The following is a 57671-nucleotide window of genomic DNA, read 5'->3' as shown; positions in this document are numbered from 1 at the left end:
GTATTCGCGGCTGAACCACCACAACCACTATGGCAGTTATAGCTAGATATAGCATTGAGCAAACGTTGATGGGTCTCCTCATCAGTCAAGGTCATTACAGATTTTTCGACTTGCTGCGCTTGTAAAAAAGCCTCATCGACCTGAACGTCGCTATCAACTAGGGCATTACCAATACCGTAAACATGATACTTTCTCATTAAGCCTTTACCTCTGCCAATTTAGCCAGCACTGACTCTGCTGCTAAATGAGTCATTTTGATTTCTTCTTCCTGATGCGCTGAAGAAACAAAACCTGCCTCATACATTGATGGGGCAAAATAAACACCCTTTTGTAACATCCCGTGGAAAAATTGCTTAAATAAAACTTCATTAGACGAAGCAACATCTGCATAATCAAATACCTGCTTTTTCTCATTGAAGCAAAAACCAAACATACCGCCAAGCGATGCTGAGTTAAATGGAATCTTAAAGGAGGCAACAATCTCAGCAAGACCGTCAATCATAGTCTTAGTATTTGCTGATAATTGCTCATAGAAACCAGGCTTTTCGACTTCAGTCAAGGTAGCTAAACCAGCAGCCATTGCCAAAGGATTACCCGATAAAGTACCCGCCTGATAAACAGGTCCTTCTGGCGCCAAATGTGACATAATTTCGGCCTTTCCACCAACGGCACCAACAGGCATACCACCACCAATAACCTTTCCTAAGGTTGTCAGATCGGGTTTGATATTGAATACAGCCTGCGCTCCGCCTAAAGCGACTCTAAACCCAGTCATTACTTCATCAAAAATCAGCAAAGCATTATGAGCATCACAAAGTTCACGTAAACCTTGCAAGAAACCAGGCTTGGGTAAAACGAAGCCCATATTTCCTGCGACGGGTTCAAGGATAATTGCGGCAATATCGCCACGATATTGTTCGAATAGACGAGCAGTCTGCTCAAGATCATTAAAATCAGCAGTCAGTGTATGCTCAGTAATACTTGCCGGAATGCCGGGTGTTGAAGGAATACCTAGTGTTAACAAACCAGAACCCGCTTTGACTAACAAACTGTCGTTATGCCCGTGGTAGCAGCCATTGAATTTAATAATCTTGTTTTTGCCAGTATATCCACGCGCTAGACGAATTGCTGTCATTGTGGCTTCTGTGCCCGAATTTACCATGCGGACTTTTTCAATCGTCGGCATTAATTTAACAATTTTTTGCGCCAACTTAACCTCAAGCTCCGTTGGTGCGCCAAAGCTCATACCGCTATGTAAAACAGCAGCTACTGCGTCTATAACTGATTGCTCGCAGTGGCCAAGGATCAATGGCCCCCATGACCCGACATAGTCAATATAGGATCGGCCATCAACATCAACCAAATACGCCCCCCTTCCTTCTTTGAAAAAGATGGGATCGCCACCTACACCTTTAAATGCGCGTACAGGGGAGTTAACACCGCCAGGGATAACTGCTTGGGCTTGTGCAAATAATTGTTGAGAATGCGTCATGACTGCTCCGAAAATTAGGGATCATTGCGAACGTTGTTGATTGCTTCACGCCGCTTAAGGCGCTTGCCCTATACCAAAACAAACCACGCATTCTACTATCATTTAATTAAAGTGACAAAATATATAACAGTGTTTTCTTTACTTTGGTGCTCACAATAGATAAATTAGCCCCTTTCAATTTTTTGAGTCTTGCGGTGAATGCGATGAATGAGTATAAAAAATATATCTGTGTAATCTGTGGTTTTATTTATGATGAAGAAGAGGGATGGCCAGAAGACGGTATTGAGCCTGGCACTCGTTGGGAAGATGTGCCTGAAAACTGGTTTTGCCCTGATTGCGGTGCAGCGAAAGAAGATTTTGAAATGGTTGAATACGAATAGGAAATTTGTCGTTCCCGCGAAGGCGGGAACCTATTGCAGCCCCTCATCCGCCCTTCGGGCACCTTCTCCCTATGTCTGGGGAGAAGGTATTATTAAGGCTTCACAACCACTAGCAGCACGATCGCTACCAACAGTAAAGTAGGCAATTCATTAAATATGCGATAAAACCGCGTATTCTTAGAATTCTTATCTTTAGCGAACAGCTTTAAATAATGACCGCAACTTAAATGATAAATCCATAATAAAACAACAAGGCTGAATTTGGCGTGAAACCAGCCAGCCTTAAAGTAATAAGACGGATTGTAACTAAGCAAAAACAAACCTAGAACTGTAGTTAGAATTGCTGATGGCCAAGTAATTGCATAATAAAGGCGACGCTCCATAATCTTAAAACGATCGATACTCAACTGATCGTTGGTATCGGCATGATAAACAAAGAGCCTTGGTAAATAAAAAAGGCCTGCAAACCAGGCAACCATAGCAATGATATGAAAGGCTTTTATCTCTAGCATAAAGCAACACCTATTTTTTTTTCATACGTGAATGTTTCAAAAGATTAAGTGTTTCGACACTCAAAGAAAAGCCCATTGCAAAATAAACATAGGCGCGGGGAATATGAAAAGAAAAACTATCTGCTACTAGCACTGTCCCAATCAGTATCAAAAATGTGAGCGCCAGCATCTTTAGGGTTGGATACTTATCAATAAAACGACTAACAGGCTCACTCGCATAAATCATCACCAGAATCGCGCAGGTTATCGCTGTTGCCATCACCATAAAATGACTCGTTAAACCAATTGCCGTTAATACGCTATCCAATGAAAAAATAATATCCATAATCGCGACTTGCAAAACAACCCCTTTAAAGGAAACTGGGAAATGCCTGTGGATTTCCTCTTTTTCATCTTTTTGCAAAACCTCATTATGAATCTCTTGAGTTGCCTTGGTGATCAGAAAAATACCCCCCATCAAAAGGAAAATATCGCGCGCTGAAAACGCATGCTCCATTAGGCTAAACAAGGGTTTAGTTAGTTTTGATAGCCCAACTGCTGTGGCCAGCAACATAAGGCGAGTAACCCAAGCAAAGGTCAAACCCCAGCGCCTAGCATTTTTTCGCTGCTCTTTGGGAAGTTTTTCAGTCAATATTGATAAAAAAATGAGGTTATCAATTCCCAACACTATTTCAAGAATTACCAGCACTATAAGACTAGCGACAAAATCGACAAATTCCATGTGACCACATTTGTAGTAATTTCAAAGACTCTATTGTCTATCTAACCAGGCAAAAGGTAAACGATTCACTTTCACTGCTATTTTAGCTATAATGACGCGCGTTATTCTTCCCAATTAGGTGACGACAATAATCAAGTTAATCAAAAAGCTGTTACGCAAAAACCGGACTAATCAACCTCCTGTTGATTTAAGCTACATAATTCCGCGTAGCCAACATAATTTATCAAAAACTGATATCAGCCCTAATGCTCTTAAGGTTTTGAATCGCCTTAATAGTGCTGGGTTTCAAGCCTATTTGGTCGGCGGAAGCGTACGCGATCTCTTGCTGGGCAAAGTTCCAAAGGACTTTGATATCGCAACCAATGCGACACCGCCTGAAATTAGAAAATTATTTCGCAATGCCCGAATTATTGGCCGTCGCTTTAAGTTAGTCCATATTATCTATCATCGAGATATTATCGAAGTCGCTACTTTCAGAAAGGCTGAAGTAGAAGAAATTGATGATAATCAGCAAGTTAATGAACGAGGTATGCTTGTTCGCGACAATGTATATGGCACATTAGATGACGATGCATGGCGACGAGATTTCACTATTAACTCGCTTTATTACAACATTGATGATGCCTCAATAGTTGATTTTACTGGTGGCGTTAATGATGCTCATCAGCGATTAATTCGTATCATTGGTAATCCGACTGTTCGTTATCAAGAAGATCCTGTGCGCATGTTAAGGGCTATACGTTTCTGTGCAAAGCTGCATTTTGAAATGGCCGCAGAAACCGCTCAGCCCGTAGCAAAACTAGCTCCTTTAATCAGGCATGTCTCTAGTTCACGCCTTTTTGATGAAATGACTAAGTTATATCAATGTGGTGAAGCTGAATCGGTACAACGCCTCTTGGTTGAACACGGTTTGTTTGCCCAATTATTTGAACAAACTAGTCAGCTTATTGATAGCCAATACCCTGTTAATGCCTTGATTGGCATTGCCTTGGAAAACACCGACACACGTATCCACGATAACAAACCGGTTACACCTGCCTTTTTATTTGCAGTACTACTTTGGTTCCCTTTAAAAGCGCGAGCTCTTCGCCTGCAGGAAGAGGAGGGTCTAGATCCCCTACCATCGCTTGAAAAAGCAATGTCACTAGTCATTTCCGAGCAAAACAAAGTAATAATGATTCCTAAACGTTTCACACAAATTATGCGTGAAATGTGGTTATTACAATTTCGTTTTCCGAAACGCTACGGTGGCCGAGCTTTTAATTTATTGCAACATCCAAGATTCCGTGCAGCCTATGATTTTCTTGCTTTACGCGCCCTAGCAGGTGATGAGTCCATGGAATTAGCCCAATGGTGGACAAGCTTCCAGGATGCCAGCGAAACTGAACAAGCTGAAATGATAACGGCTCTAACTCCCCAAGCCTCACCGAAACGCAAAAGACGTCGTAAGCCTAAGCATACATCATGACCCTATGCTATCTCGGCTTAGGCTCTAATCTTAATTCGCCTGAGCGCCAGCTTAGGCAGGCAATTAGTGCACTGCGACAACTGCCAGACACTCAACTCTACAAAGTAGCAAGTTTTTATCGCTCTAAGGCCTGGGGCAGGAAAGCTCAACCTCATTTTTGCAACACCGCTGTTGCCTTAAAAACGACTCTGACACCACAGAGGTTGCTTAGTCTTTGTAAAAAGATAGAACATCAACAAGGGCGTATCCGAAAAATTCGTTGGGGTGCGAGAACCCTGGATATTGATATTCTTTTATATGGCACAGTTGAAGTTTATAGCCAAACTCTGCAAATCCCACATCCGAGATTACATGAACGTCACTTTGTTTTTATTCCCCTCTTAGAAATTGCTAGCCAACCTATCATGATTGATGGGGTTGAACTACGAACCTTGGTCGCGGAAAGAGGTTACAATTTATGTTCATTAGAGTTTAAACTACAATTAGACTAACAGTTTTTTACTAAGCGAGGGAATCGTGTATACAACCATCTTACATGCTACGGATCTAAGTGGGAGTCACTTTGATATTTGCAAACAAGCCGTCGATATAGCTAAATGTTTTGGTGCTAAACTCCATCTACTCCATGTCATCGAGCCCCCACCATCCTTACAATTAGCTCAAAGTTTAGGTTTTGCAGAATTTCCCACTCCTTCAAAGGAAGACGCCTTAACAGTTATGAAATTATTAGGCGATGCTCTTAATATCCCTCCTGAACAGCAGCATGTAGAAATAGGCTCTACTAAGCAACATGTTCTTGATACGGTTAAAAAGTTAGGAGCAAACCTCATTATCATCGGTAGCCATACACCTAGTGCTCTACCTGCATTTCTAGGGAGTACCGCCCATGCCATAGTTCATCGTGCAGATTGTGATGTGCTTACTTTGAGGGTTCGAACTTAATTATAAATACAGTAACCTTAGCTTGGCGTGTCGTCTGTAGCCGCCAAGCTAAGAATTAATAGATAAATAGAAAACCTTTAAGCCCTATTCCCCGAAAGCCTAAATATGGCGCATCCTTCGAGAAAAGCCAAACTTTGGCCAAGACTCAAACATGTCCCCTGAACGGATACAAAGACCACTCGCAGACTTTTGGATTGCTGTCCTTAAAAACTATACAGTACCTCTTATTAATAGGCTAAAACCCCTTGTCGTCCATAAATAGCAATTAGTGCTCATATATTGTTAATAAATGCTTCTTATAATGACTATTAATTAAACAAATGTGAGATTGATATGATAAATAATGATGAAATCCTACAAACTATTGCTTTGGATCTTGCCTCAGAGGAAGTTATTTCAGCCCAGAAATTATTTGACTTGGTCAACTCTTCTGAAAATCCACAACAACTTGTGCAAGAATGGGATGCGTTTCTGCCTGGTATTTTGCATCTATTTATTTCAAGGTATGATGACATTGATGATAAAGATTGCCTTATTGCCTTCCTCTCACTCTACTCAGAGAGCATTAATCCTAATACAGTAGACAATGGCGAGTCCGTTCTGCATAGCCTTGCTAAAAATGATCTGCCTGAACTAACAACCTTGTTACTCTCTGATCAATTTGAGTTTGCTGAGAAACCTCATTTATATTCTGTTGATGGTCAAGGACGTACACCTGATGCATTAGCAGGTGTTAATACAGCACCAATATTTAAACAGGCATTGAAAAATGACTTTCCTGAACGTGTTATTTTAGTACAATCTTGGGCGCCAAATTCAATTTTCAATTATCTTATGGACACTAATCAATTTGATATTCTCGACGTTGAATCTCCAAAAAACTCTGTTGTTAACGCATTAGCGCTAAAAGACGGCCTAATATCCAATAACGGCACGATTGGTGGTCATTTAGATTTTGCAAACAATCTCTATACTAATAGTTTTGTTGATAGACCCCATACTCATTGGACATGGAACTCGCTTTGCCAAGCAAATAGCGGGGGGGAATGGGAAGATGCTCCGATTGCTGTGTTAGAGCCTTTAAGCAGTTTTGCTAATGTTGAAGGAGTTACCCCCTACGACACAACAATTATGGGACCCCATCGCCTTAGCGATAAAGCCATTATTTTAGTACCACAAGGTGATGTTCAACGAATTACGGAACGCCTCATACAAACTGGGACTTTTAGAGGGCAGATTAAAGGCTATGATGCTACTACTTTATCCTTGCGAGAAGCAGTCAGAGCAGAGATTAGCACCAGTTATCCCCAAGCAGCGAAACTTTTAAATAGTAATGGTCATGATATATCCGCGATTACTATTGCTAGTAATGGCTATAATGCCTTTGCTAATGGCTATAACCATGCCAATGGTTACTTTAATGCAGTTTCGATAGAAATTAATGGCGTCACTAAGCCGTTGATGACTGGTACAAGCAACGTTAGACTCCCTGCTTATAGTGAATATGGCAACGGTAAACATATAGGCATGCACAATGGTTCAGTCAGTGACATAGAAAGAGATCCTGTTTTTATAGTGCTCAAAAACGTATCAAAAGACCCTAGTAAAATTTCCACAAACTTAGCTAATTTCATTGGCAAAGTAGGCGATAAAAATGTCAACAATCTTTGTTCCGTAAAAGCTTACAGCAGTTACCGAGCGCTTCTTGCTTATGACCAAAGCACTGGTACACATGATTTTGCTGAGTATTTGCTTAAGAAAGCAATAATCGCCGATTTTAGAGCCTATCATCAGCAAAACAATAATCCTAAACCGCTGGATACTGACCAACTTAGAACAATGGTCGATAATAGTTATGAAGCTCTAAAAGATGCCTTAAGCAGAGTAACAGTCTATAGCCCTGACTTAACTGCTTATCGAGCTATTCTTCAAGAAACTCATACTAAAGTTTTATCTCCGCCAAAAATTGTGGAGCAAAGCCTCAAATTTAGTATCTGGTCAGAGCAGCCTTCTCAATTATCTAGCGAATTGGCAAAAGATATAGAAGCTGAGAAGGCAGGAAGTATTGAGAATGATGGCGTTGTTAACCCTATAGATAATGGCATTAATGTGTAAATCAGTTATTAACCTAACATTCTAACCTTCAAGAGGAAGCTGCCAACAAAATGCAGCTTCCTCTAATTTCGTAATAGCAACTGTCTTGGTTTAAAAGTAATAGGTCAGCCCCACTCCAGTATCGAATTCCCGCGGCTTGACCGCGGGATCTACTGGTTAGAAGTTCTTCACTCTGAGCCCACAGATCCCGCGGTCAAGCCGCGGGAGTTCGAGATGGGGGTGACCTAATCTCTAGCTTATAGCTTTCCAGAAACTCCAAGCTCTGAAGTTTTAGGGGCTTCACTATCTGTGGTTATTCTCGCTTCAATCTGCTTCTTTGCGCTTGAATAAAAAAAGTCCATTCTATTCATTTTTGACCTCATATCTGTCTCATGTGTCTTGGTTACATAAAAGTTAAAATATTCTTTATATTTCGCATCGAGCACCTTATCCAGGGCTTCAGATGTTTTCAAATCAGACAAAACAGGCTGAGGAAGATTGCTTGGAAGTGCTTTTAAACCAAAATTTAATAGTAAACAAGCTTTTAGATTAGTTAGTAGTGACTCAGTAACCGCTATCACTATGTTATTGATTTCGAAGTCATCATTAGCATAGTTGTGCTTAAACAGAAGGCTTTCTTGTAATACCCATTCCAAAACCTTAGCTCTGAACATACAACTGAGTAAATCATTAGTTTCTATACTATTTAATAAGGTTATAATCGCATTCATGCGAAGGAAAAGTTGCTCCTTTGTCGTAGAAGGATAATTTTTTAGATTCTCAATCAGCAGATTTAGCGCATCTTCAACATCTTTAGGCGTTTTGTATTTCATGAGGTCCCTTAAAGCTCTGTTGTTATTTTGTAGTATAGTCAATCTTTATCGTCTTTCGATTCTTGGTGCCTCATCATCCTTATTCTTTCTCTCTGAAAAACTCTCAGACCGAGCAGCCTCAGAGGAATAAAAAGATTGGCTGGTCTTTGAAAACTTATGCATGGACTCAGGCAAACTTTTCAAAAACGAACGATACTCATCAATTTGAGAGGTTTTGTAGGCTTCAAGTTCAGGATCAGATGGCAAGGTTGCGGAATTGCTTAGAGCCTCTGCCCTATGCAATAGTGCTTTATAGTTAGAATCAACGAGGTTTCTTACAAGATTTGGATTAGATCTAAAGCTCTTGTCTCCATTTGTAAGAACAGCGAGCAAATCTGCTGCCAATGCCTTTTTAAGTATATAAGTTGCATAATCATGCATACCTGTACTTGAAGAGTATTCAGTTAATTTTTTATAAACCCTAAACGCTTCTACTAGGCATAGCTCGTTAAGCTTTGTTCCGCAAGCAGCAAAGTGTCTTTTGTTTTGCTCAATTGTCTCAGGACGGCAAGATACTGTATTCAATATTTTAATTAAACGATTAGATTCAACATCGGTTGGTGAGTTGCGATGCAATCCAACAAACCGACCCGCTGCATATTGTTTATATTCAGGTAGTAATAACTCTTTTTCACTACGCATGAGAGGAATAGATGTCTCACTGTCACATTGTAATGAAAGCTGTTCAAAGTATCCCGTGCTGCAGTTATAACCCCGTTCTTTCGCTAAGGCGAAGTTGAAATTTCTATCACCGCCAGACATTGCCACTTGGTTGATGTCATCACCTGATTTACCGACTAGTTTAAAAGCTTGAGGGTATTTCTCTTGCATAATACGATTAACAGCGGCCCTTAGCGTTTCATTTTGTGGATCGAAACCAACGATTGTTCCTTTATAATCCTTTAGTCTGGCTTTTAATTGCTCAATACAGTCAAAAGGAACTAGTAGGCAGGAGTTTTCAGTAAATTGATGAGCTCCCATTGTCATCGTGTCATATGGAGCACAGCCCATGACTTTTTCCATAGAAGCAAGAGGCTCAAAAAAAGCTACATAAGAGAGCTCCCAGTCACCACCAGAGTTAGCCTGAAACAAGCCATTCCACCACCAATGTACATGAGGTCTATCAATAAAAGATTTTGAATATTGATGGGAGTTAAAAGCCAGATGTGCACCGATTGTTGCATCATCACTAAGAATTGTATCGTCTACTACGACCGCATTTGCAGTCGTTCTTGGTAAATCAAAGTCACCTTTTACATTATAAGCAACAAGATGATCTTTGCCTGTCATATAAAGCAAATTCAAAATTGAATTGGGTTGTAAGGGGTGTACCAAAATAATGCGATTAATAAACTCAGCTTGCATCGCAGATTCAAAATTGCTTTTAAGCTCTGCACTGGCAAGATCAACGGCTCGTCTTCCTTCGTTATCAACAGAAAACAGCTCCATGGGTTCCATAAACTGCAACTTGGAATTAAAGAGCAGATGAGCAACGGCTGAATATCCCTTCTTAGCAATAAGATGAAGTGGGGTCTGACCATTTTCGTCTTTAGAGTTCAGATTAAGATACTTAGAGAATTGATTTATGAACTCTATTATCTCTTCTTGGTTATAATCGCTGTGTTCATTTAGAATGGCATGAAGAATATTTACATATTCAGAAACACCTTGAAAAACCTCTTCTTTAGAGTCAGCTTCTTCAATTAACTCACTGACTTTCCTTAAATTTTTTGAATCATCAGCTAAGGTAAAAAGAATATTTGCTACTATTTTTTCGGTATTGCTCATTCTAGCTCCCTTAATATCTTTATCGATAGACAATTTTTCTGAAAAAGAAGGAATTATAGATTAAGTTGATAATTGTACATTAAATAATCACATTATTCAATGATGTGGCTTGCTTGGTTTGTTAGACCAGCAACTCTTATTGATCGATTTCTGGATTTTGTTGTGGATAGGTCTTTATTCCTTTAGGGAGACCAGTTGTTAAGCCAGGAATATCAATTCTTGCAGCATCCCAGCCCTTATTTTGTAACTCCCCTGCCATCCAAAAACCAACCGTATTGGAAAGCATTTCTCTTGAATCCGCTAGTGAATGCTTCAAGCGAACCATAAAATCGTTAATGTCGCTGGCTGTAGAATAACCATAGTCACCTGGAATTGCAGGACGACCAGGCAGATAGATTGTTGTCAAACCAGTAAAAACTTCCTTTGCAATTCTTGTGCGATTGTAGATAGATCTCCAAACAGCAGATGCATAGTATTGATAGCTTGCCACAGCTAAGGGAGTTTGTCCCAAATCAGCAAGGACTTTTGCATAAGGGGCAATAATAATTCGATTAACGGGAATCTGATTATTCGAAAGAGCATTAACAAAGGGAACCATCCAATTAGTGCCCACAGTTAAACCAGCTGAAACATTTGAGCCTGCTACATTGCGCATAATAACCATCGCCTTTGACCAGTCTAATTTGAGAGGTACCAGGTCATCGTAAACTTCGCTCATGGACTCAAGGGCCGTAAGCATAAAGGTTGCAACCATTACTGAGTTATAAGGAATAGGGTATTTTTTGTTACCATTTAAAAATTCCTGTTGTACAGAATTCAAATTAAACTCAGCCCCATTTTGTACGGAGATAATATAATTACCAGCCATCGACATCGCATAGTCAATCATCACCTGAATCTCTTTAAGATGTGTTTGCCAGGGCTTAAAATTTCCGCGCTTTAACCAATTATCTTTGTTTTGCGCATTTAAGGCGCGTACCTTCTTAATATCAGCTAAAAGATTTGCCATCGCCGGTTTCCATGAAGGATCACCGTTTTCTTTAATTTTAGCGAGATAGGAAAGCGCAGGACCAACATGAGACACAGCGGTTAACTCAAAAAAACCCGTAGAACGATTTGTGCGAAGAACTTTGCTATAAAGCAACTTTCTGTTTTGATCGTAGATATAAATTGAAGAATCAATAAATAGAACTAGGGGGCCAGTAAAAAGATTCGCCTCTGTTTTTTCAGATTGCAACAAGTATTGGGGAATAGTCAGCTTGCCCTTGGGAAAATCCACTTCACTATTGCCAGTAAAGTCGAAGTAGAGATCCATAAAAGCCTGGGGTGTCGTGTAGGTTTCAGCGTAAACTTGACTAAAAAACAGTAAGCAAAGGCTTAGAAGTGCAAAAAGTCCCTTTAATTGCTTCATTTTAAATCCTTTTTATGATTGTTTGAGGACTCTCCACACTCAGAAGATGTCTCACAACTCACAGTACTAAAGGTCTATCCCTTTTTAACACGCTTCATTAAGCGTTTTTTCTTCTTAACCTGCCGTTCTGTCAGCTTATTTTTCTTATCTTTAAAGGGGTTGCTGGATCCTCTAAACTCTAATTTCAGTGGTGTACCAACCAATTTTAGATGAGCGACAAAGGCATTTGACAAATAGCGCTTATAACTATCGGGCAAAGCATCTACTTGATTACCGTGTATAACAATAATGGGAGGATTGTGTCCCCCTGCATGGGCATAACGTAACTTCACACGCCGACCATGCACCAAAGGCGGTGTATGTTGGGTAATCAAATCTTGTAATAACCGAGTCAATTTCGGCGTTGATAAGTCCTGTGTCGCTGAACTATAAGCCTGCTCAATATCCTTAAAGAGTAGGCCAACACCACTACCATGTAAGGCCGAAATAAAGCGAATTTTAGCAAAATTAACAAAATGCAAACGGCGGGTTAGTTCCACACGAACCTGCTCCTTATGCTCTTCATCAAGCCCATCCCATTTATTTACTGCAATAACAAGCGCCTTGCCAGACTCAATTATAAAACTAAGTATATGCATGTCCTGATCGGTCAAGCCCTCGCGCGCATCGAGCAACATCATACAAACATGTGACTCTTTAATTGCCTGCAACGTTTTTATCACAGAAAATTTTTCTATCTTTTCATCAACACGAGAACGTCTTCTTACACCAGCCGTGTCAATCAAAACATAGGGCTTCTCATCGCGGACGAAAGGAATTGAAATACTATCTCGGGTTGTTCCTGGCATGTCATAAACAACAACGCGCTCTTCACCCAAAATCCGATTGATCAACGTCGATTTACCAACATTTGGCCTGCCTGCAAAGGCAATTTTGATTGCTTTCGGTTCATTATTTTCTTCAACAAGCACTTCGCTATTAAGTGGAAATGCCTCCATTAATGAATGGATACCTCGTCCATGGGCAGCGGAAATTGCGTGAACCTCAGAAAAACCCAAGGTTTGAAACTCAGAACAGGCAATTTCTTCATCAAGACCATCTGTTTTATTAATCACCAGAAAAACTGGCTTGTTTAATTTTCTTAATCGTAAAGCAATGCTTTCATCAATGCCGGTTAGCCCAGCTCTACCATCGACTAAAAATAAAATGAGAGTTGCTTCGTCCAGAGCCAATTCTGACTGCTTGGACATTAAAGCATCAACAGCTAAGTCATCAACACCAACCCCACCGGTATCAACAACAATAAAAGGCTTATCATCAAACTGAGCCTGTCCATATTGTCTATCCCTGGTAAGGCCAGGGAAATCGGCAACCAGGGCATCCTGGCTGCGAGTAAACCGGTTAAAAAGTGTAGATTTTCCCACATTGGGGCGCCCAACAAGGGCAATAACAGGAATCATTAATTAACTCACAGAAAAACGACTTAGACTGCCATTTGTAGACATAACATAAACATTATTTCCTGTTACTGTAGGTGCAATTGATATTGCCCCACCAACTTGAGCACGGGAAACTAAGTCACCATTTTGGGTTGCAAGCACATGCAATAAACCAGTCTTATCACCAACAATCAATCGATTACCCATCAACACAGGCTCAGTTAGACCTCTGGCTTTCAAGGCGACCTGCTTCCAATTGACCTGACCATTTTGCCTGTTAATAGACCAAATTATGTCATCGCTGTCAGTCAGGTAGATTGTGTTACCATCAATAGCCATGTTTTTATAAACAGAGGCAGGTTTTCGCCATACAAACTGACCATCGGTCAGAGATAAGGCACCTACATAACCTTGGTAACTTGCTAAATAGGCAACATTACCGCGCACTATAGGGTCAGCATCGATATCGACCAGACGTTCAACATCACTGGCGCCACTGGCGTATGCAATACTACGCTGCCACACCAAATGACCAGTCTGCAAATCAACAGCATCCATTTTGCCATCGGAATAACCAACAAGTACCAGCTTGTTATCAACAACCACAGGTGAAGAACTTGCTTTTAAAATCAGACTGGGAGCCCCATGTTCAGACATCCACAGTTTCTCGCCATTGGCGAGATTGAAGGCATATAAATTTCCATCAATTGTTTTAGCAATAACCTTAGAGCCAAATATAACTGGCTTCGATAAGACTTCTCCTGAAGCCTTTGCCTGCCATAACTGGCTACCATCGGACTGTTTTAGTAAGACAACAGATGATGAATCAGTTCCTAAAGCAATCACACCAGAACTAACAGTTGGACCACTCACAATGCCGCTGTCTACTTTTTTAGCCCAAAGCAATCGTCCACTACTCTTATTGACGGCCTGAATCAATCCATTAGATTCAGCGGTGTAAACTACATTGCCAACAATTTCAGGTTTTAACTTAAGATGAGCATTTGCCCTTTGCGATCCACCAACTGGCACCGACCATTTTTCAGTGATCTTAACCTTGTTATTAATCGGCTCGAGAGCTGCTGGGGTGGGTGTATTGTCTTTACCCAACATATAATCATCAACCTTTGAACAGGCTTGTAGCGAAAGACATGCAGCAAGCACAACTAGTTTCTTATTAATACTAAACATAATTCCTCTTCAACCAAATCATATCTAAAAAATTTTGTCACTCTTCAATCAGGTAATAGGTCACTCCCGTCACCCTAACATAACCCGTCATCCTAAGCGTAGCGAAGGATCTCCGGGACTAGCACTCTGCCATCCTTCGCTACTCTCAGGATGACGGAAGATGAGTAACCTATTACTCAATCAGTTCGCTGCATCCAGGCTACATTCAATCCAGGCAACAACTCTATTTTAAGCTGCCTGTGTAGATCCATCACCTGTAGTCATGGAAGGATTCCTTGCAGCCAACTCATTTGTTTTCATTTCTAGGAATAGATTTCCCATTCCATTAGTACGAACCTCTGTTATAGCTTCTTTATAGGCAAGAATTGCTTGTTGATACTGGCCTGTTGCCGCGTAAATATCACCCTTTAATTCATTTACAACGGGCTTATAAGCAGCATCATCAACAACGGTCAACTCAGTCAAAGCCTTATCGTAAGCTTTCTTTGAGGCTAGTAATCGCGCTACTCTTATTCTCGCAATTTGTTTCAATGCTGGCATTTTTGAATGAGCGGCCACGTATTCTAATGATTGTTGTGCCTGATCATATTTCTCGTTACTTACATCCTGTTTAGCCAAAGCCAGACGCGCAGCATCAGCGTAAATGGTTTTGCCATAATCATTGATCAACTGATTAGCGTAGGATTGTATTCCTTTATCATCCTGATTTGAAAAAGCAACCATAAGGCGCTCATATGCAGTAGAGGCCTGCGAAGCAATTTTTTCCTGATGCCAATTCCAATATCTAAAGCCTGCAACAGTCAATAATAGTAAGGACAGCACCACAGTAAGCGTATTACTGTGTCTGTTCCACCATTTTTTTATCGCTGCTAACTGTTCTTCTTCTGTCATGTAAACAGACATCATACTCTCCTGCTATTGCTCTTTTTATGCATAAAACTATGCTTAGGCGTCCAGACCTAAACGACTTTTTAAAAAATTATTCAGCTCATTTTGAGAGATAGTGATTTGTTCCTCATAAGTACGCAAATTTTTAACACTAACCTCTCCACGAGCAATTTCGTCTTCACCTAAAATTAAGGCAAAATCCGCCCCGCTCTTGTCTGCTTTTTTAAACTGACTCTTGAATCCGCCACCCACAGTATTTGTGATAATTTGCCATCCCGGATTGCTAGAACGTAAACTTTCGGCAAGAAGCAAGGCCTCTTGCATAGCCTCATCAGAGCTAGCAATGATAAAGACTGAGGGTAGCTTAGCAAGTTCTTGCGGTACAGCAAGCGTTTCAAGCAAGAGCAGCAAGCGCTCTGCACCCATGGCAAAACCAACTGCCGGGGTTGGATTACCCCCTAAATGTTCGACTAGAGCATCATAGCGCCCACCGGCACAGACAGTTGCCTGGCTGCCTAATTTGTCAGTGACCCATTCAAAAACGGTATGGCCATAATAATCCAAGCCACGAACCAAAAAGGGATTAATTGAATAGGGAATATTCAGTTTTGTTAAACCTTCACAGAGATTACTAAAGCGTTTTTTACTTTCAGCCCCAAGTGAATCAATCAATCGTGGTGCATCATGAATCAAGGCCTGCATTTCAGGATTTTTAGAGTCAAGAATCCGCATAGGATTTTTATCAAGACGGCGCTTAGAGTCTTCATCAAGCTTGTCAAAATGGTTTTTAAAGTAGTCAACCAATTTAGCGCGATAAGCTTGGCGCTCACTTAACTCACCCAGGGTATTAATCTGCAGTTGAACTTCTTCATTAATTCCCAAAATAGTCCACAAGCGTTTGCATAAGGCAATTAGCTCTAATTCAATAGCAGCGTTAGCCATACCAAAAGCTTCCACGCCCAACTGATAAAACTGTCTATACCGACCTTTTTGTGGCTTCTCATGACGAAACATAGGGCCCATGTACCAGAGCTTTTGCTGCTGGTTATGTAGTAAACCATGTTCCAGGCAGGCACGCAGGCAACCAGCTGTTCCCTCTGGTCTTAGGGTTAAGCTGTCACCATTGAGATCTGTAAAGGTATACATCTCTTTTTCTACGATATCGGTAACTTCCCCAATCGTTCGCTTGAATAATTGCGTACTTTCCAACATCGGAAAACGAATTTCCTGATAACCATAGAGCTGCAAACAGCTGCTAAAAGCGCTTTCAAGACGCTGCCAGGCAGGTGTTTGTTGAGGCAGAATGTCATTCATACCTCGAATTGCTTGAATCTTCTCAACCACCAGTTGTCTCCATAGGGGTTATTTGATTATTAAAACTCGGAGGGTTAAGCACTGAATGCATTTTTGATAGATCAGTTAAGCGAACTTCAGTTTCGGAAGGTGTTACCTCAGCAACAACCGGTGCAGATTTTGCCGAAAAAACTTGCTGATTATCTTTATTTTTTTGCCACCAAAGACCTACAGCTACAACCGCGCCTACCGCAATAAGACCTGTCAAAAGGCGCAGTACCCTTTCACCCTTATTGGATTCACGCTTAGATTGCCATAGCGCCTTTTCCAGTTTTCGCTCTGTTGTATACATATTATTGAAGGTTTCAAGTAAAGGCTCAGCAGGAACGCCTAAGAGTTTGGCATAGGCTCTCAAATAGCCTTTAATAAATACAGGCTCTGGCATCTGCTCATAATCGTCTGACTCTAAAAGCTCAATAATCCTAACTCTGAGATGCAATTTTCCTGCAACATATTCCTGACTATACCCTCTTTTCTCTCGCACCAGCGCCAATTGCATGCCAGGTTTATCTTGAGTACCGTTATGAATTTCATCCATTAAAGTTGTTGTATTCATTGTTAGCTCCGGTATGGTCCGTAGAATTTAAATTATTCAAACGCATTTTATAAACTTTTTCAGCCTTTAAGTCACCAGACTGATGTGAAGCCTCTACTGCTAATGCAAGCAAAGAGGATTCATGCCAAGCAAGCTTCTGGTACTGTTTAATATAAGCTAGCGCTTTATTCGCATGATTCTGCTTAAGTTCAATCCTGACTAATTCATAGAGTGACTGTGCTCTTTGGGGGTCTTGTTCAAGCGCTTTGGCAAAAAAATACTCAGCCTTAGTGTACTCAGGAATTAGAGCTGTACACAGCCCCGCATTTTCATAAGCTCCCGCCGTATTCAGATAGCGTGCATCTTTAACCGCCTTCAGAAAATAGCTCTCTGCCTCTTTATAGCTACCTTGCCGACATAAAAAGCTACCATAATTATTTAATTGTGCGCCACTATTCGGTGCTAAAGACAAGGCCCTTTTGTAATAATTGCGCGCATCGCTTAGCTCCCCTGTTTTTTCACAATAATAGGCCATAGCAGCATTTGTATCGGCAGATTTTGGCGCTAAATCTAATGCTCTAATCAATTTGCGTTTAGCTCTTACCCTATCACCTTGTTTTAAATAAGCCAGTCCTAGCTGCGTGTTATACACAGCTGCATTGTGCTGTTTAGGTGAGTGAATCATAGTGTCTGCATTTAATGTTGCTTTCTGTTGGCAGGCTTGTAGCAGCAGAAGGTTTAAACACAATAGCAGGCGCAATATCTTAAACACAATTGTCACATCATACAAAAAAGATTGGCCATTATACCCATTAAAAAATGGTTACGCACTCTTTTCGTCAAACTCATCAACCGTGGGCTTTGCAACAAAATGCATTTTTTGCCAACGTTGTGAACGACTGGTTCTATCTTTGACTTCTCCTGCAAGCTGACCGCAAGCTGCGTCAATATCATCCCCTCTAGTTTTGCGAGTGATGGTATTAATGCCTTTGGCTATCAACTTTTCACGAAAGGCATCAATTGCAGCCTGTGAAGAACGTTTATATTCAGTTAAAGGAAAAGGATTGAAAGGAATCAAATTAACCTTTGCAGGAACATCACGCAGGAGTTTGATAAGCTGAGCCGCGTGCTCTGGCTGATCATTAACCCCTTTTAGCATGACATATTCAAAGGTAACTTTACGTTTTGGCTCATTTTTAAAATAGCTCTTGCATAAGGCCATTAGTTCAGCCAGGGGATATTTTTTGTTGATAGGTACCAGTTGATTACGTAATTCATCATTGGGTGCATGCAAAGACACTGCTAGAGAAACGGGGCTTACCTCACGCAAACGCTCTAGATCCGGTAAAACCCCTGAGGTAGAGAGTGTTACTCGGCGTTTCGACAAGCCATAGGCAAAATCATCCATCATGATATCCATTGCAGCGACTACATTATCGAAATTGAGTAAGGGCTCACCCATTCCCATCATCACTACATTAGTAACTCGCTTATCATGAGCACCCTTTTGCTGGGATAATTCCCGTACTGCCAGCCAAACCTGGCCGATAATTTCTGCAGTTGAAAGATTGCGATTGAATCCCTGCTTGGCCGTTGAGCAAAAGCTACAATTCAAAGCACAGCCAACCTGTGAAGATACGCATAAGGTACCGCGATTAGCCTCAGGGATAAAAACTGTTTCTATGCAATTTCCACAATCAAGTTTTAATAACCATTTGTGGGTACCGTCATTTGATTTTTGGCAGGTTACAATTTCTGGCAAGCGAATCTCAGCTACTTCAGAGAGCCGCTCACGCAAGACTTTGCCCAGGTTGGTCATTTGATTAAAGTCATGAAAACCAGCTTGATGAATCCACTGCATCAGCTGTTGTGCACGATAAGGCTTTTCACCAAAATCGCTGAAAAATTTGCGCATTTGCTGATAATTAAAATTCAGCAAATTAGTTTTCTGACTCATCAAATACTCCCGCCTGGACTGCTCTCAAATTTGCAAATGAAGTTATTTGCAAATTTCGTGAGGTTGGAAGAAAAATGCAATTTCCTGGGCAGCAGTTTCTTCACTGTCAGAACCATGAACCGCATTGGCATCAATGCTATCAGCAAAATCAGCACGAATTGTGCCTGGAGCTGCTTCTTTAGGATTAGTAGCCCCCATCAAGTCACGGTTTTTAGTAATTGCATTGTTACCTTGTAAAACCTGGATCATGACTGGACCAGAAATCATAAAACTAACCAGGTCATTGAAAAACGGGCGTGCTTTATGAACAGCGTAGAATCCTTCTGCTTGAGCGCGAGTCAGATGAGCCATTTTAGCAGCAACAACTTTCAGACCTGCTTTTTCGAAACGAGAATAAATTTCACCAATAACTGATTTTTCAACAGCATCTGGCTTGATGATAGAAAGGGTTAATTCAGTTGTCATAACGCACTCCGATTGAATAATATTAAAGCGCGGCATTATACATGAAATGATAGTGCCTTGCCTATCAATTCTTAGCATCATCAGGGAGCATCAACCAGTGAACTCCAAATAGAGTATTTGAAGCATCAAATCATGATTATTTTTTACTGTTTCTTGCATCTGCATTTTTAGATAGAGAAAGCTGAGAATAATCGTCTAAATTAACTAATAATTTGCTTGCCTAACTTTGAAGCCTATTATTTTGTAATACTAACAAATCATTCCGTTCGCTTTACTTGGTTAAAAGTAATTTATCAATTTCCCGAGAGGATCTATCAGTTTCTGATATTTAGCCTTTATCTTTTTCACCAATATTCGTGTCAAAATGTAAAGCCTCTTGGTTCTCCAGGAGCTGGGCTTGATCAGAGTGGTACTCAGGGAGTTGATTTATCAATTCTGTCACACGAAGAATAATGCTATAAAAATCCGTACGCCATTGCCGCATCCTACCCCCAATGTCATTGGCATTGCCCATATAGTTAACAAGGAAATTATCGACTTCAGCATCGACCCCATCCAGTTTTTTTATTTGATCGATATAAACCTGTCTTAGCTCCGAGGATAAACTTTCACCAAAAACTTTTTCAGCACGCGCCCAGACCTCACCTTTAAGTCCTAGCTGCTCAGGATAAACCAACAGCGCATTCAGCACTTGTCTGATGACTTCCTTGCTCTTATCAAAACCTCTTGATTTTAAAATCGAACTAATTTCATTGACAACATCAATAAATTTCTTTTGCCATTCCAACGCCAGTTTCATCAATTCTTTTTGAGAATCAGCGATAAATTGCAGGTGGTGAGCTTCGCTATTCTGAAAATCATCTGACATACCCACTAGAATTCTACGGACATTTTCGAGCTCTTCACGCGTATAACCGCCTGGAGACTCCTCAGGCTTACTGTTTTCACCCGACATAAGATAGTCAATAAACATTTTTTGAGCATAGACTTGATAATCATGGGCTTGCTGCAGAATGATCCCATTAAATACATTTTTTAAAGGGATTTTTAGTAAGCGATGATAGATACTCTCAGGGTTTTTTATTGAGCCGTACACCTCCTCCGGCTGCAATTTTATTTTGTAAGTTTCAAGAATACGTTCTGCTGTAATCAACCCATAGGTTGATAGCCAAGAGGACAATTCATTACGTTCGGGTTCTTCGCTCATTATTCATCCAAGTTGATTTTTCAACACGCTGTGATATATAAGGCATTACTTATAAACAGTATAGTGTAAAACGAAGATGCTAAATCCTCTAGCCCATGATTTACAAGAGTTATTTGATTTTTTATGTTTAGCAACTCCCGAGCCTTGGCTCGCGGCTGCAGTCACTAACATTCCTACGCTGCTTATCGATCACGCCCATTGTGAACGCAAGGCAGCCGCAACAGCTATTAATTTTATCTCGAAGTATCCTGAAAAAACTGAATTAGTAGACGTCATGTCGCCCTTGGCGCGCGAAGAGTTATTACACTTTGAGAAAGTTAAAGATTTAATGCGCAGTCAAAATATCAGTTTTGGCCCATTGCAACCATCGGATTATGCGCAAAAACTACATAGCCTAGTACCAAGAAATAATGGTAAAGAGCGTTTGCGCGATCAACTGATTATTGGCGCTATTATTGAAGCACGCTCCTGCGAGCGCTTTAATGCAATTATTCCGAGGTTAGCAGATAGTCAACTCTCTAAATTTTATGCCTCTTTAGTAAAGTCAGAAGCGCGTCACTTTCAAGATTACCTTCATCTTGCCAAGCTTTATGGCGGAGATATTGATGAACGAATAAAATTCTTTATTAAAGCAGAAAATACGCTGATAAATTCTGAAGACAAGTTATTCCGCTTTCATAGTGGAATACCGATGGTTAGCTAAACGAAGTCGCCACTGTGTAGATCTCGACTGATCAGTCCATAGCCTAGATGTAGCGAAGCGAAATCCAGGAGCAGTGGCCCGAATTCTCGCAGCTTGACCGTGGGAGCTATGGGCTCAGAGTGAACACTGTATCCCGCGGTCAAGCCGCGGGAATTCGATACTGAAGTAGGGGCTTATCTATTACACAATGCCTTGTGAGGAGAACGTTAACCCCTATTATTACATTGAATAAGTGGTTGTTATTGGCATCTCAAAGCGATTGCTAATGAAGCTTTCTAATCCTTCACTAGCAGATTTATTTAATCGATCAAACACTTCTGGGGTCATTGGAGTACCGTCAGCTTCACTGACATAGGCTCCTGTATTTGTGTCCAAGTCATAACCATTTATCATAGCCCAAGCTGTTATACCAACCTGGATGTGCCGTCTTAGCTCTTCTGCTTGAGGACTTCCATCCGCAACTCTATTATCCTTGCTAATTTCCACATCGATAGTGCCGTCTTTTTTAATTTCTGCGTGCACCTCAATTTTGGCAAGTTCATCGTCACCAACTTGTTTCTTCTGTACCCAATCACTGAAACGTCCTGCTGTATTGTCCCAAATCAAATCAACTGCAGTATTCTTAAAGCCAACGATTTGATCTCTAAAGGGAAAAATGGGGTCATACCACATTGCATCAGCTAACAACATCAAGTGACGTACAAGGGTACACATACCTGTTGCCCAGTCATTGTAACCAGCAACATCCCCACTAGCTAATTTACGACCATCCTCTTTGACCAGCTCCCAATAAGGCTTCTTACTCAGTGGATCCTTAGTCGCCTCAATTCTTTCATGCTCAGCTTTTTCCCGCTGAACAGCTCGGTCTTCTTGTATCGCTCTACGCTCGGCCTCAATAATCTCTTTTTGCAAAGCGTCTTTCATCTCAAGAGATTTTTTCTTACTTTCTTCTTCAATTGCAGTTTCTTGCTTGGTCTTCATAATTTTAATCCTATATCAGCGCCTGGCTAAATTTAAAACCCTTTGATTTATAATAACACAGCAGTTTTGGGCTGTCATCCCAATCACTGAGTACATACTGCTTATATTCACTATTATTATATAGATGATTTCTTAAGCCAGGCTTATGTGTATGGCCATGTATTAAAATTGTTACAGCATGTTTAGCCATATGCGCGAGCATAGGCTTTAAAACCACATCCATTTGCATTGGAGTTTTACGGTAATTTTCCTGGCTATGTTGCCTAACTTGTGCAACAACCTTTTTGCGAAATTGTAAGGGTAAGCGCAAAAACAGCTTTGCAAACCATGAAGATCGCGTTAACCGCCGGAACCATTGATGGCTTTTATCGTTAGTACAGTAGCGATCGCCATGGACTAATAAGATTTTATTATTTCCTAGCTGAATCACTGAGGGCTCTGGCAAGATAGTTATTCCTGCAGCACTAGCAAAGGCTTGCCCTAACAAGAAATCACGGTTGCCATGCATGTAGTAGAGCGCAACATCCTGCTCTGATAACCATTTTAATTGGGAAGCAATAGACTTGGACCAATCATCAATTCCATCATCGCCAGACCAGGCATGGAAAAAGTCGCCAAGGATATAGACAGCCTTAGTATTTTGGGCAGCCCAATCAATAAAAGCCTTAAATCGAGAACTGATTGCCGGCTCTTCTGGATGTAAATGTAAATCTGAAATAAATACAGCTTCTAAGGGTTTATCTTGTACAGCTAGCATAAAGGCTCAATATGGATATGTTCATCTTGCAAATAAATCTGGCAAGGACCCACATGAGGTTCAATAGCATCGCTTAGGCGGTAGAAACCAGCAATAGAAACTAATTCCGCCTCAAGCGACTGGCAGAAAATCCTCGCCTGCTTATCACCTGAAATACCAGCTAAGGCTCTGCCTCGTAAGGCTCCATAGACATGGATATTGCCATCAGCAAGTAATTCCGCACCATGGCTTACCGAAGCAGTAATAACCAGATCACCCCCCTTAGATACAACCTGTTGTCCAGAACGAACTGGGGTAGTCAATAACTTGCTTTTGATGGATTCATGAGTTGCCGCATGATCGCCATGACTATCATCTAACAAGGGTTTGTCATGTGATGATGAGGCATGTAAAACAGCTAAGCCCTGACATTGAGCAACTGTTTCAAGAAAAGGAGTCACACCTTGAACGGCTACTGGCAACAAATTGTGCTCACGCATATATTGGCAAAAAGATTGTAAATCAAGGTCGTTTTCATGAAGGGCGCTACAATCAAGGACAATCGGGGTTTTATCAAAAAAACGCGGTGCTTTTTCAATCAAATCATCCAGCTGCTGTACAAATAGCTCGCGATTATTAGACAATAGCTGCAAAACTGTAAATGTATACAATCGACCCTTAAGTTTAAATGCTTGTGATTTCAACAAATTATCTGCTACCACTATGATATCCATCCCCATTTTTTTTGTTTATACTACCACGCGGGGATCAATAACAGAAGGATATTGACGTGGAGAAAGTTTGGTTAAAGCATTATCAAGAAGGTGTACCTCATGAAATCAACATTAATGAGTATTCTTCAATCGTCTCTTTATTCGAAGCTTCATGCAAAAAATACGCAAAAAAAGTGGCCTATTCGAATTTAGGCACAGAGATAAGTTATGCGGAGCTTGAACATAAAAGCCAACTCTTTGCCGCTTATTTACAACAATCGGGTTTAAAGAAAGGCGCTCGAGTTGCTCTGATGATGCCTAATATTTTGCAATATCCAGTCGCCTTGTTTGGTGTTTTAAGTGCGGGGATGATTGTAGTTAATACCAATCCCCTGTATACCTCGGATGAGGTTATGCATCAAATGAATGACTCTGGTGCTGAAATTCTCATTGTTCTTGCCAATTTTGCAAAAACAGTTGAAAAGGCCTTACCTGGTTGTAAAACGATCAAACAAGTTATTGTTACTGAAATTGCCGATCTTTTCCCCTTTGTTAAGCGTTTGATTGTTAATGCAGTAGTGAAATACGTCAAAAAACTTGTCCCTGCTTATCAAATTCCTAATGCTATAAGCCTTAATAAAGCCTTAGAACTAGGAAAAAATAGCAAATTTACACCTGTTGAATTGAATCACCAAGATATTGCATTTCTCCAATATACAGGCGGAACCACTGGTGTCGCCAAAGGCGCCATTCTTAGCCATGGCAATATGGTCGCCAATGTTTTACAAGCGTCCTCGTGGATCTCGCCATTAAAAGTCGATGGCGAAGATATCATTATCACTGCCCTTCCGCTTTATCATATTTTCTCCCTAACAGCGAATTGCCTGACCTTCCTAAAAGCAGGGGCGAAGAACATTTTAATTACCAACCCACGTGATATTCCACATTTTATTGATGAAATCAAAAATGTTGGCTTTACAGCCATCACCGGCGTAAACACCCTATTCAATGCGCTGCTCAATAGTCCTAAAATTCATGAGATCGATTTCTCAAAACTAAAGTGTGCTTTAGCAGGTGGTATGTCCTTACAAAAAAGTGTCGCAGAAAGATGGCTGGAGACGACAAAGCGCCCTGCTTTTGAAGCCTATGGCTTAACTGAAACCAGCCCTGCGGCAACAATCAATCCATTGTACCTAAAAGGCTATAATGGCAGCATAGGTCTTCCCATCCCCTCCACTGATATTTCTATTCGTAATGATGAAGGAGTTGAACTTTCATTCAATGAGCCTGGTGAGTTATGCATTAAAGGACCACAGGTTATGGTTGGTTATTGGCAACGCCCTGATGAAACCGCCCTGGTCTTTACCAATGATGGCTTTCTAAAAACAGGAGACATCGGCCAAGTCGATGAGCAAGGTTTTGTTTATTTGGTTGACCGCAAAAAAGATATGATTGTTGTCTCAGGCTTTAATGTCTATCCCAATGAGGTTGAGCAAGTCATCTCTATGATGCCAGGCGTGCTTGAGGTTGGTGTGGTTGGTGTCGAAGATACAGACTCTGGTGAACGAGTAAAAGCCTGTATTGTGAAACGCGATCCTTCATTAACCGCAGAACAGGTTATTGCTCATTGTCGTGAACATTTAACCGCTTATAAAGTTCCCAAGATCGTTGAGTTTTTCGATGAGCTTCCGAAGACCAATGTGGGCAAAATCCTGCGTAGGGCTTTGAAGGGGAAATAGAATTGCGGTTTTTATGAAGAGTGAAACTCCCCCTCACCCTAACCCCCACAGCCATTAAGTTAAGGAAGGTTTTGTCATTCCCGCGAAGGCGGGAAGCTATTTCTAAGAAGCACAGCGCCAAGGTGGGGATAGATTCCCGCCTTCGCGGGAATGACAAATACCCTTAACTTAACGTTAGCCCCTAACCCTCAGCTAACTGCATCATAATCCTGGCTGTTGCACCCCAAACAAAACGCTCTGAGGCCTTGTATTGATAAGTTTTAATATTCAAGCCAAAACGATTAACAACTATCTCTTTATAATTGGACGCTTGCGCAACCTCATTCATTGGTAGCTTGAATACTTCAGAGACTTCTAGATTAGCCTGATAGGGTAAGAGATTATCAATATCGGCAAACCAAGGATAAATAATAAAACCCGTCAGTGTACGCTCAGACCTCATTTCACTTTGGAAATGCACCCTTGAAGGCGCAATACCTAGCTCTTCTTCTAACTCCCTTATAGCTGTTTCGTAAAAATTCTTATCCTCATCCTGCCATCGCCCGCCGGGGAAACAAACCTCTCCCGGGTGATTTCGTAATTGTGTACTACGCTGAGTTAGAATTAGGCTATCGCTGGCCAATTCACGCAGGACAATCACTGCAGCTTCTTTATTAATCATAGGTATTCAATCCATTCACAATAGCAGCAATTTTGGTAAAACATTCAAGGTATTCCTCTTCACACTTTGAATCAATCACTATGCCACCACCAGCCGCCATATGTAAGATTTCCTCTCTTGCGACGACCGTGCGTATAGCAATATTGCTATCAAAGCGACCATGGCTGGAAAAATAACCTATCGAGCCACAATAGACTCCTCGAGCATAAGCCTCCTGCTCGGCAATAATACGCATGGATTCTAATTTAGGTGCTCCGGTAATTGATCCACCGGGAAAACAGGCTTGAAAGGCATCCATTGCTGAAACATCATCTCGACAAATGCCGGCAATATAACTGACCAAATGATGCACTTCCTGATAACTTTCAACTTGGCAAAGTGCCTTTACCTGCACAGAGCCTGTTTTGGAAATTTTACCCAGGTCATTACGCAATAAATCAACAATCATAACGTTTTCAGCCCTATTTTTAGGGCTATCTAACAAGGATTGACGTAAGTTGGCATCTTCTATAGGGTTTGCTGATCTTTTTTCTGTGCCCTTTATTGGTGAGGTGAGTAACAACCTTTTGTCCATCATAAGGAAACGTTCTGGTGAAAAACTTAAGATATCTGCGGTTGCAGAACGTAGAAAGGCTGAAAAGGGAACAGGATTATTTGTACGGACTCTGCGATACATCGCCCAGGGATCCCCCTGGTATCCAGCATTAAAAGGTTGAGAGTAATTGACCTGGTAAGATCGCCCTCTTTGTAATTCATTTAAGATTTTATAAAAAGCTTGTTGATATTCAGTCTTGGCTATCAGTGATTTGAATCCTTCTTTTAAATTAAAGGGCTTCACTCTATAGTTAGCCGATTGCCAAAGCTGCAACACCTCTGCAACTAACTCTGACGTATTGGGCTGAGTATTTGCCGCGAATAAATGAACTTTCTTTAAATGATGATCACTAATAATCGCCCAATCATATAATCCCATTTCAACCAGAGGTAGGTCTTGCAAACTGGGCTGTGCAGGGCTATCAATTCCAGCAAGCCGGGCTGCAAAATCATAGGAAAAATAGCCAATAGCTCCGCCTTGAAACGGTAGGTCAACATTAGAGGTCTGCTGAGGAATTAAATGTTGTAATTCATTATAGATTTCAGCCCTACAATCTTGGCCTGTGCTTATTCTGAAATAATCATAGGGGAAGGCACTAAGAATATCGTACCGCCCTATCCCTTGGTCTGCAGACTCCAGCAGTACAAAACCTGGCAATTCAGCAAGGTTGTTATAGTGTTTTATTAGCTCATTCGAATAATTAAGCTCAAAAATTTTACATTCAGCCACAATTTTCCTATTTCATACAAATATTTTCTTAAAGCCCCTTTACCTGTACAGGGAATAAATTGTACATTTCGAGCTGTTTTTCTCAAATTATATAACTATCATGCAAATCTACTTCGCCAATATACGTTACCTGGGTATCCCTATCATTTGGGAGTATGACGAAGCAACGAATAAGGCCACCTGCCTTTTCAAGCTTACAGATACAACACGTATCGTCAACAAAATAAGCATGATAACTTCTTTACGTGACCTTGAGGGTCTAATTGTTAACGATGATACACATGAAGTGATTATCGATGATGCGCTTAGATTTTTCAAAAGCAATCAGATGACACGATTTGAACAGACACCTGTTGTCCCTCCTCTTAGCCTACAAAGTATTTCAATAGGCGGAGAAAAGGAACCAGCGTTTTTTAGCAGAAAGCTCCCTAAACCACCAACTCATAGAACGAGTCCCGTACCGGCGCTCATAAGTTCTTCTAGTACGTTTGAGCTGCCGCCTTCTTTAGACTCTATTCCCTCGTGTAGCTCCACTACTTTAGTAATAGAATCAACAGAGAGCCAATCCACCGATGATAAAGGTTTTGATCTAGAGGTGAAGAATGGAATTTGGCTTAACACAATCTTTCCAAAAACCGAGAATGCTGATTTAACCAAATGGAGCAATACTCGAGCTCATGAAGGATATTTCGAAGGAAAAACACGCGAGGACGAAGAAGAACGCCTGTCCTCTCCTTTAGTAAGTTTGCAGTACAACAAAAATCATGAGCTATACCCTATAAAGTCAAAACAAATGGCCTTAGTCCGTTCCCTGTTTGATCAAATACTAGCCCCTATATATGAACAAATGAATGAGGGTCGGCCAGCTCCATCACAATTAATAGGCTTTTTCCAAAATGCTATAGAAGGACTGATGCTTAATGGTCGCTTCAATTCAGGACCTACTGAATACGAAAAAATGTCAGAGGAGGAACGCGCTGAAAAATTTGGAGATGATGAACTTGCCTATGAGGACGCAGTGCTTGAAGCTCGACGCGCTCGTGCAAGAGTCATGTTAAGACCCCTTCGCTATTTTACTTCTGATCTCCTTTTACAGTTTAAAGATGAAACACTTAGAAGAGACTTAGAGCTTTTAAAATTTGCAGCTCGGTCTAAAAGGCAAACAATTGATTGTATTATTAACGAATTAGAAACTTTAATTATCGATTCAGGCAAAGTTGAATTCAAATTCGCTCAGCTGTTCAATAAACTTATTAGTCAACTAAGCAGAAAAGACGACGTTAAAGACGAAATTATTGAAGAACAAGAGTCATGCAGCCATCAGGTACACTCTTTCCTATTATTAACCTTATTAGCTGCTCATGATGAAACAAAAAAGAAAAGCAAAGCGAGACAGCGAGAAAAAGCCAAAATTAATGAAATTGCAGCAGAAGTCGTCAGATCAGCAATTCAAGCCATCAGGAACGACCCCGCATTTATTGACTCCCCCCATATTCCAGGAGGGAATGATTTTTATTTTTCAAAAGAGCTATGCTTGGTATTTCAGAATGGCTTACCAGCCTATTTTAATAAAGAGTTAGAAACACGGAAATTTGCTAAATCTAAGCATAATAAGAAAGAGAAAATTGCTATCATAAAAGATTATGTTGTTGATTTTATAGGCAAACAACTTAGGGCTGTGCCATTACAACCCTCATCTTCATCTTCCTCACCACAAAATCCCGAGATGAGAATACCCACTCCACGTACTCCACGCACTCTCATTTCCTCAATCTTTACCAGACAGCCAAGTGCAAGAGTAGTTGATAAAAAAGCTGCGGATCCCTCTACTAATTTTAATATTTAGTGATCGGATAAATTGAACTCTAGTAAGTTTTGTCATTCCCGCCCGCGTGGGAATGCATTGTTGCCTGGATAAACTGAGCAGCCGTCATTGCGAACACAGTGAAGCAATCCAGAGTTCGAAGCTCTGAACCTTAGATTGCTTCACTGTGTTCGCAACGACGAGAGGTAGAGGACTACAAACGAACCTAATCTGAGCTAAATTAACTTCATTTTCGCTTCACAACAGCAAAGTAGACCCTAGTTTTTAGAAAAAATTCTGAGTATTCTATGGGCCACGTGTTGTTAACAAGGAGACAGACCGTGACAACAGTCGCTCAATTTGAAATACCCTTCACGCAATTCCTTAATGAAAATGGAGAAATTTGCGAGACGCTGCCCTCTTTTACTAATGATAAAGAATCCTTACAAGAGCTCTATCGCATCATGGTTCGCACCCGCACCTTTGACAAAAAAGCAATTGCCCTGCAACGCACCGGTAGAATGGGAACCTACGCCCCTATAAATGGCCAGGAAGCCATTTCGACGGCGATCGGCCATGCGATGCGTCCAGAAGATGTGCTAGTGCCCTATTACCGTGATTACGCCGCACAGTTCCAACGTGGTGTAAAAATGTCGGAGATTCTTGCTTATTGGGGCGGCGATGAGCGTGGTAGCCAATTTGCTTGCAATTCACAAGATTTACCCATCTCTGTTCCTATTGCCTCACAATGCTTGCATGCCGCTGGTGTTGCCTTTGCCTTTAAATATCGTAAGCAACCTCGTGTTGCTGTTGTTTGTATTGGTGAAGGTGGTACTTCAGAAGGTGATTTTTATGAGGCGATGAATGTGGCCGGTGCATGGAATTTACCTGTTGTCTTTGTGGTTAATAACAACCAATGGGCTATTTCTGTTCCTTTATCCAAACAGACAAAGACAAAAACTATTGCGCAAAAAGCAATCGCCGCAGGTTTCGATGGTATTCAAATTGATGGTAATGATATTTTGGCCTGCCGTCAGGTGATCGCTGAAGCTATTGAAAAAGCACGACAAGGCGATGGCCCGACTTTGATCGAAGCACTGACCTATCGTTTATGCGATCACACCACAGCCGATGATGCTACCCGCTATCAGCCCCAGGATGAAGTTGAAAATGCCAAGCTGAAAGAACCAATTAGCCGTTTCAAACATTTTCTGGAAAGCCAGAATCTATGGAACGATGCCAAGGAAGAAGCTCTGCTGAAAGATTGTAATGAAGTTGTGCAACAAGCGGTCGAGGAATATTTGAACCGTCCCAAACAGCCAATCAGTTCTATTTTTGATTACCACTTTGCCGAATTACCAGACTATCTGGTTGAACAACGCGCGATTGCGATGGAGGAAGCGTCTAATGCCTGATATTACCCTAGTAGAGGCTGTCACTCAGGCCTTAGCTTATGAACTAGCACATGACGAGAATGTCGTTGTTTTTGGTGAAGATGTTGGTAAGAATGGCGGAGTTTTCCGTGCAACTGTAGGCTTACAAGATCGCTTTGGTGAGCAGCGTGTTTTTGATTCTCCTTTGGCTGAATCAATGATTGCTGGACTTGCTATTGGTATGTCTTTACAAGGTTTAAAACCCGTTGCTGAATTTCAATTCATGGGGTTTATCTACCCAGCCATGAATCAAATTATTTCTCATGCCGCTCGCATGCGTAACCGGACACGCGGCCGCCTTCACTGTCCGCTGGTATTCCGCGCACCTTTTGGTGGCGGCATCAGGGCACCTGAGCATCATTCTGAGAGTACAGAGGCTTTATTTGCCCATATTCCTGGCTTACAGGTTGTTATTCCTTCTTCACCCAAACGGGCTTATGGCTTATTGCTCGCCGCAATGCGTAACCCTGACCCTGTTATTTTTCTCGAACCCAAACGAATTTATCGCTTGGTGAAACAGCCGGTTGAAGACAATGGTGTAGCCTTACCCTTGGGCAAATGTTTTACCCTGCAGGAAGGTGAGGATCTGACGCTAATAAGTTGGGGCGCCAGCATGCATGAAACCATGCAAGCAGCAAAACAACTTGGCGAAGAAGGCATTTCTTGTGAAGTGATCGATGTCGCGACTATTAAACCTTTAGACATTGATACTATCTTGGCCTCTGTTGAAAAAACCGGACGTTGTGTCATCGTCCATGAAGGTGCAAAAACTGGCGGTGTCGGCGCTGAAATTTCTGCACAAATTATGGAGAATGCCTTGTCCGATTTATTAGCCCCTGTTCAACGTGTGACTGGTTATGATGTAGTCATGCCCTATTTTCAGTTGGAAAAACACTACATACCGAGCGTCGCTCGAATCAAAGACAGTGTTATGAGCATAATGGAGTGATAATGAATATTTTTAATTTACCTGATTTGGGCGAAGGCTTGCCCGATGCCGAAATCCACGAGTGGTTTGTTAATGAAGGCGACACAGTTACTGCCGACCAGCCTTTGGTTTCGATGGAAACAGCAAAAGCAGTTGTTGATGTCCCCAGCCCACAGAGCGGCACTATAATCAAGCTTCATGGCAAGCCTGGTGATGTCATTAAAACCGGCGAGCCGCTGGTTAGTTTTGAAGCCACTTCAGCGCCTCGTGTTGATAAAGGGACTGTTGTTGGTAATCTTGAAGAAAGTACAGAGATCAGTGAAGACAACTTCACAATTGGCTCAAGCCGTTCACAGTCTCAACGTTCTAAGACAACTCCAGCTGTGCGACTTTTGGCTAAAAAACTAGGGATAGATTTAAACGCCTTAAATGGCAGCGGCGAGCATGGTCTGATCACTCGCGAAGATGTGCAAACAGCAGCCAATAAGAAGGCTCAATTACCTGAGGGTTATGAAGCTTTACGCGGTGTACGACGCGCTATGCTTAACTCGATGGTGCAATCACATCAAGAGATTGTACCCGTTAGCCTATTTGATGAGGCAGATATCAGCGCATGGCAAGCTGGAAATGACGATATTACTGTACGTCTAATCCGCGCAATCATTTATGCTTGCTCTCAGGAACCAGCTCTCAATGCCTGGTTTGATACAGACCATGCGGCACGCAAATGCTTTAAGGAAGTCCATCTTGGTATTGCTATGGATAATAACGAAGGACTCTTTGTTCCAGTGATTCATAATGCAGCAAGTTGTTCAGATGAGCAATTACGCAATACTATCAATAACTATAAAAAAGAAGTGAGTGATCGAGCCGTAGCCCCAGAGAATTTGAAAGGAGCAACCATTACCCTATCAAACTTCGGCAAATTTGCCGGCCGCTTCGCCAGCCCCATCATCGTACCCCCGATGGTAGCAATCCTTGCTGTAGGACGTTTATACCAGGGTGCCGTAGTTGCCAATGACAGAGTAGAGGCGCATAGACTATTACCCTTATCACTGAGCTTTGATCATCGTGCAGTTACAGGTGGAGAAGCGACCCGCTTTTTAGGCGCGGTTATTGAGTCCTTGCAAAAGGCTTAATTTAAACTTGTAGCCTGGATGCAGCGCAGCGTTGAGGAATCCTGGCATTTTTTAATCAAAGTATCATTTAGATACCTATGTGAATATTAATCAGTTACTTTGACTTATATGTGTGTCGTTCCCGCGTAGGCGGGAACGACACACAAAAGAACAGAAAGAACTTATATGGCACATGCTTTCTATTTAAAAAAATGCCAGGATCACTCAGAGCGCAGCCAAATCCTAGAGCTCTGCCCCCTTAAGGAATAACAAATGCCCTTAACTCCTTCTAGGGAGGTAATAGCTCCCCCCCCTAACATAGCCCGAAGAGAAAGAACACCTTAAGCAGCAGGGGCTGCAATTTCCTGAACAGCCTTATCTACATCTGCGACAACATCAATTCCATTAGGATTGTAGAAAAGGCTGGCTCGGCCTGTTGATAGTTTTGTTTTTACCGCCACAGCTGCTGCGAAAGCTCCCAAGGTAACTACCGAAAGCACTGCTGTCGCGATGTTTGCCACGATATGTCCCCATGAATAGTATTTTGACATCACATCGTTTTGACTATGCAATTGACAGGTGAAATCCGCTTGGAAACTCTCAAGAAGCTCTTTCTTCTGTACAGACTCGCCCTGTTCTGTGAACAGTTCGCTGTTATCAATAAGGAATAAATCCACTTGTTGACTTAAATCCAGAGCTAACTTTGTTGCTACCTGGCTATCAGCTTCGCGTCCCTCTTCAGCAAGAGTCAAACTAAATTGATTTATCAATTTAATTTTGTTGTAGAGAATATCAATCCCCTCTGCAAACTCAGGGTTAGAGCCTGCTAAGCTTTGAAGAATTTCCAAAGCATTAGCATGTTGCGTATCAACATTGACATCAAGCTGCACTTTCTCTACGGGCATTTGCTCATAATCTTCTGGCACTGCCTTCTGCTGATCTTTAATCACCAGAAGCATACGATTGATAATTGGCTGTAGTTTAAAACCTATAAATGGCCCGTCTTTTTTAGCGAGGCAATCAGAAATGGTTTGCACATCGCCTGACAGCACATAACTATCTAAAGATTTATTGAGTTCATCAACAAAGGTAGCCCGCTCAACAGCATCCCTATCAAATAATCGATCTTTCAAACTATATTGAATCTCTCGTTGCTGAATATAAGTCGTAAATTCTGCTTTAAATTTCTTAGCAAAAGCATCCCTGTTCTCTATACGCTTCGCTAACTGGCTATTAACCGCTGTATTAATTGCAATTCTGTCGTTCAAGTCTTGTAAATCGCTAATCAGACTATTCAATTTGACCAGCTCAGGATCGTCTACTAGTCGGTTTTGTTGTTCCAAGGTTGTTTTTAAGCGTTTGAGTTCGGCATCAGTAGGAAAGTCTGCTAATTGCTCCTTTACTTCTGTTAGCAAAGTATCGTTTGCGGCTTTAGATACTTGTAATTCATTAGCAGCAAATGAAACAGCATGATTCTTTATTCCCAAGAATGTTTGCGATAATTGCTCAGCTAAAGAAGCAACTCCTGCATTAATGTCCATTTGCAATGATTGAGCATTATCTTCCGATAACTGCACTTTTTCCGGCATAGCATTAATGGCAGCCTCTGTTTCCCCATTAGGAGTTAAGTTCAGATCGTTTAATAAATAATCTTTCTTCGATGCAGACTCGGTAACTCTGGTGCTTAAAGCACTTGATAAAGGCATTAATCGATCAAGAAGAAGCAACTTAGCTCGAGCATCTAAGGCTTCCAGGCCGCTTAGTTCTTCGTTAATTGAGCGATGTGTTTTCTCATCCTTTGTTAAACGCTCTTTCAAATCGTTTATCTTCGTTTCACAGATCTGAGTGACCAACTTATCAATATTTGTTTTGCAGCTGGTCAATAAGGCTCGAGCTTTATCTACATTTTCTTGATAGCTTGCTGGTTCACTCAGCTTGGAAACGCCTAATTGCAAGGCTGCAACAGAGCTTTCCTGTAGCGTTAACTCATGTCTTTTCGCTCTAATATCTTCCGCCAATTGCACTTGCTTACCATTCAATAAATCCGCTGTCGCTAACTCAAGCAAGGAAATTTCCAGTTCGCCAATCGCCTTGCTTAGGGCTTGATTTTCATAGAGAAAATCTGCAGTTTTTCCAAGGACCTCAATGCTTGCGTTTATATTTTTAAGCTCAGTTTCTTCTTCTGCTACTTTAGCCTCGAGTAGTTCAATTTCCCCAAGAACTTCTTTTTGGCTAGCTTCGGTATTTTTTCTATCCTCTAATGCGTGTCCTAAGTCACTATACATTGTTGCCAGACTTTGGAGTTTTCCGCTAAAAAGTACAAAGTCTTTTTGGTGTCTACTATATTCTTCAAGGTTTAACTTAGATCTTATTCCTTCCTTGTAGGCTTTAATCCGCTCCTCTATCAAAACTAATAACTCATTAGTTGCTAAGATAACCCTCTCATCAGTAGCACTAGCATCACGATACACATTCCAATTTGCTACCGAATGATTCGGATGATTAAGGCGTATTAATAAATCATTAAATCCCTTCTCAAAAAGGTGCCACTTACCAGGGTTATATAGTTTATAGATTTCTTCATCGAGCTGACCAAAAGGCATTTTCCCTTTTTTCCCTGAAATAATTTCCCAAGCTTTTTGTAGCACAGCTATTTCGAGAGTAATTACAGGGTCAATGTCGAAACTTCTTATCGTATCTAATGCGGATGATTGTCTAGATATAAAGTCATCGAGCCAAATAAATGTTTGTTGCGCTTGCTCAGGAATAGCTAAAGTTTCTTCGCTAAGTTTTTTATCTGCCTCAGGTTCAAATTTCTTTAATGTAGGAAGTAATCTAGCTGCTTGAGATTGGATCACCCCCAGTTGCATTTGGGTTAACTGGCGTAATTCATGGATAGTCCCTACATTTAACAAAGGATCAGATTTTTGCAGTATCTCAGTATGGCTATCCTTTTGCTGATATTTCTCTTGCAACTCATCTTTATGTTGCTCGTGAAGCTGGGCTAGTTCTTTGTATTGTGCTTCTGTCGCTTCTTTTAATTTTACAATAGCTGCTGGGTCTGAAGACTTCAGAGACTCACTCAGTTCTTTGGCTGCTATTGCCTTAGACTGCTCGACTATTAAACGACTTCGCTGTATCTCGAAGTTTTGTGACCACTCTTGTAATTGATTTAGACCTTGTTGGGCCTGCTCTCTAGCAGTGGAGTAGCAACCATATGCAGCCTCGGCAATATCGGGATCACGAGCTAGCAAGTCATTAGGGCAGTCTGCAGGTTTGCTAAGCGCATCGTGCAAACCCTGCATTTTTTGTTGAAAACCCTTAAGCGCATTATTTTGCTGATCTAAATCCTCAAGTTTTTGTTTGATAGCTAATAATCGTTCATCGATAGCGGTAGGCATTCCTTGCAGATAATCGCTCACCAAAGGCTTAGCTAATGTGAGAAGACCATTTAGCTGCTCGCAAGCACCAAGATTCAACTCTTGATGTCTAGCAACTTCTTGCTCATGCCATCTCTTTACCTCAACAGCAATCTGCTCATCTAATTCAGCAATTTTAACCCTAAATTGTTGTTGCTTAACCAACAGGTCATCATATCGGCTCTCTTCGATTGCAAGCTCAGCTGCAACGTCCATCAACTCGATTTCACCGCCTTCAGTTACATGGAAAACCATGTTAGGCAAGGGCAAGCGGCTATAGCTAGTATTTAATCCGCCCTCTGTGGCTCGCACTAACTTTTCTGATAACTCTGGATGCTTAGCAATTAAAGTCTCGACAGTGGCTTTATCATTAGCAGTTTTTCTTGTTTGCAAGTCAGCAATTAAGTCAAGACTATCTACCATAAATCCACGAATATCATTCATGGAACTAATCCGAGCAGCTGGCTGCCTATCAATACTTTGAAATTCGAGATAATCTGCGGTGCTCGCTACCTCTCTAAAGCAATGTTGATTTGATCGTTTCTGGCCTTTAATAAATTCAACTAAAAGTTCTGACTTAGCAAGCTCAGACTTAACATGTGGAGACTCAGCATATTTCTTATAATAAGCACTTATAGCAGAGGTTAGTTTTTCAAGAACTAAACCAAATCGTGTTTGGTAAATTTTACCGGCATCAAATACTTTAGTAGTAACATTGGGGACTTCACCCTTTGTTTGTGTAAAAACATATCGAGATTGCTCTGTAGGTGTATGTGCTATCACTGATTGAAAACGCTCGGGAACAAGGTAGGCAATCACCCCGTTCTTAAGATCAATTGTAAAGGCTTCGGGATTTAAAAAGGATACTAATTGAGCCAAGTCATCCGGTGCTTCAAGCAACAATTCTAATGCGTCAACTATGAACTCATAGAGCAGAGGATCAGTGATTTGAAACTCGCCAATTAAATAACGTTGATGATTATCAAGTTCTGCGAAGTCTCTTTCCTGCATTTTTAGAGCTAAAGCATCATAGATATGATCCGCGCCAAAGGGATTAAATAGCTCGTCCAAATCATCCAGAGACGAAACTTGACTAACATTTAGTGCTAAGAAGTTATAACTAGCAATAACCTCTTGCAACAACCCTAATAGTTCATTGCTACAGAAGCCCCTGTCCCTGCTTCTAGCTAATTCAGCAAGCACTAAATCGCGAAACTGTTCCACATTTTCTTCAGTAAACTGCTCAATATTTCCGGATAGCAAACTTTTTCTAATTGCATCTTTTAATATGGAATAATTGTCAAAGAAATGAATATCAAGCCCTCCGGTAAAATCCTCAGAAAGTTCGTTTAATTGTATCCCCTGATTATTGCTAAATTGGGTGAAATCGTAATAGTCAATAAAATCATTTAATTCAGCAAAATAGTGGGCTAATTGGGCACCAGGAATCTTTGATACTTCAGCAAAACGTACCGGTGTATTGGTAGCTAATGTGGCTTTAAGTTGGCGTCTAAATTCGCCTATATTTTCTGGTTTAATCGACCTTAGATTTGCCGTCTTAAGACTTGATTTTATGGCTTCACTCAAGTCTTTCTTAATTACTCTATAGAAAGCATAAGCAGGAGTATCAAAATCTGTCGCCTCCATGGCTGAATCAATTAAACTCTTAACAGAGCTGCCAAAGACAGGCAAACTAAAGGTTGGGTAACTGCCTTTGTCGAAATAACTTAAAAGATTACGTATATCTTTGATATAACTCTCAAGGACTGCAAGTTGCTTTGCTGAGTATGCTCTTTCCAAGGTTGGACGTGAACGATTTTGTCCATCTTGTTGCTTTAATTTAGCAATTTTATTCTGTAATAAAAGGATAACTTGACCTAATGGACTTGCATCGACAGTAGAAAATCCAGTACCAGCTGCTAATCTCAATTTATTGCCCATGTAAACCTCTGAAAGATAAACCCAAATAATTGGGTCAAGGTTATCTCAGAAAGCTTAAGAAAATCTTAAGAAAACTCTGGTTTTTGGTATTATTTTCATAACTCCCCATCTACCCTTCAACCAAATTGGAAAAAGCTTGAAAAATCATATGGTATCTTGCTTATACCAAGGCCGGAATAGCTGGGAAATAACACCGAAAGATGTTATAACCTCCCCACTCAAAATTTAAAAATTTTATTATGCCGACTAAAAAACCTGTTTTAACCAAATCCAGAAAGAGAACCGCCATTATTTATTATCAGGGGAAAGGCTGGTCCCAATCACATGCAGTGGAGCGTATGGGTAATAAAGGTATGTGGACCACGACAGGTGAATACGCCAAAGTTGATCCTGAAAAACGAGTAGCTCTGCTTATTCATCCTCGATCGGCGTGGCTTTACCCTGAAATTGACGAAGTGGATCGTCATACTTCATCTGGCCACAATAGCCGAGTAAAATATAGTCAGCATCAGATAATAATTACAAAACCATCTCCGACTCAATCTCCTTTATCAGATGAGAAACCACTTTATCCTTTAGATGAAACAGGCAGTATTCAGCATTACGAAATCCACAGCGATAAAGCATCATTGGGGCAAAGTACTGACATTGCTGCTCACAAAAAAAAATATGATAGTTTAATGGCAAACAAGCCCAACACAGAAGATGTCATTTTATATGGCGTATCACGAGGAGGAGCGGCTACTTTTGCTGCATTAGCCACCCACAAAGAACACTATAAGAATGTAGCATTATGTGTGCTAGAAGGTCCGCCAGCTTCTGTTCGTAGCATTTTTAAAGCTCCCGGAAAATCGTCGGAAACATCGCGCAGTCTGTTTAGATCCATCCTTTCCGGGCTGGGTAAATTTATCTATAACCTCTTTGCCTCTTTATTTTTAGGAAGTGAACACAAGACCGGAAAAGAACATCAGGCCGCAGGATATATTAAAGATTTTCCTCATCACATCCCTTTAATTATTATTTCGTCCCAAAACGACAGCGTTGTTCCACACCATATCGCATCCAAACTGGCTCGCGATGTAGCAGTTCAACGACAAATCGCCATAGAAACTGGTGTTGAAGACGTAGCTCCCGTCCATTTTTTACAACTTGATAATGCAGATCATGATAACTATATGTCATTGGATAAATATCCTGAAGATGCCAGGCGTTATCAAAATTTTATACATGCAGCTTATAGACGTTATGGTGGCGATTACGTAGATAGTTATGCAAACGATGGTCAATCTGAGCTGGAACTGTCAGAGTTGGTAAGAGGTCCTCTTAAAACACAGATCCAGTTTCAAGGTCTTTTTAAAGAAGCTAAGCCCGATCCTGATAAGCGTAAAAAGCTTAGGGAAGACGCTTTTATCTCCCTGCAAACTGATGAAAGTCTAACGGATCTATCTATTTCTGAAGAAGCACGAGTAAAAAATTTGCTGGCTACTTTACCAGTATATAATAAGCACAGGAGCAACTCTTTGCTGGGAGGGTTTGGTAAAACGAATACTCAGAAAAAAATGGAAGATTTTTTAAGCAACACAACGTTCAACCCTTGATAATACAGTTGAGTCTATATACCCCCAATATGCTGCAACTTTATCAAGTGAATCACCTACTGAAAAAAACATCAGACTCAACTCTGGCTGTTCTGAACTTGGGTAGCTCTCAGGTAGGTGGGGAATTACTTATTTTCTTTTAATATAACTGACGCTAAGTTTTTTTGTAACATTAGGTCGCTACTCTTAATAGCGGAAAATAAAGTTGACTCAGATTATTATGAGTTTATAGCTAATGTCGAAGGATTCAAATATCTAAAAAATAGCCCAGTTTGGCCAAAAACAAAACTAGATGATGACATTAAACAGGCCTTATATGAATCCAAAGCTATGGGTTGTGGCTTAAAGAATGGCTTTGACATAAGGGCCGAGTTGCCTCCCGGGAACTACGCGTGCCTGGATGAAGTATTTTTTGCACCTGTCAGATTACCCAGCCTTAACGTTCTTCCTTCCCAAGGCTGGAAAATTCATATTACAGCCCATCCCCATAGTGCCCAGAAAATTGCAGCACTAATCCTCTCACAAATTGATGCTCATATTGAATTAGCTGGAAACGATGGAAAAGGCACCCCTGCACAGCATACTTTTTATAAATATGGGAATTTAAAGGGAGAGCGCAAGGAAACCCAGGCCGGTAAATCTATCACCATTTATCCATCAAATCGCAAACATGCTGCGGCCCTAGCACAAACCCTTGATAATATTTTACTCTGGGCAATTAAGGGCGGAATATTAACAAAAAATGATTTTTATCCCTGTGTAGGTGATGCGCTTGTTGGTGAGAGTGGCGGAATCTATGTTCGATATGGCTACCTTACAAGACGCGAGGATCGTGTTCAACCAACGAAATACAGTAAAACCTTTAGCGTTCTTCCTAATTCAATGCTAAGGCATAGTTTAGATAGCTGTATTAGTTTCGCAGCCAATGTAAAAGCTATAAAAGACGATAGACGCTATCCATGGCCAGATTTTATGAATAAAAATGATTTGTCTTGGAAAGATGCAAAGAATCCTTTTCCTGGTCTTAATCTACGGTGGTATTTCAATTCGGAGATGCCGCCTATTACCTGGGAAAATCGTCCTGACTTCTGGTTGGATTTACAGGCTCGCTCTGGTAATACAAAAGCGGCCTCAGCACCATCAGTGTAATCAAGGTTTTCCTTAGGGGTCGTGACCTATTACGAGCAGACAAGGAGCCTATTACTGTATCTTGGATTCAGGTTACAGAATTTGCTGAAGAATGCTCGAAAATGCTATTTAAAGTTGCTGCCAAGCGACAACCTGCAAGGGCAATTTGTTTTTCCGTAATGCGCTTAACCATATATTGATAGTTTTTATCAGGCTTCTGTCCTGCCTTTATAAGATAAGCCTTTTCAACAGCAAGTTGATGGGATTCCTCTGTCCATATTTGCGGATTAAGCGTCATTGCCTCAGGCTTACAAGGCCATCGTTTTTCGATAGCCCTAGCCTTCCTTTGGATTTGTTTGTTCGAATAAGACTTTCCTGACAAAAATCCCCCACCCTTATCCCAATAGCTATGTAGATTTACTGCTATAGAGTTTTTAGCCAAGAACAGCAAATTCCCACCCTTATCACCTCGAAGATGAGCCTTGCTATATTGACTGGCTGCATGCAAGGGTTGATGAATGTCGCCAATAACATGCAACAAAATTCTTAAATTAAATCCTTTATCAAAGTTATTTGCCTGTGGAGCTTGTAATTGGTCTTTAGCAGCAACAATAGCAGTTACCGCATTAACCTTATCTGGCGGAAGCAGCTTGGTTCCATCCCAGGAAAAAGGCAGGTCAATATAGTGTTTTTTCTTTAATTCGGCGTATTCCGGGCCATGTAGGCTATCAAGCCAAGGTGCCGCATTAACTAAGCTTTGCGGTTTGTAAACTGTATCTAAGGCATGATTATAGCGATTTGCAAGTTGCTTGCTGTTCTTCGTCATATAGTCATAGGCAATTTGAGCTATCAGGCGATGACCCACATAGTTCCAGCTATAAGCTTTAAGACTTACAACCAGTAATAAAAAGATAGTCGTCTTCAAGGCGTTAATCATTATTGTATCCATCCAGGTTACATTCATAATATGAGTAATAGGTCATTCCTCTTCCGTCATCCTGAGCGTAGCGAAGGATCTCCTGAATGTGGCACTGTGCTAGTCCCGGAGATCCTTCGCTACGCTCAGGATGACGGAAAGGGGAAGACATGAAAAGATCAGCTTTGAGTGCAGGTTGAACGAAAAGGATTCTAAAAAAACGGAGCATAGATCGCTATGTCAGTATTTTTTTAGAATCCTTTTCGTTCAACCTGCACCAAAGATGACTTTTCACCCAAGGAATGGTGACCAGGCAGGCTCTTGCATATCACCTTCGCTCGGGGGTAACCGAAGCTTTGTCCTACCATCGATGGAAACGATCGCTAAAACCCCCCTATCCTTTTCACCACGAGTTGCATAGAGAATTAAGCGGCCATTGGGCGAAACAGAGGGTGATTCATCAAAGGATGAAAAGGTTAGCTGGCTTATTTGTCCACTATCTGCCGCCTGCACCCCAATATTAAAACTCTTCTCTTCGCGATGTTGCATCACAATACTCTTTTGATCAGGCGTATAGGAGGCGCGTGCATTGTAATTTCCTTCATAGGTTAGACGGCTAATGTTACCGTCTCCTAGCGACAAACGATAAATTTGAGGCGAACCACCACGTCCTGAAGTAAATAATAAGGATCGGCCATCGGGTGAATAACGAGGTTCGGTGTCAATTGCTTCACCAAAGGTTAGCTGTTTCATATTGCCACTGGTTAAATCAACAGAATAAATTTTGGGTGAGCCGCCTTTCGATAGAACCACGGCCATGTTATTGCCATCTGGAGACCAGGCAGGAGCACTGTTAATACCGGTAAAATCAGTTAATAAGCGTCGTTTACCCGTTTCTACAGATACAGTAAAAATCTGTGCCTTTTTCTTTTCGAAGGAAACGTAGGCAATTTGTCGCCCATCAGGTGACCAGGTGGGTGACATAATGGGCTCAGTAGAAACCAATAGACCTTGCGGGTTATAGCCATCAACATCAGCTACTTGGAGGAAATATTTTGCTCGATCCTCACCACTGCGTTGAACAAGAATATAAGCAATTCGTGTAGAAAAAATACCTCTCTCACCAGTGAGTTTTTGGTAAACATCGTCACTGATATGATGAGCTAAGGCTCGCGCATCCTTGGCATTTATTTGGTAATTCTTTGACAAAAGCACCTTGCCTTGAGCAACCGCATCGACCAGCTTGTAGTTTACGTCGTAGCGATTGTAGCCAATACGACTGACCTGCGCTGATAAAACACTGTCAGCACCTGCTTGTCGCCATGCACTGACTGGGACTGGTCCCTGCTGTGGTGCGGATACTATTTTGAATTGCCCTGATAAATTCAAATCATTATTCACAACCTCTGATAACTGTTGTCCTACAGCATCATTACCGAAGGAGTCAATAGCAATCGGCAAGGCGGAATTCATACCCTGGGTTAATTCAAGATCAACCGCAAAACTGACGATTGGGCATAATAGAATAAATATTGTCATTAAACGTTTTATTAACACGTTCACCCCCTAACAGTATCTGGACTTACAGTTAAATTAATATCTCGGAACATCTCAAAGACCTCTGGATCGGTTGGTACAGGCAAAGGCGATGCTTTTTTAATAGCAATTTGCGCTGAATGATCAAGAGCAGCGTTGCCACTACTTTGAATCAAACTAACCTCTAATACCGCCCCATCTGGCGCAAGACGTATTCTAAACTTACTTTTTAAATCATGATTAACATTTTCTGGCAGAATCCATTCCTGGCTTATCGCATTAACTATCTGCGCCTTGTATTTATCGAGCTCTCCTGCAAGATGCGCTCTCTTCGCTGCATCAGCAGCAGCCTGTTGCGCGGCTGCTTGGCGATTCTTTTCTGCTAACTCAGCCTTTGCCTTAGCTTCACGAGCCGCGTCAGCTTTGGCTTGCTCTTCCTTAAGTTTATCGTTTTTAGCTTTTTCATCGGCTTGCTTTTGCTTGAGATCAGCCAATTTTTTTGTCTCTTCCAACTGTTTTTTTTGTAACTGTTCTTGCTTCACCTTAAGCTCTTCCAGTCGTTTGGCTTCCTGGACTTTTTGCTCTGCTAATTGTTTGAGACGACGTTTTTCTTCTTCAATTTGCTTCTTTCTAGCAATAGCTATTTTTTCAGTCTCTTCTTTCAACTTGGCTAAACGCTGCTGTTCTTGCAAACGCGCTTTACGCGCCATGTCAGCCTGCTTGACCAAGGCTTGTTGCCTTGCCTGTTCAGCCTTAAGCTGGTTTGCTCGCTCTTGCTTTAAGCGTTGTACGGCCTGCATAACCTCCTGGTTATCAACACTCACTGCCTTAACAACCTCATCCTTAGGTTCGTTGTTTTTAGCTGGCACAGCCATGCTGGGTTCATTTTTTGCCTCAAGCGTCATCACTGGCGGCAGATTAGTTGAAGGATCCACTAACAAAGCAAAAGCTAAAAGTAAATGTAAAACAACAGCGGCAATAAAGGCTTTGCGGTAACTCTGATCTGACATCATCCTTGATTCTCCTGAGTCGTTTCGGAAGAATCAGTAAGTAATCCCACTTGTTCAGCGCCTGCCTGTTTCAAGAGACCCATAGCTGTTACAACCTTTCCATAAGCGACCCCTTTATCGCCTTTAACCAAAACATTTAAGGCTTGCTTAGATTCACGCGCTAATTGCAACTCTGCTGCAACTCGCACCTTCAATGCTTGAGGATCTATTGGACTATCGGGACTTGTATGGATGTTGAGGAAATAGTCGCCTTGTTCATTGACGGAAACAATGATCGGTTCCCTATCGGCAGCTTTTAAGTTCTCACTTGCAGCCTTAGGCAAATCAACGGTAACCCCCTGAGTTAACATCGGTGCCGTAATCATAAAAATAACAAGTAATACCAACATCACATCAATATAGGGAACCACATTGATTTCAGAGATTGGCCGACTACGTGCCTTCTTTTGTCTTAGCATCGTTCTTTATCCCCTTGCTGATGCAGCAGTCTGCTGCTCAATAAGTGCGACAAGTTCATCCTGAAACAAATCATAGCGCTCAAGTAAATTAGAAGCGCGCGTGCTGTATCGGTTGTAAGCAATAACGGCTGGAATAGCTGTAAATAGACCTAAGGCAGTGGCAACCAAGGCTTCAGAAATACCTGGAGCAACCATAGCAATAGTGGCTTGTTGTGCATGACCAAGGGCTTGGAAAGAGGTCATAATCCCCCAAACTGTTCCAAATAATCCAACATAGGGTGCAATTGATCCTACGGAAGCAAAAAAAGGTAAATGTTGTTCTAATTGCATTGCTTCTTTGGCATGGCTAATTTGCATAACACGTTGGATAGGTTCAATTGCTACATAGCCTAATTTACGTGAGCGCACATATTCTTTAAACCCAGAGTGAAAAATAGAGGCTAGGCCTTGTTTATCATCAACATTGGAGTCAATATCGGCGTAGAGTTTAGATAGATCACTACTGTCCCAGAATCGCCTGCTAAAGGATTCACATTGATCTTTTTTACGATTGAAATACCAGGCTCTTTGTAAAATAAGTGTCCACGATACAATTGAAGCAGCGAGCAAGAGCAGCATCACTGTCTTGACCACCAGACCTGCTTGCATAAAGTAACCTAACACACTCGCATGGTTTACCACGTTCTTTTCCCCCTAAGTTTTTAACTTCTAAAGCATTCAAATCAAAACAAATGCTCAGTCCGTAGCCTGGAGTTCGCTTCGCTACATCCAGGCTACATTAAAATAAATGTTCAGGTAAACGCCTTGGCTTCATTTTACCGTCTATACAAACCACTTTAATTAGCGCTTTACAAAGTAGCGTATTATGCTGATTATGGATGGATTGATCAAATACAAGACTGCATGATTTTTTAGAAGCAATTAGAGTTGTTACTCGTAATAAATCATCTAATCTTGCTGGATGTTGATAACTCATCTCTACTTCAGTAATCGCAAAGTGGCAATCATACGTCGCAAGAGTGGTTAAAGACAAGCCAGAGTCCCGAATCATTTCTGTTCGCGCACGTTCAAAAAAACAAAGAAAGTTAGAATGATAAACAATACCCATCATATCGGTATTTTCTGCGTAAACTCTGATATCAAAAGTATGGGTATCTCTCATTGTCATGCGCTAGCGATCCTCAACCATTTGCAAGCCGAAATGCTTATAGGCTAGTTCTGAAGCAACACGGCCTCTTGGCGTTCTCATTAAATAACCTTGTTGGATTAAATAGGGCTCAAGTACATCTTCTATTGTCCCCCTTTCCTCACCTATTGCAGCAGCAATGCTATCTAGACCTACAGGCCCGCCAGCAAAACGCTCGATAACTGCCAACATTAATTTTCTATCCATCATATCAAAGCCTTGTTGATCCACATTCAACATTTCCAAGGCCTGCTTAGCCATTTCTAGAGTAATAATCCCTTTTCCTTTTACTTCAGCATAATCTCGCACTCGTCGTAAAAGCCGATTGGCAATTCGCGGGGTTCCGCGAGAACGCATGGCAATTTCTCTGGCGCCCTCTGTTTCAGCAGTCACGCCAAGTAATCTGGCTGAGCGCGAAACGATATAGGTTAGAGCGTCTACAGAATAAAACTCAAGCCTTTGCACAATACCAAAACGATCCCTTAAGGGCGAAGTAAGTAAGCCTGCGCGAGTGGTTGCCCCAATCAGGGTAAAAGGCGGTAGTTCCAATTTAATAGAACGGGCAGCAGGCCCCTCACCTATCATGATATCGAGTTTGTAATCTTCCATAGCAGGGTAAAGGATTTCCTCTATAACCGGACTTAAACGATGGATTTCATCAATAAATAGTACGTCGTTTTCCTGGAGATTCGTTAATATTGCAGCGATATCGCCAGCCCGCTCAAGCACTGGCCCGGAAGTTTGCCTCAAACTCACTCCCATCTCATGAGCGATGATATTTGCCAGAGTTGTTTTACCAAGTCCGGGAGGCCCAAAGATCAACACATGATCAAGGGCATCATGGCGATTTTTTGCAGCATCAATAAAAATACGCATTTGTGAGCGAACGACGTCCTGACCAATATATTCATCAAGACTTAGGGGACGAATTGCACGATCGAAAACGTCTTCAGAAACAGATGAGTTTGCACTAATTAAGCGATCACTTTCCAACATGGGGATAGGCGTTATGTGATGATTTCAGCATTCTAGCACAGCTTTTTATCGCAATCTCGTAACTTCTCAATAACCAAGAGAGCCGTCATCTTGAATGTCCTTCATCATCTTGAATGTCCTTCATCATCTTGAATGTCCTTCATCATCTTGAACGTCTTTCGTCATCCCGAACGCAGTGAGGGATCTCCGGGATTTGCACGATTCCACTTTCAGGAGATGTCTCTCTACGTTCGACATGACGCGCATCTAATGCCTACATTTTGAAATTACTTAGGTATATTTTCTTGCAGAATTGTTTTTGCGCGATGAATGCGCGAGCGCACTGTACCTAAAGGACATTGAAGTTGCTTTGCTAATTCATCGTAGCTTAAATCTGAAGTTAAATATAATTGGAAGCAATGGCTTAAATCCTTGGGCATCGCTGTGCAAATTTTATTAACCTGTTGTGCCAACTGCAATGCAATTAATTGCGTTTCGGGTGAGCTTTTCTCATCAACTGTTTCTAGCAGTTTTTCTGAGAAGCTACTTTCTAACTCTGAACAGCGAGAGCGATAGTGATTTTTAAGCGTATTTTGGATGATTCGGTATAGCCAAGTAGAAAAGCTCGACTCCCCTTTAAAAGTAGGTAGATAGCGAAAAATTTTAATATTGATCTCTTGTAACAAATCGCAGGCCAGGGAGTAATCAGCAACCCGTGATCTGACTTGCTGAAAAATTTTGCTCTGATTTAATCTAAGCAATTGATTTAAAGCTTTAGGCTGCCCACTCAAAGCCATATCAATTAGCTGTTGTTCTGTTGCCGATGCGAGCTTATTCATAGGCAGAAATTGTTTAAATATATATCAAATATATCGACAATCGACCTTTCTTCTTTAGATTAAAAAATATTTTGTAATAGGTAATGCCCCTCCACTCCGAATTCCCGCGGTCAAGCCGCGAGAATTCGATGCTGGAGTTGGGGCTGACCTATTACAATATTTATTGAATTTTTTCTTTTATTTTTAAGGATCTATAAAAGTCGTTGCTAATTTGATCCAAAAATAGAACGATTCGTTTTCGTTTTTGTCCAAGGCTTAATTCAAGCAGAATAAACAAGCCTGTATCGATAATTACTCGCCCTCTTTCATAGAATAGCTCTTGCTCATTTTGAGTATGGATAGTCCAGCCATCAGCACCATAACTAATACCCGAATATTCAGGGTATGGAATTGGATTCTTATAAATCCGGATTAATTGAAAGACGAGGATAAACCCCAAGAGGATTTTTAGAGGAAGCCAACAAGAGGAATAGTATAGAAGGATCAAGGCCGAAGCAGAAATTAGCAGGGACAACTTCATATAGAAACGGGATTTACCGAGCACTATCCTTTGCTGTAATAAATTCAACAATCTCGACCAGCTCCTTGTCTGTTGGTGTGCTATAGCCCATTAGCCAGTTGTATAATTCTGGATCAATACAACTCAGTAATTCTTCAAAAGCATCAATCTGAGCCTCAGTCATGCTATCTAAATTGTTTTCAGCGAAACGTAGCAAGATTAAATCCAGCTCAAGCATACCCCGCCGGCAATGCCAAAGTAACTTGGCTTTTCTTAACGAATTAATCATCGATATACCTGTTTGTCAGACGCGGGGATGTTACACTAAAGCCTATGATAATCCTAGAGAGCTAAAGCATGAGTTGTTCCCCCTTCCTGATAAACGGTAGGCAATTTACAGCGCTATTACCCCTTATCAATGAACTTGAATTTACAGCCGCTAAAAATTATTTATTTGACTTATCCTATCTTTCTTCACTTGCTGTAAGCGGTGAAAAGGCTTCCGACTTTTTGCAAGGCCAATTAAGTTGTGATCTGCGTCAAGTGAACAGCAATACCATTCGCCAAGGTGCAATGTGCAATTTAAAGGGGCGTGTATTAGCCCTGATGGATGTTGTTGATTGGCAAGGTTTACAGCTGGTTTTGCCTAAGGACTTAATAGCTGCAACCCAATTTTCCCTAAATAAAACAGCAATGCTCTCTAGAGTGAAACTAGAGATTAAGGATAGCTATCAGATCTATGGCTTTTATCTTGCTAACCCGGATGACTTACTACCCGAAAATCTACCACTCCCCAGCCAAGATCTTGCACTAAGCACCAACGAACAGGCCTGCTGTTATAGTTTGGGCAAGCAGTTATTTATCATTTTAATCAAACAAGACTATGCTGCCGCCCTTGCACAGCCCTTTGAATCCAAGCAACAGCTTCGCGGCTCCCTTGCCTGGCATCGGCTGCAATTGCAGGCTAAAACCGTTGAAATCTACCCTGATACCAGAGGCTTATTTCTCCCGCATCGGATTGATCTGCAGCTCTCAGGCTATTTAAGTTTTGATAAGGGTTGTTATAAGGGACAAGAAATTGTTGCCCGAACACATTACCGGGCCAAACTTAAACATCGTTTGGACTTGTTTATTATTGAAAGCGCTGAAGCGATTCAAGCGGGAAAAAAATTATTTGCCACTACAGGAGGAAACACGGAGGTGGGCGAACTAATTGATTACTGCCCTCTTGCTAACAAGAGTTATTTGATTGCAGCTAGTGTTCTTTTGGATGCTCCGAAAGAGGTTTTGATCGAAGGTCAGGCAGAACCAGTCTTGCTGAGCACTATTTGAGAAAAGCCTGGATGCATTCTGGGCGGTACTATCATCAGTAAGAGTAATCGGTCACGCAATGGCGTTAACTTAAGTAAATTTATGCCGCATCAACCAATAGTATCGTCCTGTGACATCGAATCCCCGCGGCATCGACTCATAGGTATCTACACAAAAAAATCAAACGTAGCCACGGTTATAAAATCCCTTAATTTAACGTCAGTGTCTCTAACTCTCTCCCCAAGGGGAGAGAGGACATATCGTCTTCGAACTGGAGGTATTGCTTCTTAAGTTGACGCCATTGATAGGTAAGTCCCCCACCCCGTCATCCAGAGCGTAGCGAAGGATTAGGATGACCGAAGCCTATTACGAATACTGCATGAAAAGATCAGATTTGACTTTTCATATTCAAGGGAGCATGCGGCGTAGGATGTTATCCTTATCTATGAAATGATGTTTTAGCACCCCAGCAATATGCAACACAACTAAGGCAATAAGGATCCAAGCGATAGTATTATGAGCATTTTTCATTAGCCCAGCTAAATTTTTATCAAAGGGTACTACCGGAAGTGGGAAACGGAACATATTAAAGAAGTAAGGTGCTTTATTTGCAGCTGTTGACATTATCCAACCACATAGAGGCATCAAAATAACAAAGAAATATAAAGCGTACTGAACCAGCTTTGACAAACTTCGCTGCCAAGCAGGCACTGATTGGGGTAAATCTGGCTTGCCTGCATACAAAATCCAGATTAGCCGCAATAACATCAGGAAGAGAATAGTGATACCAATAGACTTATGAAACATAAAAGCGGTGCCAATATATTGCTCTGGCAGATCATCAAGGAAATAACTGCCACATAGCATAATAATCACAACCACAGCGATAAGCCAATGTAGAAATTTGGAGCCCTTTGAATAGTGCTGTACTTGCTTTGATATCATTTTAACTCCTGGGAACCTTTAATATACGTTTATTCCGAAATCCCGCGGCTTGCCCCATAGGGATCTACACAAATGTCACGTCCCTGCTTGTCTCAACCTTAGGTCATCCAGAGCACAACGAAGGATCTCCTGAATGTGGCACCGTGCTAATCCCGGAGATCCTTCACTACGCTCTGGATGACGTGCCTCGGGGGACAGGGCTCACTGCCGTTAAGTTAAGAAAGGTTTTGTCATTCCCGCGAAGGCGGGAAACTATTTCTAGCTAAGCACAGTGCCAGTGTAGAGATGGTTTCTCGCCTTCGCGGGAATGACAAATGCCCTTAACTTAACGGCACTGGGGACAGGGCTCACCTATTACAGACATTTGTGTTGATACCTGCGGGATCCGAGTAGCTTGAGACCCCGCGGTCGTTACCGCGGGGATTCGGTAGTAGCGTATAAGCTTCCCTACACCTTCTCAACCATCTGCACAGTAGTCTGAGTCAAATCCAACAGCTCTCTAATAGCAACAAAGAACATTGTATAATTCAGGCTTGTACTAGAACGTAAATCAGCCAGAATTTGAGCCCATCTGTCTATAAGGGCAGCATGTTGTTGTGACCAAGCCTCAAAGTTCTTCATAAAATCTTGCTTCTTAGTGCCATAACTAATGATACCTGCAGTTAGCTGTCTTTGTTGCCAATCTAAGTCATCACGCAAAGCTTCTCTAGATAAAGATTCCCAATGCGTTTCTGTTGGATGAGCAATGACTTGCGAACGGATCCAAGATAGATCTAATAACTCGCCAAGACCGAAATAGACTTCTGCAACCTTTTCAACTGGTACATTAACCTGATGAGCAACGGCGATAATATCCATAGCAGAGAATAAAGGCCTTGTAAGAGTCAGTTCATGCGCTAACTTCTCTGGTATATTCAGCTCGGTATACTGGTTGAAGTGATTGTCGTACTGCGCACGAGTTGATTCACCAAAGACCTTAGGTATAGCTTTTTTCAACTCAAGTACACCTGGAGCATAGAGTTTCACTGCTTTTGAAATATCTAAATGCATACGTTCACTACGCAAGAACCAGCGTGTCACCCTTCGTAATAAACGCAGGTACAACATTGTTAATTCAATTTGCTTCTCGGCAGTGATCGTAGTTCCTAACTCATCTATTTCTTTCCATATTGTTTCGAGATCGAGCACCGATCTTGCAATCATATAAGCACGAACAATAGCTGAAACCGGTGCTCCGGTCTCATCTTGTTGGCGATATACAAAGGTAAAGCCCATCTCATTCACAATGATATTGCTTAATTTTGTAGCAATAATTTCACGCTTCAAAGGATGAGATTGCATCTCTTTCTTAAAGCGCTCTGGCAAGGGTTGTGGAAAAGAATTAACCAGAATATCAATAAAATAAGGATCTTCTGGAACATTTGACTCAAGCAAATACTCTTTGAGAATAGTTTTAGAGTAACACAAGAGTACAGCGAGACTTGGGCGACTTAAACCTCGTCCCATCGTTTTACGTTCAGTTAGAGTCTTTTCATCAGGTAAAAACTCTAGGGTTCTATCCAATTTCCCTGCGCGCTCTAGATCATTGATATAGCGAGCATGCAAGTCAATTAAACGTGGTGCTTGGGCGGCTGCAACAGAAATCGCTCGTGGCTGAGTAAAATTATCACGCAAGACTAATTTCGCTACATTACTAGTCATTTCACCAAGTAATTCATTACGCTGTTTCTCAGTCAAGTCTCCAGAAGCAACAATGCTATTGAGCAGAATCTTGATATTTACTTCTTTATCCGAGCAATTTACGCCAGCCGAGTTATCAATAAAGTCGGTATATACCAGCCCCCCATTAAGCGAGTATTCAATTCTTGCTAATTGGGTTAAACCAAGGTTTCCGCCCTCACCAACAACCTTGCAGCGCAACTGTTTGCCATTTATTCGAATTGCATCGTTTGTTCTATCACCGACATCAGCATGTGACTCTGACTGGGCTTTAATGAAGGTACCAATACCAGCACTCCATAACAAATCAACCTTGGCTCGCAGCAAGACTCGAATTAATTCATTAGGTTCAATAGCAGCTTGTTTGATACCAAAGACTTCTTTCATTTCTTTAGACACAGCAATTGATTTAGCATTGCGGTTAAAGACGCCACCACCTTTGGAAATTAATTTCTTGTCATAATCAGTCCAACTGGAACGAGGCAGATTAAACAAGCGCTCGCGTTCTTTGAAGCTAAGCTCAGGATTAGGTGCTGGGTCAATGAAAATATGGACATGGTTAAAGGCGGCAAGTAATTTAGTATGTCTTGAAAGCAACATTCCATTACCGAACACATCACCAGCCATATCGCCAATACCGATGACAGTAAAGTCTTCAGTTTGCGGATCTCTGCCCATTTCGTAGAAATTGCGTTTGACTGATTCCCAGGCGCCTTTTGCTGTAATTCCCATCTTCTTATGGTCATAACCCACCGAGCCACCCGAAGCGAAAGCATCTCCCAGCCAAAAACCGTAGTCGAAGGAAATCGCATTGGCGATATCCGAGAACGTTGCAGTCCCTTTATCAGCCGCAACAACAAGGTAGGGATCATCTTCGTCATAGCAAACTACATTTTCCGGTTTAACAACCTTTCCAGCCTTGTAATTATCAGTAATATCGAGCATGCCGCGAATAAACAGTTGATAGCAGCTAATTCCCTCAGCCAAAATTTCTTCGCGGCTACCATTAACTGGTAAATGTTTGGGTACGAAACCACCCTTTGCACCATTCGGAACAATTACAGAATTCTTAACCTGTTGTGCCTTCATCAGTCCGAGGATTTCTGTACGGAAATCTTCTCGTCGATCTGACCAACGCAATCCCCCACGCGCAACCTTTCCGCGACGCAGATGCACAGCTTCAAATCGGGGTGAGTAAACAAAGATCTCAAACATTGGATAAGGCTTGGGAACACCAGGAATATCTTTGCTATTTAACTTGATTGAAATATAGCTCTTATATTTGCCGTCTTTATCTTGTTGATAATAGTTGGTCCTGATAGAAGCTGAAATCGCCTGGACATATTGTCTAATAATTTTATCTTCATCAAGATTCGCGACGTCATCAAGAGCTAGCAGAATTTTTTCAACCAAGGCTGCAAAGGTCTCTTCTCTTTTACTCCCTTTGATAGCAGGATCAAATCGTTGCTCGAATAACTCTACAAGTTGATGAGCAATTTGGGCGTTATTAGTTAAAGCATTTTCAATATATTCCTGACTGAAGGTAAAGCCAATTTGCTTGAAATACTTCGCGTAAGTCCGCAGAACAGCTACTTGACGCCAATCTAGCTCAGCAGATAAAACAAGCTGGTTGAAGCCATCATTTTCTGCCTGACCAAACCAAACACTGGCGAAGGCATTTTGGAACAACTCTTTTATTTCATCGATTTCAAAATGGCCGTCATGGGTATATTGCAGAGCGAAATCGTTAATCCAGGTCACAGAGCCATCATCAAATTTCAAGACATAGGGTCTTTCGCTAATTGCTTTCATACCGAGGCGTTCAATAATTGGCAAGACCTCGGATAAGGGCAGTGTATTTTCGTGTTGATAAATTTTTAAGCGGAAACTCTCTGGTGCTTCATCCATGGGTTTATAAAAATTCATTACCAAGGGATTAGAGGACGATAAGGCTTCAACGTGCTTAATATCATAAACAGCTGTTCTTGGCGTAAAATTCGCTGAATAAGCAATGGGGAAAGCATTTTTGTAGCGCGCATAGAGATGATTAGCGCTTTCTTCACCAAAGGTATCAAACATAAAATGTTGTAAATCATCTGTCCAAGTACGACTTATTTCTATGATTTTATGTTCAATCTCTTTGAAGTCCCACTGTGTTTCATCATGGGGATTTATTCGTATTATGAAATGGATACGAGCCAAAACTGACTCAGAGAACCAAGTGGAGAAATCAATTTCTTTGGAGTTAAAACTTTCTTTTAAGATTCGCTCCATAGCCAATCTTAGTTCGGTATTAAACCGATCCTTGGGAACATAAACCAGGCAAGAAACAAATCGTCGGTAAACGTCTGCACGGGCAAACATGCGAATACGGCGTCGTTCCTGCATGTAATAAATACCCATTGCAATTTCAAGCAATTCATCTTCTGAGGCTTGAATCAAATCATCCCTAGGTAGGGTTTCCAGGATATTTAACAGCACCTTCCCTGCATGGCCACCAGGGCTGAGGTTTGAATTCTTCATAATTTGCGCGACTTTATGACGCAAGAAAGGAATATGCTTGGGATTGGTATTGTAAGCGGCAGAAGTATATAGACCTACAATACGTAACTCGCCAATGACCTGGCCTTTTTTGTTAAAACGCTTGATGCCAATATAGTCAGTATAAGCGCGACGGTGAACGGTAGATTCTGTGTTTGTTTTTGACATGACCAGTGCACGTGATGACAAAGTCAGCTCTCTTGCCTCAGGAGTCATTGCCGAAATACTGCGCGCACTTGATTTACTCATACTTTGACGCAAGAGCCCCAGGCCTGTTTCTGGCAGAGGTTGTAAAATAGTTTCCTGTCCTTTTTGTAGCAACTCGTATTCACGCATCCCTAAGAAGGTGAAGTGATGATCTTCAATCCAATTTAAAAAGGCGATAGTCTCAGCGGCTTCATTGGGATCTAGAACTGAGGATATAGATTCAAGCTCGCTAATTGCTGCCTTAATCTTTTGGCGCATTGGCATCCAATCTGTAACAACTATTCGGTTATCATCGAGCACTCGCTCAAAATTACGGTGTAAATCCTCTAGAACAGAGCTGTCAGTTTGCCTATCAATTTCTATGAGAATGGCTGCTTCAACAATGACATCCTTATCTTTAGCCTCACCATTGCGCGGTAAAACTTCAGAAACATTATTCGCTTTATCACGTCTTATGTGTAAATTCCCCATATGCATGATCAAATGGGAAACAACACCCAAACGGTTAATCACCATACGTAAGGAATCAACCAAGAAAGGCATATCATCTGTGATAATCTCAACAACTGTATGAGTTGTTTGCCATCCATGCCGTTCATAATCAGGATTATAGATTCTAATCTTTGTTTCTTTAGGAGACCGATGTTGGATCAGCGACCAAAAATTGATGCTTGCACCGTAGAGATCATCAATGTCCCACTCACGTAGATCCTCAAGCGCCACAGTACTATAAAACTGACGAACAAATTCGGAACAAAACGCTGCTTGCCCACCGCCCATTTTTTGTTGTATTTTTTCTACAACAGCGCCAATGATTAAATCTTTGCCCTCTTCGAATTTGTATGACATTCACTCACCTCGTTGCCATGGGAAATAAATTGCCGCGCATTATACGCCGCAAGTTACGCCGCTTTCTATATTTATTTGATTTAAACACCGTCCATCTAAACTTGCTACTATTCAATACACACTGAGGTACCTATTTCCACCCAATTCGCTAATTCGATCACATCTGAATTACGCATGCGTATACAACCTCGCGAACCGGGCTTACCTAATTCTGTAGTGTCAGGAGTACCGTGTATATAAATATATCGTTGTAAACTATCTACCTTTCCGCCTTTATTGCGCCCTTCTTCCAAACCATCAAGCTGCAATATGCGTGAGAGAATCCAATCTCTCCCGGGAAATTGTTCAGCCAAGGTTTGACTATAAATTTCGCCAGTCCACTCCCGCGACACAAACACACTATTAATAGCAGCATCTAGGCCAATACGCGAGTGAATAGAGTGCCAACCTCTCGGTGTACACTCAGACCCCTCAAGCTCACCTAAACCATTCTTGCCAGTAGAAATAGGATAAGACTTAAAATGCTTGTCATTTTTATAGCAATACATTTTCTGCTCATCTGCAGCAACGAATATCAATTGATTTGTTGAAATTTCTTTAATCATCTATCGTACTGCCACCGTTTTAGTATTAACAAACTCTAAAATACCTTCTCTGGATAATTCTCTACCATATCCAGAGCGCTTTATACCACCAAAAGGCACTCTTGGATCTGAGGCTACAAAGGCATTTACAAAACAGGCACCTGCTTCAATCTCATGCTGGGCAATGTATTCTCCTCGCGCTAAATCACGAGTAAAAACAGCAGCGCCCAAACCATAATTGCTTTGATTGGCAAACTGAATTGCCTGTGACTCATCATTTGCTGTAATCACTGCAATAACTGGTCCGAATAATTCTTCATCAAAGGCAGGCATTCCTCTGCGGACATTAGTCAGTAAGGTTGGTGGATAATAATAGCCTTTGCCTTTTGGAATTTCACCACCAACAATCAGATCAGCCCCGAGTCTGATGCTTTTTACCACTTGATCATGCAGTGTCTTACGCAAATCATCGCGAGCCATTGGCCCCAGATTCGTATTCGCATTCAGGGGGTCGCCCATTCTGTAATTAGCCATTAAGGCTTGAATTTTTTCAATTAAGACATCGCGAACAGACTTCACAGCAATGATCCGTTTTGCAGCAATACAAACTTGGCCACAGTTATTCAAGCGAGACTGCACTATACAACTTGCAGCCAGATCGAGATCAGCATCTTCAAGAACTAAATAAGGATCATTGCCACCCAGTTCAAGTATTGCTTTTTTCAGGTAGCTGGCAGCGTTGGCAGCCACAATAGCCCCAGCCCGCTCACTACCTGTTAAGGTGACAGCAGCAATGTGAGGATTGGCGATAACCTTTGCAGCTAAATCATTATCCACAATAAAATGTTGAAACAAATGTTCAGGGAAACCCGCTTCGAGGAATAACTCAGCTATCACATTACCAGTACCGGTTGAAACAGGAGCATGCTTTAGAATTGCGGCATTCCCAGCCATGAGAGTTGGAACAGCGAAGCGGAATACCTGCCAAAATGGAAAATTCCAGGGCATTATTGCAAAGATAACTCCTAAAGGTTGATAACAGACCATTGTTTTCTTCATTTCCGTTTCAATGGTTCTTGATTGCAAATAGGATTCAGCCTTTTCAGCATAATGTTCACAGAGCCTGGCACATTTCTCAACCTCAGCCTGTCCAGA

Annotated in this window: 50 protein-coding genes (2 of these 50 running past the window's edge); 14 read left to right on the top strand and 36 right to left on the bottom strand. The window is 41.4% G+C overall.

The genetic code is table 11. From position 1 onward, the window contains the following. Positions 1-197, bottom strand: partial view of an adenosine kinase gene (locus tag BN1094_RS12645; protein ID WP_081935146.1) — the 5' portion only. The gene continues 868 nt to the left of window position 1, outside the view; only the first 197 of its 1065 coding nucleotides appear in the window; the start codon lies at positions 195-197; its stop codon lies off the left edge, out of view. Then, positions 197-1492 carry a glutamate-1-semialdehyde 2,1-aminomutase gene (hemL, locus tag BN1094_RS12640; protein ID WP_043874821.1) on the bottom strand — a complete coding sequence of 432 codons (1296 nt, stop codon included), beginning with the start codon at positions 1490-1492 and terminating at the stop codon, positions 197-199. Before hemL ends, BN1094_RS12645 begins: the two co-directional genes overlap by 1 nt. A gap of 203 nt (positions 1493-1695) precedes the next feature. On the opposite strand from hemL, the gene BN1094_RS12635 reads away from it, so the two are divergent. Continuing rightward, positions 1696-1872, top strand: a complete 177-nt coding sequence (locus tag BN1094_RS12635) for a rubredoxin (RefSeq protein ID WP_044011861.1) — start codon at positions 1696-1698, stop codon at positions 1870-1872. Positions 1873-1964: 92 nt separating this feature from the next. Here BN1094_RS12635 and hemJ read toward each other — a convergent pair whose 3' ends face one another. Both hemJ and BN1094_RS12625 read right to left on the bottom strand, forming a co-directional pair. After that, positions 1965-2384: a protoporphyrinogen oxidase HemJ gene (gene hemJ, locus BN1094_RS12630; protein ID WP_043874820.1), complete on the bottom strand. Its 420-nt coding sequence runs from the start codon at positions 2382-2384 to the stop codon at positions 1965-1967. Positions 2385-2394: 10 nt separating this feature from the next. Further along, on the bottom strand, positions 2395-3105 hold the full coding sequence (locus BN1094_RS12625) for a TerC family protein (RefSeq protein WP_043874819.1): 711 nt from the start codon (positions 3103-3105) through the stop codon (positions 2395-2397). 148 nt (positions 3106-3253) lie between these two features. Here BN1094_RS12625 and pcnB point away from each other — a divergent pair, with 148 nt between their 5' ends. The 4 genes from pcnB to BN1094_RS12605 all read left to right on the top strand — a co-directional run bounded on the left by pcnB (position 3254) and on the right by BN1094_RS12605 (position 7630). After that, positions 3254-4573: a polynucleotide adenylyltransferase PcnB gene (pcnB, locus tag BN1094_RS12620; protein WP_044011860.1), complete on the top strand. Its 1320-nt coding sequence runs from the start codon at positions 3254-3256 to the stop codon at positions 4571-4573. Continuing rightward, positions 4570-5064, top strand: a complete 495-nt coding sequence (gene folK / locus BN1094_RS12615) for a 2-amino-4-hydroxy-6-hydroxymethyldihydropteridine diphosphokinase (RefSeq protein ID WP_043874818.1) — start codon at positions 4570-4572, stop codon at positions 5062-5064. Before pcnB ends, folK begins: the two co-directional genes overlap by 4 nt. A 25-nt stretch (positions 5065-5089) precedes the next feature. After that, on the top strand, positions 5090-5515 hold the full coding sequence (locus BN1094_RS12610; RefSeq protein ID WP_043874817.1) for a universal stress protein: 426 nt from the start codon (positions 5090-5092) through the stop codon (positions 5513-5515). 333 nt (positions 5516-5848) lie between these two features. Beyond that, positions 5849-7630, top strand: coding sequence for a hypothetical protein (locus BN1094_RS12605; protein WP_043874816.1), 1782 nt, complete (start codon positions 5849-5851; stop codon positions 7628-7630). A gap of 236 nt (positions 7631-7866) precedes the next feature. Here the strand turns inward: BN1094_RS12605 and BN1094_RS12600 are convergent, their stop codons facing one another. The 12 genes from BN1094_RS12600 to BN1094_RS12545 all read right to left on the bottom strand — a co-directional run bounded on the left by BN1094_RS12600 (position 7867) and on the right by BN1094_RS12545 (position 20715). Beyond that, positions 7867-8442, bottom strand: a complete 576-nt coding sequence (locus BN1094_RS12600) for a hypothetical protein (RefSeq protein ID WP_043874815.1) — start codon at positions 8440-8442, stop codon at positions 7867-7869. Positions 8443-8487: 45 nt separating this feature from the next. Continuing rightward, positions 8488-10269, bottom strand: a complete 1782-nt coding sequence (locus tag BN1094_RS12595; RefSeq protein WP_043874814.1) for an ankyrin repeat domain-containing protein — start codon at positions 10267-10269, stop codon at positions 8488-8490. Positions 10270-10405: 136 nt separating this feature from the next. Then, entirely contained in the window at positions 10406-11680 is a 1275-nt protein-coding gene (locus BN1094_RS12590) for a DUF5624 domain-containing protein (RefSeq protein WP_043874813.1), read from the bottom strand. 74 nt (positions 11681-11754) lie between these two features. Then, entirely contained in the window at positions 11755-13140 is a 1386-nt protein-coding gene (gene der / locus BN1094_RS12585) for a ribosome biogenesis GTPase Der (RefSeq protein WP_043874812.1), read from the bottom strand. Between the two features lie 3 nt (positions 13141-13143). Beyond that, a complete protein-coding gene (gene bamB, locus BN1094_RS12580) occupies positions 13144-14310 on the bottom strand; it encodes an outer membrane protein assembly factor BamB (RefSeq protein WP_043874811.1) in 1167 nt (388 codons plus the stop codon). Between the two features lie 228 nt (positions 14311-14538). Then, positions 14539-15213, bottom strand: coding sequence for a YfgM family protein (locus tag BN1094_RS12575; protein WP_043874810.1), 675 nt, complete (start codon positions 15211-15213; stop codon positions 14539-14541). 42 nt (positions 15214-15255) lie between these two features. Beyond that, on the bottom strand, positions 15256-16545 hold the full coding sequence (gene hisS / locus BN1094_RS12570) for a histidine--tRNA ligase (protein ID WP_176695312.1): 1290 nt from the start codon (positions 16543-16545) through the stop codon (positions 15256-15258). Beyond that, on the bottom strand, positions 16535-17107 hold the full coding sequence (locus BN1094_RS12565; RefSeq protein ID WP_043874808.1) for a helix-turn-helix domain-containing protein: 573 nt from the start codon (positions 17105-17107) through the stop codon (positions 16535-16537). Before BN1094_RS12565 ends, hisS begins: the two co-directional genes overlap by 11 nt. Beyond that, the gene (gene pilW, locus BN1094_RS12560) at positions 17082-17858 is read right to left on the bottom strand and encodes a type IV pilus biogenesis/stability protein PilW (RefSeq protein ID WP_043874807.1); all 777 of its coding nucleotides are present in this window, start codon (positions 17856-17858) and stop codon (positions 17082-17084) included. Before pilW ends, BN1094_RS12565 begins: the two co-directional genes overlap by 26 nt. Positions 17859-17909: 51 nt before the next feature. Then, a complete protein-coding gene (gene rlmN / locus BN1094_RS12555; RefSeq protein ID WP_043874806.1) occupies positions 17910-19043 on the bottom strand; it encodes a dual-specificity RNA methyltransferase RlmN in 1134 nt (377 codons plus the stop codon). A gap of 42 nt (positions 19044-19085) precedes the next feature. Beyond that, positions 19086-19508, bottom strand: coding sequence for a nucleoside-diphosphate kinase (ndk, locus tag BN1094_RS12550; protein WP_043874805.1), 423 nt, complete (start codon positions 19506-19508; stop codon positions 19086-19088). A 328-nt stretch (positions 19509-19836) separates the two neighbouring features. After that, positions 19837-20715 (bottom strand): hypothetical protein, encoded by an 879-nt coding sequence (locus BN1094_RS12545; RefSeq protein WP_043874804.1) that lies wholly within the window; start codon positions 20713-20715, stop codon positions 19837-19839. Positions 20716-20791: 76 nt separating this feature from the next. Between BN1094_RS12545 and BN1094_RS12540 the strand changes: the two genes are divergently transcribed. Beyond that, the gene (locus tag BN1094_RS12540) at positions 20792-21418 is read left to right on the top strand and encodes a MiaE family protein (RefSeq protein ID WP_043874803.1); all 627 of its coding nucleotides are present in this window, start codon (positions 20792-20794) and stop codon (positions 21416-21418) included. Positions 21419-21637: 219 nt separating this feature from the next. On the opposite strand, the gene BN1094_RS12535 is transcribed toward BN1094_RS12540, so the two are convergent. Genes BN1094_RS12535 through minC form a run of 3 tightly spaced genes read right to left on the bottom strand, consistent with a single transcriptional unit; the run spans position 21638 to position 23869 of the window. Next, positions 21638-22399 carry a hypothetical protein gene (locus BN1094_RS12535; protein WP_043874802.1) on the bottom strand — a complete coding sequence of 254 codons (762 nt, stop codon included), beginning with the start codon at positions 22397-22399 and terminating at the stop codon, positions 21638-21640. Between the two features lie 10 nt (positions 22400-22409). Further along, positions 22410-23156 carry a UDP-2,3-diacylglucosamine diphosphatase gene (locus BN1094_RS12530; RefSeq protein WP_043874801.1) on the bottom strand — a complete coding sequence of 249 codons (747 nt, stop codon included), beginning with the start codon at positions 23154-23156 and terminating at the stop codon, positions 22410-22412. Beyond that, complete coding sequence (gene minC, locus BN1094_RS12525) at positions 23150-23869, bottom strand: septum site-determining protein MinC (RefSeq protein WP_043874800.1); 720 nt, start codon at positions 23867-23869, stop codon at positions 23150-23152. The genes BN1094_RS12530 and minC overlap by 7 nt, the downstream gene beginning before the upstream one ends. Before the next feature lie 56 nt (positions 23870-23925). On the opposite strand from minC, the gene BN1094_RS12520 reads away from it, so the two are divergent. Continuing rightward, positions 23926-25587: an AMP-binding protein gene (locus tag BN1094_RS12520; protein ID WP_043874799.1), complete on the top strand. Its 1662-nt coding sequence runs from the start codon at positions 23926-23928 to the stop codon at positions 25585-25587. Between the two features lie 181 nt (positions 25588-25768). Here the strand turns inward: BN1094_RS12520 and BN1094_RS12515 are convergent, their stop codons facing one another. Further along, the gene (locus tag BN1094_RS12515; RefSeq protein WP_043874798.1) at positions 25769-26248 is read right to left on the bottom strand and encodes an NUDIX hydrolase; all 480 of its coding nucleotides are present in this window, start codon (positions 26246-26248) and stop codon (positions 25769-25771) included. Beyond that, positions 26241-27572, bottom strand: a complete 1332-nt coding sequence (gene pabB, locus BN1094_RS12510; RefSeq protein ID WP_043874797.1) for an aminodeoxychorismate synthase component I — start codon at positions 27570-27572, stop codon at positions 26241-26243. Before pabB ends, BN1094_RS12515 begins: the two co-directional genes overlap by 8 nt. Positions 27573-27672: 100 nt before the next feature. On the opposite strand from pabB, the gene BN1094_RS12505 reads away from it, so the two are divergent. The 4 genes from BN1094_RS12505 (at position 27673) to BN1094_RS12490 (ending at position 32876) form a co-directional block, all read left to right on the top strand. Next, entirely contained in the window at positions 27673-29418 is a 1746-nt protein-coding gene (locus BN1094_RS12505; protein ID WP_043874796.1) for a hypothetical protein, read from the top strand. Positions 29419-29717: 299 nt separating this feature from the next. After that, a complete protein-coding gene (gene pdhA, locus BN1094_RS12500; RefSeq protein WP_043874795.1) occupies positions 29718-30791 on the top strand; it encodes a pyruvate dehydrogenase (acetyl-transferring) E1 component subunit alpha in 1074 nt (357 codons plus the stop codon). Further along, complete coding sequence (locus BN1094_RS12495) at positions 30784-31758, top strand: alpha-ketoacid dehydrogenase subunit beta (protein WP_043874794.1); 975 nt, start codon at positions 30784-30786, stop codon at positions 31756-31758. Before pdhA ends, BN1094_RS12495 begins: the two co-directional genes overlap by 8 nt. A gap of 2 nt (positions 31759-31760) precedes the next feature. Continuing rightward, positions 31761-32876, top strand: a complete 1116-nt coding sequence (locus BN1094_RS12490; protein ID WP_043874793.1) for a dihydrolipoamide acetyltransferase family protein — start codon at positions 31761-31763, stop codon at positions 32874-32876. 320 nt (positions 32877-33196) lie between these two features. Here the strand turns inward: BN1094_RS12490 and BN1094_RS12485 are convergent, their stop codons facing one another. After that, positions 33197-38215 (bottom strand): coiled-coil domain-containing protein, encoded by a 5019-nt coding sequence (locus BN1094_RS12485; RefSeq protein ID WP_043874792.1) that lies wholly within the window; start codon positions 38213-38215, stop codon positions 33197-33199. A gap of 239 nt (positions 38216-38454) precedes the next feature. Between BN1094_RS12485 and BN1094_RS12480 the strand changes: the two genes are divergently transcribed. Then, the gene (locus BN1094_RS12480; RefSeq protein ID WP_141650476.1) at positions 38455-39813 is read left to right on the top strand and encodes an alpha/beta hydrolase family protein; all 1359 of its coding nucleotides are present in this window, start codon (positions 38455-38457) and stop codon (positions 39811-39813) included. A gap of 117 nt (positions 39814-39930) precedes the next feature. Further along, positions 39931-40962 (top strand): class III lanthionine synthetase LanKC N-terminal domain-containing protein, encoded by a 1032-nt coding sequence (locus tag BN1094_RS12475; protein ID WP_043874790.1) that lies wholly within the window; start codon positions 39931-39933, stop codon positions 40960-40962. 67 nt (positions 40963-41029) lie between these two features. Here the strand turns inward: BN1094_RS12475 and BN1094_RS12470 are convergent, their stop codons facing one another. From BN1094_RS12470 to BN1094_RS12420, 10 genes are all read right to left on the bottom strand, one after another. Then, the gene (locus BN1094_RS12470) at positions 41030-41878 is read right to left on the bottom strand and encodes a S1/P1 nuclease (protein WP_043874789.1); all 849 of its coding nucleotides are present in this window, start codon (positions 41876-41878) and stop codon (positions 41030-41032) included. A gap of 270 nt (positions 41879-42148) precedes the next feature. Beyond that, entirely contained in the window at positions 42149-43396 is a 1248-nt protein-coding gene (tolB, locus tag BN1094_RS12460; protein ID WP_044011859.1) for a Tol-Pal system beta propeller repeat protein TolB, read from the bottom strand. Positions 43397-43416: 20 nt separating this feature from the next. Next, a complete protein-coding gene (gene tolA, locus BN1094_RS12455) occupies positions 43417-44406 on the bottom strand; it encodes a cell envelope integrity protein TolA (protein ID WP_043874787.1) in 990 nt (329 codons plus the stop codon). Further along, entirely contained in the window at positions 44403-44861 is a 459-nt protein-coding gene (gene tolR / locus BN1094_RS12450; protein WP_043874786.1) for a protein TolR, read from the bottom strand. Before tolR ends, tolA begins: the two co-directional genes overlap by 4 nt. Positions 44862-44867: 6 nt before the next feature. Beyond that, the gene (tolQ, locus tag BN1094_RS12445; protein WP_043874785.1) at positions 44868-45542 is read right to left on the bottom strand and encodes a protein TolQ; all 675 of its coding nucleotides are present in this window, start codon (positions 45540-45542) and stop codon (positions 44868-44870) included. 97 nt (positions 45543-45639) lie between these two features. Further along, positions 45640-46029 (bottom strand): YbgC/FadM family acyl-CoA thioesterase, encoded by a 390-nt coding sequence (locus tag BN1094_RS12440; protein WP_043874784.1) that lies wholly within the window; start codon positions 46027-46029, stop codon positions 45640-45642. A 3-nt stretch (positions 46030-46032) separates the two neighbouring features. Continuing rightward, the gene (gene ruvB, locus BN1094_RS12435) at positions 46033-47043 is read right to left on the bottom strand and encodes a Holliday junction branch migration DNA helicase RuvB (RefSeq protein ID WP_043874783.1); all 1011 of its coding nucleotides are present in this window, start codon (positions 47041-47043) and stop codon (positions 46033-46035) included. A 266-nt stretch (positions 47044-47309) separates the two neighbouring features. Next, a complete protein-coding gene (locus BN1094_RS12430; RefSeq protein ID WP_043874782.1) occupies positions 47310-47861 on the bottom strand; it encodes an RNA polymerase sigma factor in 552 nt (183 codons plus the stop codon). Positions 47862-48021: 160 nt separating this feature from the next. After that, the gene (locus BN1094_RS12425) at positions 48022-48432 is read right to left on the bottom strand and encodes a protein YgfX (protein ID WP_141650475.1); all 411 of its coding nucleotides are present in this window, start codon (positions 48430-48432) and stop codon (positions 48022-48024) included. After that, a complete protein-coding gene (locus BN1094_RS12420) occupies positions 48395-48646 on the bottom strand; it encodes an FAD assembly factor SdhE (protein ID WP_176695311.1) in 252 nt (83 codons plus the stop codon). Before BN1094_RS12420 ends, BN1094_RS12425 begins: the two co-directional genes overlap by 38 nt. A gap of 71 nt (positions 48647-48717) precedes the next feature. Here BN1094_RS12420 and ygfZ point away from each other — a divergent pair, with 71 nt between their 5' ends. Then, positions 48718-49692, top strand: a complete 975-nt coding sequence (ygfZ, locus tag BN1094_RS12415) for a CAF17-like 4Fe-4S cluster assembly/insertion protein YgfZ (protein WP_052403278.1) — start codon at positions 48718-48720, stop codon at positions 49690-49692. A gap of 387 nt (positions 49693-50079) precedes the next feature. Here ygfZ and BN1094_RS12410 read toward each other — a convergent pair whose 3' ends face one another. The 4 genes from BN1094_RS12410 to BN1094_RS12395 form a co-directional block, all read right to left on the bottom strand. Further along, positions 50080-50616 (bottom strand): cytochrome b, encoded by a 537-nt coding sequence (locus tag BN1094_RS12410; protein WP_043874779.1) that lies wholly within the window; start codon positions 50614-50616, stop codon positions 50080-50082. 447 nt (positions 50617-51063) lie between these two features. After that, on the bottom strand, positions 51064-55932 hold the full coding sequence (locus BN1094_RS12405; protein ID WP_043874778.1) for an NAD-glutamate dehydrogenase: 4869 nt from the start codon (positions 55930-55932) through the stop codon (positions 51064-51066). 107 nt (positions 55933-56039) lie between these two features. Then, positions 56040-56537 (bottom strand): L,D-transpeptidase, encoded by a 498-nt coding sequence (locus BN1094_RS12400; RefSeq protein WP_043874777.1) that lies wholly within the window; start codon positions 56535-56537, stop codon positions 56040-56042. Beyond that, on the bottom strand, positions 56538-57671 hold the 3' portion of the coding sequence (locus BN1094_RS12395; RefSeq protein ID WP_044011857.1) for an NAD-dependent succinate-semialdehyde dehydrogenase. The gene runs 234 nt beyond the window's last position; only the last 1134 of its 1368 coding nucleotides appear in the window; its start codon lies beyond the right edge, outside the window; the stop codon is at positions 56538-56540. It lies immediately after the preceding gene.

The sequence above is a fragment of the Legionella massiliensis genome (assembly GCF_000756815.1).
Lineage (GTDB): Bacteria > Pseudomonadota > Gammaproteobacteria > Legionellales > Legionellaceae > Tatlockia > Tatlockia massiliensis.
Note: the sequence above shows the minus strand (reverse complement) of the source record. Positions and strands in the feature narration are given on the sequence as shown.

Bases quoted from the DNA above. Each gene is read 5' to 3' on its own strand.
- BN1094_RS12600 (WP_043874815.1), bottom strand. From the start codon at position 8,442: ATGAAATACAAAACGCCTAAAGATGTTGAAGATGCGCTAAATCTGCTG.
- BN1094_RS12565 (WP_043874808.1), bottom strand. From the start codon at position 17,107: ATGAATACAACAACTTTAATGGATGAAATTCATAACGGTACTCAAGAT.
- bamB (WP_043874811.1), bottom strand. From the start codon at position 14,310: ATGTTTAGTATTAATAAGAAACTAGTTGTGCTTGCTGCATGTCTTTCG.
- BN1094_RS12605 (WP_043874816.1), top strand. From the start codon at position 5,849: ATGATAAATAATGATGAAATCCTACAAACTATTGCTTTGGATCTTGCC.
- ruvB (WP_043874783.1), bottom strand. From the start codon at position 47,043: ATGTTGGAAAGTGATCGCTTAATTAGTGCAAACTCATCTGTTTCTGAA.
- minC (WP_043874800.1), bottom strand. From the start codon at position 23,869: ATGGATATCATAGTGGTAGCAGATAATTTGTTGAAATCACAAGCATTT.
- BN1094_RS12485 (WP_043874792.1), bottom strand. From the start codon at position 38,215: ATGGGCAATAAATTGAGATTAGCAGCTGGTACTGGATTTTCTACTGTC.
- BN1094_RS12535 (WP_043874802.1), bottom strand. From the start codon at position 22,399: ATGAAGACCAAGCAAGAAACTGCAATTGAAGAAGAAAGTAAGAAAAAA.
- BN1094_RS12405 (WP_043874778.1), bottom strand. From the start codon at position 55,932: ATGTCATACAAATTCGAAGAGGGCAAAGATTTAATCATTGGCGCTGTT.
- folK (WP_043874818.1), top strand. From the start codon at position 4,570: ATGACCCTATGCTATCTCGGCTTAGGCTCTAATCTTAATTCGCCTGAG.
- der (WP_043874812.1), bottom strand. From the start codon at position 13,140: ATGATTCCTGTTATTGCCCTTGTTGGGCGCCCCAATGTGGGAAAATCT.
- hemJ (WP_043874820.1), bottom strand. From the start codon at position 2,384: ATGCTAGAGATAAAAGCCTTTCATATCATTGCTATGGTTGCCTGGTTT.
- BN1094_RS12430 (WP_043874782.1), bottom strand. From the start codon at position 47,861: ATGAATAAGCTCGCATCGGCAACAGAACAACAGCTAATTGATATGGCT.
- rlmN (WP_043874806.1), bottom strand. From the start codon at position 19,043: ATGAGTCAGAAAACTAATTTGCTGAATTTTAATTATCAGCAAATGCGC.
- tolR (WP_043874786.1), bottom strand. From the start codon at position 44,861: ATGCTAAGACAAAAGAAGGCACGTAGTCGGCCAATCTCTGAAATCAAT.
- hemL (WP_043874821.1), bottom strand. From the start codon at position 1,492: ATGACGCATTCTCAACAATTATTTGCACAAGCCCAAGCAGTTATCCCT.
- BN1094_RS12530 (WP_043874801.1), bottom strand. From the start codon at position 23,156: ATGCTAGCTGTACAAGATAAACCCTTAGAAGCTGTATTTATTTCAGAT.
- BN1094_RS12515 (WP_043874798.1), bottom strand. From the start codon at position 26,248: ATGATTAATAAAGAAGCTGCAGTGATTGTCCTGCGTGAATTGGCCAGC.
- ndk (WP_043874805.1), bottom strand. From the start codon at position 19,508: ATGACAACTGAATTAACCCTTTCTATCATCAAGCCAGATGCTGTTGAA.
- tolB (WP_044011859.1), bottom strand. From the start codon at position 43,396: ATGACAATATTTATTCTATTATGCCCAATCGTCAGTTTTGCGGTTGAT.
- BN1094_RS12540 (WP_043874803.1), top strand. From the start codon at position 20,792: ATGCTAAATCCTCTAGCCCATGATTTACAAGAGTTATTTGATTTTTTA.
- tolA (WP_043874787.1), bottom strand. From the start codon at position 44,406: ATGATGTCAGATCAGAGTTACCGCAAAGCCTTTATTGCCGCTGTTGTT.
- BN1094_RS12590 (WP_043874813.1), bottom strand. From the start codon at position 11,680: ATGAAGCAATTAAAGGGACTTTTTGCACTTCTAAGCCTTTGCTTACTG.
- ygfZ (WP_052403278.1), top strand. From the start codon at position 48,718: ATGAGTTGTTCCCCCTTCCTGATAAACGGTAGGCAATTTACAGCGCTA.
- BN1094_RS12575 (WP_043874810.1), bottom strand. From the start codon at position 15,213: ATGTCTGTTTACATGACAGAAGAAGAACAGTTAGCAGCGATAAAAAAA.
- BN1094_RS12480 (WP_141650476.1), top strand. From the start codon at position 38,455: ATGCCGACTAAAAAACCTGTTTTAACCAAATCCAGAAAGAGAACCGCC.
- BN1094_RS12495 (WP_043874794.1), top strand. From the start codon at position 30,784: ATGCCTGATATTACCCTAGTAGAGGCTGTCACTCAGGCCTTAGCTTAT.
- BN1094_RS12635 (WP_044011861.1), top strand. From the start codon at position 1,696: ATGAATGAGTATAAAAAATATATCTGTGTAATCTGTGGTTTTATTTAT.
- BN1094_RS12410 (WP_043874779.1), bottom strand. From the start codon at position 50,616: ATGATATCAAAGCAAGTACAGCACTATTCAAAGGGCTCCAAATTTCTA.
- BN1094_RS12545 (WP_043874804.1), bottom strand. From the start codon at position 20,715: ATGAGCGAAGAACCCGAACGTAATGAATTGTCCTCTTGGCTATCAACC.
- BN1094_RS12440 (WP_043874784.1), bottom strand. From the start codon at position 46,029: ATGACAATGAGAGATACCCATACTTTTGATATCAGAGTTTACGCAGAA.
- BN1094_RS12505 (WP_043874796.1), top strand. From the start codon at position 27,673: ATGCAAATCTACTTCGCCAATATACGTTACCTGGGTATCCCTATCATT.
- BN1094_RS12470 (WP_043874789.1), bottom strand. From the start codon at position 41,878: ATGATTAACGCCTTGAAGACGACTATCTTTTTATTACTGGTTGTAAGT.
- BN1094_RS12490 (WP_043874793.1), top strand. From the start codon at position 31,761: ATGAATATTTTTAATTTACCTGATTTGGGCGAAGGCTTGCCCGATGCC.
- BN1094_RS12625 (WP_043874819.1), bottom strand. From the start codon at position 3,105: ATGGAATTTGTCGATTTTGTCGCTAGTCTTATAGTGCTGGTAATTCTT.
- BN1094_RS12400 (WP_043874777.1), bottom strand. From the start codon at position 56,537: ATGATTAAAGAAATTTCAACAAATCAATTGATATTCGTTGCTGCAGAT.
- BN1094_RS12595 (WP_043874814.1), bottom strand. From the start codon at position 10,269: ATGAGCAATACCGAAAAAATAGTAGCAAATATTCTTTTTACCTTAGCT.